The organism is Methanomassiliicoccales archaeon (genome assembly GCA_014361295.1).
Lineage (GTDB): Archaea > Thermoplasmatota > Thermoplasmata > Methanomassiliicoccales > JACIVX01 > JACIVX01.
This window is the reverse complement of sequence record JACIVX010000001.1, coordinates 1,612,926-1,670,596: the sequence shown is the minus strand read 5'-3', so window position 1 is coordinate 1,670,596 and position 57,671 is coordinate 1,612,926. Positions and strand designations below refer to the sequence as shown.

Genomic DNA, 57,671 nt, shown 5'->3' with positions numbered 1-57,671 from the left:
ATCGACAGACTTCTTGCACGGCCCTTGCATGTGCAGGAGCTGATAAGGCTTTGTCTCAAGGAAGGTGTTTGCCCTTATTTTGCGGCGACACGCGCAATGGCCCGGTCAAATCTCGTCGTCTGTGATTATAATCACTTCTTCGCATTCAATTCACGACCAATTCTCGATAAGATCGGAAAGAAGATTTCCGAATCGGTCATCATCATCGATGAAGGCCACAATCTGCCAAGAAGAATCATCGAGAATCATACTGGAATGCTGACCATGCATTCAATTCAACGAGCACTGAATTCAAAATCTCTCGAGAAATTTCGCGAAGATATTGATATCCTCAGGATCGCTTTTCTCAAGATATTATCAGCGCACTCGGATAAGGAGCGGCTTAACACGAAAGACCTAGACGATATGCTCATCACCAATGCTTGCACGGATACAGAAGGGCTTGCGTGTGAAATTTCAGAAGACCTTGAACCTTATGAATTATTGAAACATCACAATCTCATCGATTTTCTTTCAATGTGGCATCGATTTGGCGAATCCAGTATCAGATACGTCGACAGGAGCTCGAGATCGATCATTGTGCGCTTAATCGATCCATCCTTGATATCGAGGCCGATATTCGACGCGGCACGATGTGTGATCGTAATGAGCGGTACACTTCACCCCCCGGAAATGTTTGCGGATCTTCTCGGCGTGGAAAAAAGATGCGCGTGTCGGCGATATCCATCGCCATTTCCCGCAGAGAATCGCCTGATTCTTGCGATGCCCCAAGTTTCTTCGAAATACCGGATGCGTTCGCAGACCACTTATTCGGATATGGCAAGAATCATCACCGACATCTCAACGGTCGTGCAGGGCAACATCCTCTGCTTCTTTCCATCCTATGAGTTTTTGAATAATATTGAATCAAGGATAGATTCGATAAAGTCGGCAAGACGTATTTTGATCGAAAAACGAGAACACAAAAAGAACGAAAAAGAAGCTATGATCGCGGAATTGGCACGCAATCCTCACTGTTTACTACTCGCAACGATCGGAGGGTCATTTTCTGAGGGTGTCGACTTCAAGAATAACATCATATCCTGCGTGATCATCGTTGGCTTTCCGATGAATCCTCCGTCAATCGAAACTGATGCAATAAAAGAACGATTCGAGAAAAAGATAGGAAAGAAAAGAGCGGAACTCTATTTCGATATCTATCCTGCTATTTCGAAGGTGCTTCAGGCGGCAGGACGGGCGATTAGAAGTGAAAATGATCGCGCCCTCATCGCACTGCTCGATGAACGATACGCAAATCCCGCCATCAAAAGTGCTTTCCCCGAGGATTTTCAGATTATGATTTTTCAAGATTCGATGAGAAGGATCCATGATTTCTGCAGGATGGAGAACAAAAAAGAATTTCAAATTAATTCGATTGAAGAATCGATTCTCGCTGACAAAAATCAATAAAAATAACTTTCTCGTCAAGGAATTTGAAATTCAAGAATCAATCTCCGTTGCCAACAAATTGAATTTTTTGTTTAATAATGCTGAAGATTAGGAGTAAAGTTAATAATCGTTAAGCTAGAATTGAAACTCCATTCACTGCCCCCTTTTCGAGGCAGAATCGCATTAGTGAAAAGAATGATCGCAATACCTTTCCAAATGAAGACAAAGAGAAGATTGTTGAGTTACTACGCAGCGACGGTACTTGGCCTACGAAACAAATCGGTGTCGACCCTTCGAAATATTGGAAATGGAAGTTTTTGAGGAATCCGAGGGTTACGCGATCATCTGCGTTGTTAAAGAGAGGGGCAAAATCATTTCCCACGCGGCCGCAATTCCCATGTTTATAGGTGTGAAAGGAAAGATCGCGCTGGCATCGCAGGGTGTTGATGTCTTCATACATATCGCATTTCGTCATAAGAACGCGGCGATGTTGGCAATAAAATGCAGAAACGAGCAGAGGGAAAAAATGAAATTGCAGGTCGATCTCGCCTTCACGAGCGATCATGCCCATGCCGACTTTGTAAAGAAAAGCGGGCACAAGGAAATTGATGAATCATGGATCGGTACGAACTCATTCTCAAGCCTTCTTCTTTTTTCGATCTTCGCTTCCCAAAACTGATAAAAAAGGTCTTTTATGAGCAATATATACAATTTAGAAGATTTTCTATCAGAAATAGGTTTGCTAGGAAAGCTAACTTGAGAATAATACCAGTAGGCAATTTCGATGAGAGTGTAAATGATCTGATAGCATCGACATTGAACCGATTTGATATCATCATCTTCAAAGATGATAAGTATCTTAACTGGAGATTTGCTGATAAGGATGCTGGAGAATTCAAAATACTTCTTGCGCAAAAGGACGGGGAGGATCTCGGCTACATCGTTTTCAAATTGGTGGAGAATGAGACAGTCAAATATGGTGAGATCGTCGATATTCTCGTGAGATCAGGTTTCGAGTATGTAACGGTCGTGCTCTTGCTCGAAGCGATCGAATCTCTTGTCAAGGGAGGGGCGATTAGCGTGTATTGCTGGCTTCCGAGAAGGATCCGTACACTTCATCTTTAAAAAGACTTGGTTCTTTGCGAGTCAGAATGCGAGAAGATCAATCGATGACCATTTTTTATCACGATCGAAGCGATGAAAAGATATTGCAAGCACTCACACAGAATAAGAACAAAAAGGTTCACTTTGTGCTGGGCGATTCTGATTGGGACTGATCGATTCTGAAGGATTATTGACTGCCATTTTAACTCCACCTATCTGACGCGATTTAAAAGTAAAGAAACCTCATGTAAGAATTTTAAAAAGCACTAAATTCTGAAAAGGTGAAAAAAAGATTATTTAATCACGCAACAGTTTTCGCTTCGTGGAAATTATCAGAAAAGGGGCGGAAGCAGAGATCAGAATAGACATGTGGATGGGGCGGAGTGTCATCGTCAAGAGCAGAGTGCCAAAGAGTTATAGACACCCTGAACTCGATCGTCATCTACGTTCTCTGCGGACGAAAAATGAGGCGAGACTCATACGTGAGGCGCGACAATTTGGGGTACCGACGCCAATCATTTACGACATCGATCTTCAGAAAGCAGAATTGGTAATGGAGAAGATTGAAGGCGAAAGGGTTAAAGATGCGCTTTCAAAAGCGGATGATAGGGATATCGCGAAAATCTGTAAGGAGATCGGTCGGCTAACTGCGGTGCTTCATAGAAATGGAATCGCGCATGGAGATCTAACAACATCGAACATGATCCTTCGTGATGGTAAGATCTGGCTCATCGATTTCTCGCTCGGCGAAAAAAATGCCAAGATCGAAGAACTCGGTGTTGATTTTCATCTATTGAAGGAGGCGTTTCTCTCTGCACATTCGGAAATATTTGACAAATTCCAGATCGTGATCGATTCCTACAGGGAACACTTTGAAAATGCCGATGCGGTCATCAAACGAATGAAGGAAATTGAGAGCAGGGGGCGCTATACTTAAATGAAACTTTCAATCGTCACTTCCAACCGATGGAAAATCGAGGAACTCAGAGCTGCCCTTGATCCAGTAGGTATCGAAATCGAAAGAAGCGAAGTGGATTGCGAGGAAATCCAGGCAGACTCACTTGAAGAAGTTGTGCATCACTGCCTCGATGAGCTCAAGATGAAAGGCATGACAAATTTTATTCTCGATGATTCTGGCCTCTTCATAAAACATCTGAAAGGATTCCCAGGTGTGTATTCATCCTATGTCTTCAAGACGCTCGGATGCGCTGGCATTCTTAAACTGATGAGCGGCGTTGAAGATCGTGAAGCATATTTTCAATGCTGCATCGGCTGCATCATTGGTGACAAAGAGATCATGGTCAGCGAGAAAGCATATGGAAGGATCAGCACAGAGGAAAGAGGAGAAGGAGGATTCGGATTCGATCCGATTTTCATCCCCGATGGAGAGACACGGACATTCGCGGAAATGTCCATAGAGGAGAAGAATCGCGTTTCTCACCGAGGAAAAGCGATTTCCGCGCTAGTAAATGAGCTGAAGAGACGATTTTTCAGCCTCGGCAGGGGAAGATAATGAAATTGCAAAACAAGAGAATCATCGTCACGGGTTGCGCGGGGTTTATCGGTAGCCATCTGACCGAGCGTCTCGTCAATGCCGATAATTTGGTCATCGGAATCGACAATTTCAGCGCCGGAAGACGAGAATTTCTCGCATCAATAGAGGGAGAAAAGAATTTCGAGCTGGTCGAGGGTGACCTTCTTTCCCTTAATTTAGACGAAATTTTCCGAGGTTCGGAAATCGTTTTTCATTTCGCAGCAAATCCTGAGGTTAGAGTCGGCGTCACCGATACACGCATTCACCTTGATCAAAACGTACTCGTCACCTATCACGTTTTGGAAGGGGCGAGAAAACAAGGCATCAAGAATATCGTCTTTCCATCCACCTCAACAGTATATGGCGAGCCCGAAATCATTCCAACGCCGGAGAATTACGGTCCTCTTCTCCCCATATCGCTTTACGGCGCATCGAAATTGGCATGCGAAGCGCTCATCAGCGCGTACTGTCACACTTTTGACATGAGATCCGTAATTTACAGATTTGCAAATGTTGTGGGTCCAAGGAGCACGCATAATGTCCTTCATGACTTTTTGAAAAAGTTAGACAAGGATCATAAACATCTCGAAATCCTCGGTGCACCCCCTGGGACAAAAAAATCGTACATTCATGTGTCGGAGTGCATCGACGCGATGATCCTTGGCGCCGAGAGAGCGGAATCATCGGTAGAAATCTTCAATATCGGTTCGAAGGACAGCATCACCGTTCAGCAAATTGCGGACATCGTTGTGGAAGAGTTGGGTCTTGCTGATGTTGTTTATCTGTGGACAGGAGGAGTCAAGGGTGGCAGAGGCTGGGTCGGCGATGTCAAAGAGATGCTGCTTTCTATTCGAAAAATAGAGCAACTCGGTTGGAGCCCAAGGTTAAGCAGTACTGAAGCAGTGCGAAAGGCCATAAGAGAGATGATTGGAAATGGCCAGACAAAGCAATGATGCCAGGAGTATTGGTCAACCATGTTCTACCAAAGGCATTTCGCTAATTTGCTCCGCTTATCACATCGATCTGTATCAACCAGTCGGTTGACTCAAACGTCCAGTTATCCCACAAAGCAGCAGATGTCGGTGAAGCGTTCGCCGGCAGGCCACCAGCGTACATCGAGCCTGTCGTGTCGACCACTAGCCAGTATCCTAAATCATCAGAGAGGACATGCATCGTAATATTCGTGCCGTAAAAGGAACGCAATGATTGCTGGACACGAGGAAGTTGATACCCATCGGATGTGATAAAAACGCTCGCAAAGGCATGCCCTTCGATGATGCTGACGCGAGCGTTACCGCCTAGGGCGGTAATGATCGAAGCGAGGAGAATCGCCTGGTCCTCGCAATCACCCGTCCTCTTTTGCAAAGTTTCGTTAGCACTCTGCCAGTAATCGCCACCATCATCTGATTTGTATGTGATATGAGATCTGACCCAGTCAAACGCCTCCGCGATCTGAAGCGTTGAATAGTTCCCCGGTTGGGAAGTCCGGATCTCTTCGACGACACTTTCAACAGCAGAAACGTTGACAAGAGAGTTCACCTTGCTATAATAATTCTTAATGTTCTTCTGAATTGAATAATCTCGCGGATCTTTAAGGGGCTTTATTTCCGCAAGTCTGTCCCCGCTGTCAACGGTGCCATAGTCGTGCCATTTATTGATGGATGGGTTTGAAACACACAACTTCAGCATGATTGTGTACATTTGATATTGAGGGACTGAGGGTGCGCGAAAAGCGAGCATGCCAAGCGACTCTGTTTCTCCTGGATAAACGTAAACGCTCGAGGATCTGAAATATTCTTCGGTATAGTTGACCCATTTAAGCCCGTAGCCGTAAATGAAAAGCGCCGTAGTTCCCTTATTTTCTATCTCTAAAGACATCACGCCGCCGTAACCAGCATATACGCTGCTCATTGTCCACCTGAGAGTGTATGAATAAGTTGGTGTCGAGTCAGTAAGCGGAGATGGAAAAGATGTTGGCGGATTCGAAATGTAAAGGATTTTAGGCGTCTTGAGATCGTCTCGCGTAAAGCCTTCGTCTGTCGATTCGAATAAACAGCCAGAAAGAAAAAAAGATGATAGAAGTATCAGGATCACAAAGAATGCGATGAGCCTTCTCATCATACTGCTAACAATGAACGTGCGATAAAAATTCTTCTCAGAGGAGCTCGGACATGTGTAATGCGACTGGAAGAGCGTTATTTTGCATTATGAAATTTCACGAAGCGGTCAAGATAGCAGCGATAGGAAATATTTAATTCGAATTGCCCCATTCCGAGGGAGAGCGGGGCCGTGGGGTAGCTTGGTCCATCCTTCGGGCTTTGGGAGCCTGAGACCCCGATTCAAATTCGGGCGGCCCCACTACTGGATTTTTTCTGTAGGTTAATTTAGCCATAGAAATCGAAGTCTAATCGCACAATGCTGGAATAAATTAATTTAATCGCTCAACGAGCAATCGATTCGTTTCTCAAAAAAATGAGAAAGTGGCTATTGGATTTTCCATTTCGCCGTCATCTTGACAATAAGGAAAATCACAAGCGCCACGATAACGAACGTGATCAGAGCCGCTAGGAAGTCTCCAATACCGAAGTACTGACTTCCAACCTGAAATGTGAACGTTGAAAGGTTCTCGAGCCCGGGGATCGCTAGGCCGATGAGCGGCAGTAAGAGATCCTTGACGAGCGCTTGAACTAGAGCCCCCAGATAGACACCCATAATGAAGGCAACGGCAAGTCCTATGACTTTATACTTCGAAAGAAAATCGATGAACTCAGCGCGGAAGCCTTTGGGTGGCGGGGGTGTTGGCTTTGGTTCTAAAAACTCCCTGATCCGTCGCAATTCTTCTAGCAACTTGTCCTCTTGTTCCATAGATTAAATTAGGGTTCGCACTTCATATATACTCTCCCAAAAAAAAGGATGATGATACTCATTATTATTCGCATTCTCTATGAAAAGTTAGAAAATTAACTAGGTATGTCAAAACAGACATCAATTGCTTGATCGGCTAAATTTCCAACTTTTTCAAGGGCAACACTATAATCAACCTTGAGAATCACTCTCTCATTGGAAAATCGTATTCTATGATCGACCGGCAACTTTCACTTCACAGCGGACTAGAGTAAATTTCAAATCAAAATCGATTTGAAATACAAATGAGAAAATGTAATGGTAAAATAATAAAAATAAAAAATTTTAACCTGGCTTTTGATTATTGTTTTGAATTTCCTTTACAGCTATTGATCGCTCATTATTTTTTTGCTGAGTTCCTCCGCGAGTTGCACGATCTTCTCGTGGTCTGCTGCGGTCGGAGGTCCGTTGATCTCGATTGCCCCGACAACCTCGATTTTCGTTGGCTCGAGGATTTCCGCGGCCTGTTTTACCGCTCCTCCGCCCCAGCCATAGGAACTGAGAATAGCTGCGTATTTCGCCGGTGGCTTCAGCGCTTTCATGAGCGATACGACATAAAGAGCGATCGGATGCAATCCACCGAGCACTGTCGGGGCGCCGAGCACGATGGCACGGGAATCGACGAGATCCTCCGCGAGGTTCCCGATATCGGAATTCGCGATGTTGTAAAGTCTCACATCGATACCGTGCGCCTGAAGAACCTCCACCATTGTATCTACCATTGCGGCGGTTGAATTCCACATTGTCGTATAAACAACGAGCGCCTTCTTTTCCGTCCGACCAGTTGTCCATTTCTCGTAGTATTCGATCATCTTTCGAGGATGCCTATGCACGGGTCCATGACTCGGGGCGATTACGTCGATTTCGAGCTTCTCGATCTTCTCGATCGCCTTTTGAGCCATCTTCCTGAACGGCATCATGATTTCGCCAAAGTATCTTTTCGCGAGCGATGGTAGCTGGTCAACCTCATCATCCCAGAAACCAAAGGCTGTGTGCATTCCAAAAAAATCGCAGGGAAATAGCACTTTATTTTCGACCAAGTAGGTGAACATGGTTTCAGGCCAGTGAAGCCACGGTGCGTCGATGAACCTCAACGTTTTTCCACCGAGGTCAATCGTATCGCCTTCTTTGACGATCACGATTCTTTCCGATGGAACACCATAGTAAACCTGTGCGGCCTTCGCACCTTTCTCTGTTGCGACGAGCTTTGCTTTCTTTGTATATCGCATGACATAAGGAATTCCGCCAGCGTGGTCAGGCTCCGCGTGGTTCATCACGACATAAGCGATCGAATCGAAGTCAACAACGCTCTGAATTTTCGCTGCCAGATGATCCTCAAAACCTGGGTTAACTGTATCGATGAGTGCGTTGTTCTTTCCTCCCCTGATAAGATACGCGTTATATGAAGTACCATAGGGCAGGGGAATGAGAGCATCAAAAAGCCGTCGCCGCCAGTCCTTAACCCCAACCCAGTACACCCCTCCCGAAATCTCTCTCACATCGAGTTTCATTTCGATCTCCTCCACTGTTTAGGCCGATCATTTCGAATCATTCGTTGTCGGCCTGAGAATTATATGCGACTACCGTCAATATCAATTGATTGCCAAATTTCTTCGTTTATTTGCCTAGTTTAGCACACGAGAGGGCGAAATCAATTTTAATGGGGAGAATGATAGAGCGGGGTCAATCCATGGCTAATGGTCCATTAAAAATCGGAATGGAGGCACCCGATTTCGAGCTGCCTTCAACTCTTGAGGAGAAAATCAATCTGAGAAGCGTTCTTGGTTCTGGTCCTGTCGTCATTGTCTTCTATGTGTCAGATTGGGGGATGATGTGCAATGTGGTCATTCGCGCGTTCAAAGAAATGCATGAAGATTTTCAGAAATACAACGCGAAAATTCTCGCGATCAGCACAAATAGCATCTTTTCTCATCGAGCCTGGGCCGAACATATGAAGCTTCCATTCCCGCTATTGAGTGATTTTGATGGAAAGGTTTCGAAGAAATATGGGGTCCTTTACGGTCAAGAGGGATATCTCAAAGGATATTCGAATCGAGCTGTTTTTATCCTCGACTCGAAAGGTATTATCAAATATATCTGGATCGCAGATGATCCCTCCTACGAGCCGAATTACGAGGAGATTCGTTCCGAAGTGGAAAAAGTTCATGGGAAATGATTATCTCTTGAGAAACTCGAGTTGATAGAACTCGTCGAAACTGTGTTTTCTGAGCAAGGATAAATTGCGGAAAAGCGCGATCATTTCCTCCTCGGACAATCGTTCGTGAAGAGGCGGCCCAAATGAAGTCGGCTTCTTCTGAAAATCAACGACGCTGAGGCGCCCACCCTTCCTTAATACCCTTGAAATTTCGAATGAGAGGCGCTCTTTTTCCCCTATTTCATGGATCACGTTAATCGCCAAGACATGGTCGATCGTTTCGGAATTTAAAGGTAGGTACGGCAATTCTGCGATCACAGGCAAGATTCTATCCCCTACGGTATCTGCTGCCCTTTTCATTAAAGACTCGATCATTTCCCGTTCTGCATCGAGTGCGATGACGCACGCCGAACGAACTGCAGCCGGAATCGCAATATATCCGATTCCGCTCCCGATGTCAAGACAACGTTCACGATCGCGGATCTCCGCTCGCTCAACGATTTCCTCGGCATGTTGTATTTTCCTTCGACGATCATCAATAAGGCTCGCCTTATTACTGGGACTGAAACGATGCGGCGACATTTTATCCCTTCTCCAGAATAGCTTTTCTGATGATCAATCGACTCTGGTCACGGGAAATTTCAGTGGTAACATCGAGTAATTTGATCGAGGCTCGGTGAAGTGGCGAGTCAATTACGAAGGTTTCATATTCTCCTCCCTCGCCACTTACATTGACCCCGTAGCGATTCCGCAGTGCAAGCAGTGAATTTGCGAGATCATTACTAATTTCCTTTCCGAGGTACGAAGACTCAAGACCCTCCGCAGAAACGCTCACAATAATCGATCGAATTCCTGCATTAATCTCTTCTCTCAACACCATCACTTCGTCCTTGCGCCACAGAGGGGAGAAGACACGAATGCCCAAGTCCTCGCAGACGCCGTTGATCCTGTCCCATTGATAATCCGAAGCAATCGCACCAGTGACAACACCATCGACTTCGAGATCAGAGAGGATTTCTTTCATTGCGAAGAGATCACCTTCTTCCGTTCCATCACTTTCAATTGATACAAGAGATTTTTCCATCGCCCTGGCCTGAAGCGGTAGAAGGTGAAGGTTCGGAGTGTGAAAAAGCCAGGAATCTGGATTCGATGGAATGATGCTAACGAGATAATCGACCGTGTGCCCCTGTTGCTCCATGAGGTACATCGCAAAGGTTGAGTCTTTTCCGCCTGAGAAAAGCGATGCTAAGTTCACGGCGGAGTATCGGAGTTAGAGGAATTTCAAGATTTTCACGAGATGCGGTTTTCAAGAAATCGACTTTATCTTTCAAATATCGCGAAATCGAGAATCTTAATTATCGACGACAGGAATGTCCGAATCGATGTATTATTGTCCTCGTTGTGAAAAAGGCATAAAAAAGGAGAAGATCGATGAAATCGACAAGAAACTGAGAGAAATGTTCAACCTTGACTCCCTATCGAGGAGAATCTGTCCAGTCTGTGGATGTCCACTAATCGATATGACGTCAAAAAAGGGTGAGAGTCTTGCGTCTCGACGATCTGACAAGTCATGACTTCAAAAGAATTATCGAGCTTGATCCTGTTATATTCATTCCCGTTGGTGCAACTGAAGCGCATGGCGACCATCTTCCTCTTTCGACCGATTCGCTTCAGCCTGAAGCCATTGCAGCACAGCTGGCAGAGAAAATCGGCGGGCTTGTCGCTCCCCCGATTAGATATGGATGCCACAGTTCAACAAAAAACATGCCTGGAACGATCTCGATTAGCTTCGAAACGCTAAGAAATATGGTTTATGAAATTCTTGCTTCTCTCGCGAAAAATGGCGCGCGGAAAATCGTGATTCTGAGTGGGCATGCGGGCGCGATCCACATGGCCGCGTTGAGGCTCGCGTGCCAAGAGGCGGTCGAGCAATTCGATTTGAAATTGATGCTTTTGACCGATTATGAAATTGCAAAGGAACTTGCGGATGAGATCAAATTTGATGTAACCGATGGCCACGGTGGGTTCATTGAAACAGCGCGGATCCTCGCAATTGCCCCAGATCTCGTCAAGAGCCATCGTCGGAAGGGGAAATTCCTCGATAAAAACTTCATGATTGTAAAGGATCCGGAAACTTGTTATCCAGATGGCATAGCCGGTGACCCAACGAAGGCGACTCGGGAAATCGGCGAGCGGATTAACGAGCACATCATCGAGAGAATTGAACAAATGATTCGTGAGAATTTCGGGAGCGAGAATCATGAATAAGAAGGAGATTGCCGCAGAGAAAGCGGTTGAGAAAATAAAGAATGGAATGATTGTCGGCCTCGGGACAGGAACAACTGCCTATTATGCTTTACGGAAAATCGGTGAATTGTGCAAGGGAGGATTGGAGATTATTGGCGTTCCCACCTCGCTCGATACCGAACGACTCGCAAAGGAATTTGGTATTCCAATCATATCAATCGACGAGGTCGAAGGAATTGACCTTACAATTGACGGCGCCGACGAGGTTGATCCTGAGATGCGACTCATCAAAGGTTTGGGAGGCGCATTGCTCAGGGAAAAGATCGTCGCGTATGCGTCGCGAGAGGAGATCATCATCGTCGATGATTCAAAACTCGTTAACACCCTCGGGACACGATCGCCGTTACCCGTTGAAGTTGTGCCGTTCGGACACAAGATGACGAGAGAGAGACTGGAAAAACTCGGTTGTACTGCAAAACTCAGGGGTAACAATACACCGTTCGTAACGGATAATGGCCACTTCATCTATGATTGCTATTTCAGAAAAATCGAGAATCCCGAGGAAATGGAAAGACGACTAAATTCGATTCCTGGTGTTGTTGAGAACGGTCTTTTCATTGGTCTTGCTACACAGATCATCATAGGCACCGACCATGGAGTGATTGTCAAAAAACGTGCTCAAGCTTAGCTTACTTGGCTCTGTTGTTGTGCTGTTCCGACATTCTCAGATTCGGAGACACTTTCGGAACTCGACAATGCAAATTGCTTCAACTGATTGACATTTTGCTCGATTTTCTCAATACGCTTCCGTTCTTCCTTTTCGATCGTTTCGATAATCTTTTCAAAAGGTATAGCCAGTCGATACGCATGAATCGGGCGCCCTTTCCCTTCTTTTTTGATGTCCCTTTTCGTCACCCACTTTCGCCGGCGCAACTCCTGCATCGCAATTGAGACCTCGGGTTGTCGCAAGGCCGTTGAAACCTCGATTTCTACCGACGTGGTCTCTGGTTTCTTTCTCAGAAACGCGAGCGTTTTAGCAACATTTCTCGGCATACCAGTGCTCATCAGAAGTTCGACCAGCGTTTCATCTCTTTTGTTGAAGCCCCTTTCGGTCATGATTTTCGATTTTTATTTAATTATTAGGAAGATATATATTCTTTTCTATTTGTAAAATAAATTCAAATCACCTGGCTACGTGCCAGAATGCTATCATTATTGATAAAAATGTAAATCGAGAATCAGTTATCGGTGATGAAATTAGAGAACTTTATCCAGACGATCAAGATCGTCAAGAAATCTGATAAGATTTTATATATTACATGAGTATTAGGGCAACTTGCGCCCAAGGTGAAAATTCATGAAAATGCCTAGGATCATCAGGACTTACTGCCCTCACTGCAAGACTCATACAGAGCATGAAGTCGAAAGGGTCAAGAAGAAGAAAGCGAGTGAGCTCAAATGGGGGCAGAGAAGATTCAGGAGGGCAACCGCTGGTTATGGTGGTTTCCCGCGTCCAAAACCGGAGGGCCGTGAAAAGCCCACCAAACGGATCGCTCTGAGATATCGATGCAAAACATGTAAGAAGGCTCATCAAAAACCGTGCTTTAGGGCTAAGAAATTCGAACTCGTGGAGTGATTCCGATGGCTGATGTCAGGACTGGCAAGTTTATAAAAGTCAAATGCCCTGATTGTGGTAACGAGCAGATCGCTTTCAAGAAGCCATCTACACCCGTCGTGTGCCACGTGTGCGGTTCGACTCTTATCAAACCGACCGGTGGAAAGGGCGAGATCAGAGGCGAGCTGCTCGGGGTGGTTGATTAATGGTTAGGATAAGCGAATTCCCCGAAGAAGGCGAGCTCGTTGTTTGCACGGTTCAAAATGTGAAGAATTTCGGGGCTTTTGTAACCCTCGACGAATATGATAACAAAGAGGGGTTTATTCACATCAGGGATGTTGCAACTGGATGGATTAAATATATTAGGGATTATGTGCGTGAGGGACAGAAAATCGTATGCAAGGTTCTTGGTGTTGATCCCTCGAAAGGACACATCGATCTATCATTAAAGTCGGTGAACGAACATCAGCGAAGGGAAAAGATCCAGCAATGGAAGAATGAAAAGAAAGCGGAGAAACTAATGGAAATCGTCGCTCAGCGCCTTAATAAGAGCGTCCAGGAATGTTACGAAGAGTTCGGCTACAAACTCATCGAAAAGTATGGAACACTTTATGGTGCTTTTGAGCAATGTGCTGGCAATCCGAATTCGTTAAATGAGAATGCTTTGGAGGGCCCATGGACGCACGTCTTCATCGATGTGGCGAAAGAGAACGTCGTTCCTCCCTTTGTCCAAATCGACGGGCGAATTGAATTGACCTGCCCACTTCCAGACGGTGTGGAAAGAATCAAGAAGGCACTCATAGAAGGTCTTGAATCGGCAAAAGAAAAGGTCAAAATTCAGTATGTTGGCGCGCCGCGGTACCGGATCGTCGTAACGGCACCGGATTACAAGACTGCTGAAGATGAAATGAAGAAAGTCAGTGATAAGATCCTTACCACAATCAAACAGATGGGGGGGCAGGGTATCTTTTCCCGTGAAACGAAATAAAAAAGAGTGTGTCCGAAAAATTCATATGCTATTTAAAAAGGGGAAAAGTTAATAATGAGAACCTCGCTTAGAAAGTGCCCGAAGTGCCAGGAGTATACACTAGGGGAAACCTGTCCAAGATGCGGAACGAAAAGTGTCGTGGCAATTCCACCAAGATTTTCCCCTGAAGATAAGTATGGAGCATATAGAAGAAGATTGAGGAAGGAAAGAGGTGATGATTACGGAGTATATCAAAACGATATTCTATGAGGATCCAAAATTGGAAAACCCTGTACTGGTCGAGGGATTACCAGGCGTCGGAAACGTTGGCAAGCTCGCTGCTGAGCATCTGCTCGAACAGATCGAGGCAGTCAAATTTGCAGAGATCTATTCAAAGTACTTCCCTCCGCAAGTGCTCGTCGACGACGAAGGACTGATCAAACTTGTGAACAACGAGCTCTATTACTCGAAAGGCGACGGGAAACGGCCGGACCTAATCATTCTCGTCGGCGATTATCAGGGACTCACGCCTGATGGACAATACGAACTATCAGACCATGTCTTGCAGATCGCGAAGAAGTACGGTGTCAAGATGATCTTCACCCTCGGCGGATATGGCGTGGGGAAGATGGTTGAAAAGCCCCGCGTCTTGGGGGCAGCTACTGACAAGGAACTCGTCGAGGAAATGAAGAAGCATGGCGTTGTCTTCTCGAAGGGAGAACCAGGAAGCGGTATCGTCGGAGCGAGCGGTCTTCTGCTTGGTCTCGGCAAGATCTACGGGATGCGAGCGGTGTGTCTCATGGGTGAGACATCTGGCTATTTCGTTGATCCCAAAGGTGCCGAGGTTGTACTGAGAGTTCTTGCTGAAGTTCTGAGCGTCGATATCGATTTCAGCGCGCTCGAAGATAAAGCTGAACAGATTGATCTGATCACGTCAAAGATCCGGGAAATTGAGACACCACCAGAGCCAAAAAGAGAAGATCTCGGCTACATTGGATAAGGAGTCAGATATTTGAAAGAAGGAAGCGAGACCAATTCTTCTTCTGGTTCTCTCAATTCTTTAATTTTCTTTTTTAAATTTGGCGTATCGGTAATAATCAATCCTCTGTTCCATTGATAAAAAAAATAAAGGGGGGAGGTAATCGTGACCTCTCATCGGAGAATGTGCATCCCATCCCATTCTCACAAGCTATTTTTTCAGGTATCGTTCCTCGAAGATCTCCATCGATGCGAGCGTCTTTTCTGCTTCCTCCATTTTTCTAATTTTGTCCATGACCAGGTCTAGGCGAGCATAGATGAAATCTCTGATCGCGGCTCTGATCGCCTCGGACCTTGACGGAAAGTCATCGACTTTGACGAGGAAGTCCAGTGCCCTGATGTATCTGCTAGGCAAGCGAATTGTTATTTTTTCAAGATCCTCCTCGGCCATTCTTGCACCTGGAGATCGGAGAGGTACAAACGACCTCTTTTGTCCGACAAATGATATAATCGCGTACGTATTTAAATATTATTATCCTCCACAAGGAACGTCCCAGCCATAAAATTTAAAGAAGCAAAGAACAAAATTCTAAATACGACTCCGATAATAGGGTTGAAGGTTCCCGACTTAGCTCAGTCTGGCTAGAGCGGCTGACTGTAGTGGGTTACCGGCTTGCCGGTCAAACAGCCGCTGAGATCAGCAGGCCCCCGGTTCAAATCCGGGAGTCGGGACTATTTTTGTTGATCATTCACTCAGAAAACAATTTCTTCACTGCCTCAGTTGCGCGATTTAGCACGGCAATCTCATCAATTCTCTTGATCTCCCAATCCTTCATCAAAATCTGTCCATCGCATATGACCGTCTTGACATTCGCTTGCGACGACGAGTAAACTACATTTGAGATCAGCGTATTGGGCCGGATAGGTGATAAATTCGGTGCCCTGCCGTCGAGAATCACGATGTCCGCTCTCTTGCCAGGCTCGATCGATCCTATCATTCGATCTAACCCGATTGCCACAGCGCCCCCGATTGTCGCAAGGTCAAGAATTTCCTGAGCGCTAAGAACCGTAGGATCCCATCGACTCGATTTTTGAAGAAGCGAGAGAGTCTTCATCTCCCCAAACATGTCAAGACTATTGTTCGTCGTCGAACTATCAGTACCAATCGAAACATTGACCCCTTCTTTTCTCATCTCAGGGATTGGTGCAACGCCACCAGTGGCGAGTTTCATATTCGAAACAGGACAGGTCGAAACACTTGTCTTATTCTTTGCAAGTATTCGAACTTCGTTAAGTGTTAGCCAGCATGCGTGCGCAGCAAGGCAATTTCTTCCGAGAAATCCGATTTTCTCAAGATATTCAGATGGGCGCATCCCTGTTTTTTTCCTATGATCGTTAACTTCTTTCCTCGTTTCAGACAAATGGAAATGCAGAAGAAGCCCATTCTCATCGGCGTATTCTTTTGCTTCGAGAAATGTTTCTTTCGAACAAACGTAAACACCCTGAAGGCCAACACCAGGTAAAATCCTGCTTTCTTCTCGATCAAACGATTCACAGAAGCGCCTACAATTGTCAAAGGGTCGACCTTTCTGCGTTGTGAATTCCTCGTCAAGCACAGCCCAACATAGAACCGCTCTTAAACCCATTTCTTCCGTAGCCTTCGCGATGACGTCCTCAGCATAATACAAATCAACAAATGTTGTCGTTCCACTGCGAATCATTTCTAGGCATCCTAGCTGCGTGCCAACATAAATGTCCTCAGGTGTTCTTTGAGCATCAATCGAAAAGACTTTTGAAAGAAAATCTGGGAATGAAATATCATCGGCAACTCCCTTCATGATTGCCATTGAAACGTGGGTGTGTGTGTTGATCAACCCCGGCAGAACAATATCTCCGTGTGAACAGATTTCTTCGTCAGCGTCCGAGGAGACTTTTCCGATCTCCTTGATGATCCCATCTTCAATGAGGATGTCGCCTCGAAGAATCTGTCGGTTTTCGTTTTGGGTGATGATCCATGCATCCCTTATTGCAATCCTCATTTAGTCGAGAGATCGAGGCTCAGAATATTAAAAGTTAGCAAGGCCGATTTTCAAATTATTGCATAGGAGTTCCTCAGATTCAAAGAGGGACTCGGAAAAGAATATCTTGAATCGCATCATTACTCCGATAAATCAATTACCGAAGGCATCAACTTGACAACGATCACATTTCTAGGCACTGGCGGTGGGAGATTTGCCACGATCTACCAGGCAAGGAGCACTGGTGGCATATACATCAGCGACAGCGCAAGAATTCATATCGATCCAGGACCAGGTGCACTCGTTGCAATGAAAAAATTGTCGATCGATCCTGCAAGAACGGATGCCATACTCATTTCACATTGCCATCCAGACCACTACACCGATGCAGAGATACTGATTGAAGGAATGACGTGTGGCGGTTTTGGACGTAGAGGAATCGTCATCGGGAGCAAGAGTGTAATCGAAGGGAAGGATGGTTTCGGACCCGCAATTTCAAGATACCACCGCTCACTGCCCGAAAGCATTCTGTCCTTGGAGCCAGGGGATAAAGTGTCAGTTGACGGAATTCTCATTGAGGCAACGCCGACAATTCACAGCGATCCTACTGGCATTGGATTTCGTTTTCACACTTCCAGTGGTGTGATCTCGTATGTAAGCGATTCGGAAATTGGCGAGGAGGTTATCAAGGCACATCGTGGTAGCCGTGTGATGATTTTGTGCGTGACCAGACCCCTAGGCTCGAGAATATCTTACCATATGACTACAGATGATGCGGCTGAATTCGTAAAATCAGTTTGCCCGAGAATTGTCCTTTTAACACACTTCGGTATGAAGTTACTCAGCGAAGGAGCGGAGAAGCAGGCTGAGTACGTTGAAAAAGAATCGGGCGTGAAGACGATCGCGATGACCGATTTTTCCAGCGTTCACATTGGAAACAATGTGCGCATCAGCAGAAAGGGACACCGAAATTGATCAATGTCGATTGCTCCGTTGCAAGTATATAAGCGTTCGAATTACTTCCGATGAAATCGCATCGGGTAACGTTGAAGTTTGAACCTCTTAGGAGATAGTTTTTTATAGTAGTGCATATTATGCCGAATTAGGCGTTCGGGGCCGGTGGCTCAACTTTCCTCCTAAGCTTTTTTTTGTTATCCCCACCACACCGGCCTCGGATGCCGAACCCCCCTTAAGTTTTTTAACTGTTGAAATCAGCCACAATATTGACGAGGATTAGAATCGAAGCACGCAGAAGGATTATTCTCATTCAAATTCAATAGGGTTGCTGCATGAGGCTCGAAGAAGAAATTCTGAAGAGGATCACACCAGACGGAGAACACAGAAGATTCGTCGATCGAGTTGTTTCAAATCTTATGAAGAAAGTCGAAAAAGAAATATCCAGATTAAATCTCCCACTGGAAGCCCGACTTGTGGGATCAGTGGCAAAGGATACATACCTTCCCAATCCCGATATCGACATTTTTGTCATGTTTCCGCCATCTGTTAATCGAAGAGAACTAGAGACGATCGGGCTCGACATCGGGAGGAGAGTTCTCGGCGGCGAAGAGCGTTACGCAGAACATCCATATATTCATGGGAATTACGAAGGACTCGATGTCGATCTCGTGCCATGCTACAAAATTGAAAACCCTTCAAATATAAAGAGCGCTGTCGACCGAACTCCGTTCCACACTGAATTCATTAAAAAAAATCTCGCCGATCACCAAAAGCCAGAAGTTCGTCTTCTAAAACAGTTTATGAAGGGTACTGGCGTATACGGTGCTGAGGCTAAGATCCAGGGGTTCTCAGGGTATTTGGTCGAATTGCTCATCTTGAGATACGGGGATTTCCTCTCTACAGTAAAATCAGCGTCCGAATGGAAACGCGGTGAAACGCTGTGGCTTGAGCGTCGTGGCGACATCAAGTTCAACGATCCTCTGATTTTCTATGATCCGGTCGATCTCACACGGAATGTCGCCTCACCCGTTTCAATTGATTCGTTTTCTCGATTCATTTACGCATGTTCATCGTATCTAAGAGAAAAGGATGAGCGCTTTTTCTTTCCGAGGAAAAGAGAAGACTGGAAAATTAAGAAAATAAGAGAATATTTTAAGAAAAGAGAGACAGCAGTTGTCATCGTCCGCTTCGATCGCCCCAATATCGTCGATGATGACTTATATCCCCAGATCAGAAAGACAGAAGAAAGCGTGGCTAATCTTCTTAAAAGCCATGACTTTATTGTCATTGACAGGGCATCCCGCGTCGATCGTCATGTCTTGATCGCATTCGAACTTCAATCTTCGAAACTGCCGATCGCAAAGAGACACGAAGGGCCACCGATGTGGATAGATCATTCTAAACGATTCCTTGAAAAATGGAAAGGAGGAAAAGGACTTAGCGAACCATTCATCGACCAGGGAAAGCTCGTTGTCATCGCGAAAAGAGAGTATACGGATGCGGCGGAGCTACTCCGCGAGAGAATTAAAACCGCTTCACTCGGAAAGGATTTCAAGGGAATGGGATTTGATGTTGTATCGGGAAAAACGGTCTTTAGAAAGGATTATCGAAAGATCATGACTGATCTGCTTGACAAAAGAATGCCATGGGAGATCTAGTACTATGATTCTCAGCCAGTCACCTGAATTGTATAAATGTCCGATATCGCCTGATTTCCTGATGAGTCGACCGCGACGATGTAGAAGGCGTATGGCCCAGGACCAGAAAGTTCTGAAAGATCCTTCGAGAATTCGTAGATATGATCGGAAGCAAGAGTCATATTATCAAGGGGCAAGGCTGAAAATCCTATCTGGACAGAACTCAACTTGCCATTATCGGCGACCTTTGCCGTTATATTGATTGTGGCACCGCGCGGAATATTTGAAAACGTGAACGCCGTCGGTTCCTGAGGAACCCAATTGCCATTTCCGTCCTGGTACCAGATCGTCACTTTTGAGATTTGCGGGCCCGTGTGGTCACTAAATGGAGGATTCATCATGAGTATCCATATGCCAAGGAAGAGGAGGAAGAAAAGCGCGAGATTACCGAGGAGGGTTTTCCTCTCGACCTCATTGGGCTTGATTTTTATTAGAATGTAGGTATACTTCAACGCAAACATGCCGCCGAAAAGAACGACCAGCCCTAATAACACATTAATCTCGCCGACGAGGAATGCCACAATGCCACAGATGATGGCAAAGAGTGCCGTTAATAGCAGGGTCTTTGTTCCCTTGATGTCATTTTCAAGGAAAGTCTTCTCGTCGAATTCTGGGGGAACGAATTCGTACTCCTCTTCAATGACTTCTTTCTTCTTTTTTCGGGCCATGTCGAGACCCTAACGGCGAGAGGATTAAAAAATCCTTTGGATAAATTATTGCTTGATACCTTGTTTAAGGCATCATGGATTAGTCGTAAAAGTACTGGCACTCGGATTTTCGATTTTTTTCGAGGGGGAATGCATCGAGACTATAAATCATCGAATTATGTAATATGATTGCATGGAGCTCCTACTTTTAAATGCGTGAATTCTCGTGGTCGATGTACTTCCCACTTTCGATTAACTCGGGGGGTATATCTTATAAAGGTTGGTGGGATTAGATATGAGAGGTGCATCAATGCCCGAGAAGAAACTAGAGGAGTTGCCGGGTGTTGGCCCCGCAACTGCTGAGAAACTGCGCGATGCTGGCTATACGGATTTAATGAGCATCGCCGTTGAATCACCAAAGACATTAGCCGAAATAGCGGAAATTGGGGAGAGCACTGCCGCAAAGATCATCGCCGCAGCGAAACAGGCAGCGGATATAGGGGGATTTGAAACAGGAGACCAAGTCCTGGAAAGGAGAAAAAATATTCACAAACTGACTTCCTGCTCTAAAGCCCTTGACGAATTGATGGGGGGAGGGTTTGAAACCCAATCGATTGTCGAGTTCTATGGGGAATTCGGTAGCGGGAAGTGCGTTTCTGCCGAAACACCAGTCATTTTTGAGTATGATGGATCGCCCTTAATATCCGAGATAGAAGATGTTTTTGCTATTTACGAGGAGGAAAGCGGAAAGGAGATTTTCGATAACGGCGAGATTGTTGCCACACGTGGTACAAGGGTCCTCGGATTCATCGATGGAGTGATCACGCCAGTATGCGCATCACATATCTACAGAGAGAGGGTTAAGGAGCTCGTTGAGATTGAAACTGTAAAAGGACGCACGATCACGCTGAGTATGGTTCACAGGCTTCCAGTCGTCGTTGACGGGGGAGTTCAATGGCTTCAAGCAGGTCGCATCAAAAGGGATCAGAAAATTGCGGTTGTCAATGCCACTTATAACGACCTTCTTCGATCCTTCGGTAAAAAACAAAGAATCTCCTCAGACAGGGTTAAATCTTTACGAAGAAGTCAGTACAATGATTACATCTACGATTTCATAGTACCTGATGGTCATTCATTCGTCGGCGGATCCTTGCCAACAATTCTCCATAACACTCAGCTATGTTTTCAGCTCGCAGTCAATGCAACCATGCCCGTCGAAAGGGGTGGATTGGAGGGCGAGGTCATTGTCATCGATACGGAAAACACATTCCGGCCAGAGAGAATTGTACAAATGGCGACAGCCCTTGATCTTGATCCCATCGAGACTCTGCAGAAAATTCATGTGGCAAGGGCTTACAATTCGCATCATCAGATGCTTCTCGTCGAAAAGGCAGCGGAACTTGCGAAGGAACGACCGATCAGATTGATGGTTGTTGACTCGTTGACCGCACATTTCAGAGCGGAATACATCGGCCGGGGAGCGCTCGCAGAAAGGCAACAAACTCTCAATAAACACATGCATGATCTCATGAGGTTCGCGGACGTCAATAACGCCGTCATTGCTGTAACAAACCAGGTTGCAGCGAAGCCTGACGCTTTTTTCGGCGATCCCACACGTCCTATCGGGGGACATATCGTTGGTCACACGGCGACTTTCAGAATTTATTTGAGGAAAAGCAAAGGTGGAAAGCGCATCGCAAGATTGATCGATTCGCCAAACCTTCCCGAAGCGGAGGTCGTCATCACGATCTCAGAGGAAGGAATTCGTGACTGAGGACTCTTTCCTGTTCGAGCTCTCGGGAGAACATCCAACACTTCCAAGAGCTGAAGCACTTGCCTGCATACGCGCTGAATGCGATCAGCATTCAATCATTGCATCCGGCCCAGGATATCTTGTTTGCCGCTTTTCAACTGAGAAACTCAATCGAATCGCGTATCGTCTGGCGCTCTCTCATCGCATCGGACGATATCTTGGATCTTGCAAACCCGATGAGCTCGGTGAATTTGTCAACAGACTCGAACTCCCAAGCGGAACTTTTTGCGTTCGCGTGAAAAGACATCAGCAATTCATGCAGGAAGTTGATTCTCTAAACGTTGCACGGAAGGTCGGAGAGATTCTTGGAAAGAAAAAGCCCGTCGATCTCAAATCGCCAGATGTCGAGCTCCGAGTCCTCCTTTCTGATGCGCTGCACTTTTTTATAAGCGATCGTGTCATTGACAGAAAGCAGTATGATCAGCGAAAGGTCGCGCTGAGACCATTCTTCTCACCAATTTCACTGCACCCACGGTACGCGAGAGCGCTCGTCAATCTATCAATGGTCAAAGCTAACGAAACTCTCCTTGACCCATTTTGCGGTACTGGCGGGATTCTCATAGAGGCGAGCCTGATCGGTGCAAGAGTTTTCGGATCTGATGTGTCGGAAGAGATGATCGAGGGTTGCAAAAGAAACATGCGACATTTCGGAGCGAACTGGGAGGGGATGAAGGCCATCGATGTTGGTGCGATCACCGACGAATTCGATCAAATTGATGCAGTCGTAACAGATCCGCCTTATGGCCGCTCGGCCACAACAAAAAAGGAACCACCGAAACAGTTGTACGAGAGGGCAATTAAGGCAATTGGCGATGTCTTGAAGACCAATGGACATCTGAGTATCGTGTTTCCATCACCATGCCATTCCACATATGATAAACTGATTTTGCAGGAAATCCACACTCAGAAAGTTCATAGATCGCTGACAAGGCACTATTGCGTATTCACTCGTCTACCATGATTTCAAAATTGATCAGCAATGATTTGCTCTGTGACGAGGTATCAAGAACGATTGTACGCGGTCCTTTGCTTGCGCTTTCAGGAACAGTAATCTCCATAGTCACATTCGCCGATTCCTTATATGGAATGTCGAATTCGAGCGCATTCGTCGCAGTCTCGTGTGATTGATTGCTCAGATAAATAATCGCGCTCCAGTTTTGGGGGACCTGTTTCACAAAGAACTTGAGATGCAAATAGGTATTGCCCGTATTGTTCACAATCATACTGAAGACCACGTTCTGCCCTGGAGTGACATTCACGGAAGTTGATTGCGGTTCTATGAGAATGATCTCGTATGAATGATCAGGAGGAATCTCAACCACTGGGATCGGAACAAATGTCAGCAAGAGGATGACAAGCGCGACGACGCCAATTGCTTTTCTTTTGTTATCTACCTTGGAAATATCGTTAAGGGGGGCAGGGTGCCTGAGACCGAGGAGGAATATTAGTATCGCGAAGAAGATCCAGCCGATATAGAAGAAGGACATGATGAAAAGGAGAACAATCGTCGCGTAGCCCAGATATCTCGACTTGTCCCCGAGAAGTCCCCTTGCGATGTGCCCGCCATCAAGCTGCCCCGCTGGCAAGAGATTGATTGCCGTTACGAGCAAACCCACCCAGGCCGCAAATGCCGTCGGGTGAAGGGCAACACCCTCAGGAATCGGCACGAAAAGCATAAACAGCTGATAGAGTGGTTGAACGACAATCGCAATCGCACCAGCCGTACCGACCTCACCAGACTGGACATCGCCCTGCGCTGTGAGATAGAGACCGAGAAGAACAAGCGGAATTGCTACAATAAGACCACCGATCGGTCCTGCCACACCAATGTCTACGAGCGCTTTCCTGTCGGGCATCGGCTCTCGCATTGAAATAAACGCCCCAAATGTCCCGAGAGGCGGGACCGAGGGGATGAAAAATGGGAGGGAGGCTTCAACGCCGTGTTTCTTTGAAGCAAGGTAATGGCACAGTTCATGCATCCCGAGCATCGTCATGAGTGGAATGGCAAAGAAAATCGCGCCCCAAAGGAAATTGTCAATGGTGAAAACTGAGGGAACGTTCGTGTAACTTGCCCATAAATACGCGCCAGCAAATGCAGTCGAGAAGAAAGTGATGACAAGAAGGAGTTGGTTGATCCACGTCCCTCTCCGTTTGATTTCAGGCTTTCTAGCAATCGCAATAATGTATTCTCCGCCCTGATAGTGGAGAAAAGGGATATAGCCTCTGGCACCAAGTTCGCGACGAAGTGATTCAAAACTCTGATCGAGTGTATGTGGATCGGGTGTGATGAAAATCGAAAGAGAATCGTGGGTCACTCTAACGTCATAAATCGGAAAATACTTTCCAATGATTGATTTGATCGCTTCAATTTCAGCAGCCACATCAGTGTTGGCCATCGTGCAGGCTATCTTGATCTAATTATTAACTTTTTGCCCAATGCTATTACGGTACGCGCTTTTAAAAAGATGCTTCTTAAGAAAAAAAGTAATTATAATAAGGAAATTCCGAAAAGGTGAATCGGTTTATTCAGCTTTTCCGCATCGGCAATTGTATTATGGGCGTCATCGGAGTGATACTGGCTGCGCTAGTCGGCGCGGGAACTTCGATGGTAGATTATTCTATGGAAATTCTTATCGCTTCCGCGATCGTCTTCACCTTCATCGCCGCTGGAAACTCACTCAATGATTATATGGATCGAGAGATCGACAAAAGAGCTCATCCAGAGAGACCGATTCCCTCAGGAAAGATAAGTGCTTCGACGGCCCTGAAGATCTCAGCGATTCTCTTTTCCATCTCGCTTCTTCTTTCCTTGCTCCTGGATGCGATTTCCATCGCGATCGTTGCGATCGCGATTCTCTTCATGCTTTTCTACGAAGTAAAATTGAAAAAAGAGGGGTTTGGCGGCAATTTTCTAATCGCTCTATTGACTGGTTTCCTCTTCCTCCTCGGTGGTGCTGTTGTGAAGCATGTTGAACAGACGGTTGCACTCGCAGCGATGGCATTTCTTGCAACCCTAGGCAGGGAAATCATCAAAGACATCGAGGACATGGAAGCGGACTTTGACCGATTGACGTTGCCTAAACAGATTGGAAAGAGAGAAGCTGGTGCAATCGCAACATTGTTCATTCTTGTCGCAGTGATCCTGAGTTTCGAGCCCTTCGTTGTTGGTATCTTCGACATCGAGTATCTTTTCATCGTTTTGATTGCTGATGCAATCTTTATATACTCCTCATTTCTTCAATTTCAAAATCCAAGGCGAGGTCAGAAATTGACAAAGGTAGGAATGCTTGTTGCGCTCATCGCTTTCCTTGCAGGTGGCATTCTATGAGGGTAAAAGAATATCTGATGAAACGTATACAAGAAGGAACTATCCATATGACGCTCATCGATCCAGCGAAGCAGGACTCAGTCGTCGCTGCAAGGATCGCTGAAACGGCTGAACAGATCGGAACAGATGCGATCATGGTTGGCGGATCGACTGGTGTCACGCAGGAGAACCTCGATCTCACCATCCTTGAAATCAAGAAACTCTGTAAGCTTCCTGTTATCTATTTTCCATCTGGAGCGCACGCAATATCGAGGCACTGCGATGCAATATACTTCATGAGTGTGTTGAACAGTCAGAATGTGAAGAATGTCATCGGAGAGCAGGTGAGAGGTGCGCCGATTATTAAAAAGCTGGGCCTTGAAACAATCCCAATGGGCTATGTCATCGTAGAACCAGGTATGAAGGTAGGTGAGGTGAGTAAGGCCGATCTGATCCCTCGAAATAACCCTCAGCTTGCCGTCGCTTACGCTCTCGCCGCACAATATATGGGTATGGAACTTTTTTACCTCGAGGCTGGCAGCGGATCGCCTCAACCCGTACCAGAAACGATGATCCGCGAAGTGAAAAAGAACATCTCGATTCCACTTATCGTTGGCGGCGGGATTAGAGAGCCTGAAGAGGCGGTAGCGATCAAGAATGCCGGCGCCAATGCGATTGTTACTGGCACAATTGTTGAAAATGGAGACTTTGCGACACGATTGGAAAAAATCATAACGGCGATAAAGAAATAGGAAGATGGGAAATCAATTAAAAATCGATCAATCGGTTTTTATCAGCAATTACATGTAGTTGCGACAATTTTATTTCTTTTTCTTGGCAGCCATTTATCATAAAAGAAAAAATCGAATTATTATCTCTTGTTCAAGTTCATTCGCAATTAAGAATTAAACCATTTCGATCAACATCTCGTGAATTCTTGTATCGTTTGAAAGTTCTGGATGGAATGCAAGACCCAACAAATTGTCTTGTTTCGCCATTACGATATTGTTCTCAAATGTTGCCAAGGTTTCGCATCGCCCCCATACTTTTCTGATCGCAGGGGCTCTGATGAAAACGGCGTGAAAGGGACGCTCAAATCCTCTTATTGAAATATCAGCCTCGAATGATTCGCGTTGTCTCCCAAATGCGTTTCGGTCGACCTCCATTTCCATCAAACCGAGGAGCTCCGTACCAGTTTTCACAACCTCCTCGTCCCCAATCTTCGCCAAAAGGATACAGCCTGCACATGTGCCCATGATTGGCATACCCTCTTTTCCCCTTTCGACGATTTTATCAAAGAGATTGAAGCGTCTCAGTAATCTCGAGATCGTTGTGCTCTCTCCTCCGGGGATGATTAGGCAATCAATTCCTTCAATATCCTTCTCTCTTCTGACTGGAACGGCACGACCGACAACTCCCAACCGTTCGAAAGCCAAGTTGGTCATATCGATATGTTCCTGCACCGCTCCCTGCACAGCAACGACACCTGCTTTCATAGTTATCGCCGTAGAACAACCGCACGGTCAAGAATTTTTCGCATTGAGATGTTAAAAAATCAGTCGTACTGATTTCTCAGATCAACAATCGACATCGTTTTTGGCATGAATTCAAGAGATCCACTATTAACCATTTCGATTATTGGCTCTTCAAGAAGATCGTTTTCGATACTTGTTTTGATCTCAGGAATATTCATGACCGCATCCAGTATTTTTCTCTGGCCCTCTTCCTTATCGCCGATGAACTCAACTTTAAAGCGCAAGCGATCCCTGAATCCAGATTTCTCAATGAAAACGACATAATTAACGACACCAGAGACGCTGAGTATTGCTTCATCAAAAAGCAGCGGGAAAATCTTTTCGCCCATCCCAATTTTCCTCATCATATCGAGGCGCCCCTTGATCTTCCCGACTTTTCCTATCGTCTTTAGGCCGCAAGCACAGGGCGGCTCGATGAGACTCGAAAGATCATACGTTCTGTACCTTATCAACGGCGTTGCCTGGTAATTAAGACTCGTGATGACCAGTTCACCAGGTTCACGCGGTCCGACATGCTCGAGCGTTTCCGAGTCTATTGCCTCAACCAGAAAATCCGCATCGTTGACATGAAGTCCATCTTGCGCGACGCATTCGACAGTCGTTGCCAAACCCATCTCAGTGAGCCCATACTGGCTGAGAGCTTTGCAACCCCACGCCTCTTCGATTTCCCGGCGCATTGCTTCTGATAGCGGTTCGGCCGAAAGAATGATCGCCTTGATGCCGAGCGATCGAAGATCGTATTTATCTTTCGCGAGCACGGTGACTCTGTAGATGAACGATGTCAATCCGATCATCATCGTTGTACCCGATTCTTTCATGATACGTATTTGCTCGTCAACATCCAGCATATCAGCGATGACTGAATGAAGACCCGCGATTTTGCAAGCGCCGTCAAGCATGTATCCAGGATCCCAGCTCGCGATCGTAGGAAACATGATCTGCAACACATCATTTTCGGTCATGCCGAGGGTTTTAAGGGCAGCCGAGATCGAGTCGATGATTCTTAAAATATCGTCTCTCGTGAAAAAGATTCTTTTCGTGAGGCCCGAGGTACCAGAAGTCGTGAAGGCGCGCATCACCTTGCCCTGGGGAACGCATAAAAAGTGAAAAGGTTCCTTCGCAACCTCTGCAGGCTCGGTCAGTGGAATTTTCGTTAGATCTTCGAAACTCCTGATTTTCTTTGGATCGACATCAGCTTTATTAAGCAGTGTTCTATAATAAATGCTATTAGCCCGAACATACTCAAGCTGCTTCCTGAACCGATAAATCTGGTACCCGCGGATATCGTCTCGCGTCACCTCATCCAGACGTCTTTTACCGAGGATCTCTCTGAATTCGGAGCTCGACTTGAAATTCTTCTTGACCTGATTGTGAATCCATTCTTCGAGAGGGTATTTCGCCTTATCGGAAATATCTCTCGAGGATAACCGTCTCCTAGCGATCGCGATTTTCAGTTTGCTTAAAACATCCACACGGAGAGGTAATATGAATATGAATAATAATCCTTTTGACCAGAAGATTTTGCGATTTAAACGAATTGAACGTTTTCAAAATTCTGGCATAATAATTTGCTCAATCGATCGACAACACTAATAAGCAACACGCAATTAGCTTCCTTTATGACTGGTGACATTTGGAAAAGCGCTTTCTCATCCTTAAAAAAGATACTTAATCTTGCAAATTCCCCTGTCGGCGTCAAGATGTTCACTGAAGCGAAGGAATTACTCAAATTCGCCGATGTAAAACTTCTGACAAAGACAACGCCCTGCCACATGGCCGCCATTGCCAGGTACCACAGAGAACAAGGGATTGTTGGTGCTTCCTCCGAAGGCATAAGATGTGTTCTCGGTTCCTCATGCATCGGTCTTATCAGGGCGCCTAATCGCGTTGTTACTGGTACATTAAATTTACCATTCGTTAAAGACGCAAACTCAGCGGAGAATCTGCAAAGATCTATCAAAATGATCGGTGCAGGCGGAAAGAAGTATAGCGCGGTTCTCATGGCACCGCTAGATTTGATACCGGCCGATCCTGATCTCGTCGTTATTTATGCAACACCTGCACAGGTTTTGAGAATGATCATCGGCTTTACATATTGGAGGGGAGATGCGATCTCAACGACGATGACTGGTCAGGGTAGTCTGTGCGCAGCGATCGCAAAGATTCTCGAGGGTCAAAAGGTTGTCATCGATATCCCTTGTTTGGGAGATAGAGCATACGGTCTTGTGAAGGAAGAAGAAATGCTATTTGCATTCTCAGCCGATGTAACGACGGAATTTCTTGAAGGACTGAGAAGGACTGAGTCGATTGCATCACATCCATTTAAGCCTTTTCTCAGCTGGCCTGTTGTATTGCCACCAGATTTCGATGTCCGACCGAATGAGCTCGGATAAAATCGTTCATCAAGAAATCTCGAAGATAATTTGCAAATAGAAAGGTAACCCAGATGAGTTATATAAAGGATGATCAAATTGCGGTATGATTGGCGCATATTGCCAAGAATTTAAATATCGGGGTAATCCTCAGTAGACGAGGAGGAAAATAAGATGGTACTGACGCCGCACATGAGACAGCTTGGTGTAACGCCAAATCTTCTGAAAACGACGAAACGGGTGACCTGCCCCCGCTGCGGCAAGACTTTCAGCTTATTCCAGTCGAGGGCGATCGCATGTAGAGGATGCAGGAGGTCCGCGACGACCTGTGAGCTAGCAAGGTGTCCCTTTTGCGACTTCGAGTTCCCGCTCCAGCAACTTATCGTATCTAGTGAACAAAGACAGAGAGAAATCTCAAGATACATGAACAAGATTGTCGATGATTATCACAGGAGCGTTGGTAAGAAAACCTCCCGTTAGCCTTTCTTATATTTCGAAAAGATCTCGTGCCTGTACAGCGTCTTCCCATGAATACTGTTGATGTTGAAGAGGCAGAACGGGATCAGACGACCATCTGGGGTCACTGTGTGGATGCAGCAATTCTTCAGCCGCTCGGTCTCTACATTCCAGACGTCCTGGAAGGGCATCGTCGAAACAGTCAGGTAGTGCGTCTTCGCTCTTTGAATGAATCCGAGCCAGGTTCCGTCAAGATCTTCCTCGCTACTGCTACTAATCGAATCCTCGATGTATCGCCAGAGATCACATATCTCTTGCCGCGTCTTCTTTGCGATCTGGCTTGTCTCACGGGGGGGACCCAGCGCTCTTTGGGTCAGTGGAAACAGTGTACCGTCCTCCATCAGGATCGACATCGATTTCGCATCGCAGTGCACGTTCGCGCAGGAAGTCGGGATAAAATTATCAGCCCTTAGTTCTCCCTTTGTCTGCTCTTCAATCGCTTTGAGGAGGTCTGGAAGGAGTACGCGATCCTCATCCTTTGGCATCGACGGGTATCTCCCAAAGTAACTCAACGGCTGGAAATGCACCCCTTTGACAGTCGGAATCCATTTCTTGGCGAACTGGATGATATCTCCGATCTGGTGAAAGTTGACACTTCTCGAAACGACAACCACAAGGGTGACGCCCATCCCCACCTTCTGACAGTTTTCAAGGGCTTTGAGTTTTGTATCAAGAAGATCTTTCCCGCAGGTCTTCACAAAGACATCACCAGTGACGCCGTCGAACGAGAAATAAAGAGAGTCGACGCCAGCCTCCTTAATTCTCCGCAAATAATCCATATCCTCAGCGAGTCGAACACCATTGGTATTCACTTCGATATAATCGACGCCCATGCTTTTTCCCATTTTCACTATATCGGGGAGATCATCTCTGATCGTCGGTTCTCCGCCACTAATCTGTACGGCGATTGGATGCTTCACATATTCAACGATCGTCTGGAACATTTCTCGGATTTCCTCAATTGACGGGTGAAACTTGTATCGCTCATTCGCACTCGCGAAGCAGATCGGACACTTGAGGTTACAGCCATTGGTGACTTCAAGGACAACGAGACAAGTGTGCTGGATATGATCTGGACACAGACCACAGACTTCCGGGCATGTGCCACTGTTCTTGACTGCAATCCTCTCAGGCTTCGATTTAACACACGAATAACGCTCTAGGTCTTTATAATCTGCAACGCCGCGCCAGATGAGAACTTTGAAAGTTCCGTGATCGGGGCATGTCTTGACTAGATAAACTTTGTCATCCTCAGCAATTTTCTCCGCGGGTATCGTTTTGAGACATTCCGGGCAGAGGCTCTCTGTTTTTCCAATAAGTTCGCTCATATCAACACCAGATGTGAGTTGCCTTATAGATTCAAGAGATTTCTAATTTTCTGAAGTTACACTTCAAGACCTCTCACAGGGAACTGTACTGCTTGAAAATGCGTTTTTGATTCGATCAAGGGGAGTCAAATGAAATTAGAGACCGAGAGAATAAGTATCGAGTGACAACTTCAAAAGTAAAATGATAGAGGCCGCATTCGCGGCCCTGAAAAAATTTAAGCGCGTTTTTTCTCGAACAGACCCTCAACCGCAGCTAGCGTCTTCGTTGCAAGGTATTCCTCAACCCAAGAGTCCTTGCATTTCGGGCAGACGACCGCAGGTCCATTTCTCGTGACCTGCATGTATGTCATTGCGACGTGTCCATACAACGCAGGCTCATTGCAGTGAGCGCAAACCCAGTCGCTCTTGTCAGTTGCGTTGACTATTTCTCCCAACATCAATCTGTGAGAATATGCGGACTTCACTGTCGCATGCTTTCTTACCAGACCCTTTTCAAGTTCGTAGTCGACGTAGACGGTAGCCTGGCCAATTATCTTCTTAGCGATGTTTCTGTTGCCCATCACAATCTTCTTGTTCGATGACTCCGCCGTCTCGATGACATCCTTGACATCAGCTTCCTTGATGCCCCTCTTACCGATCAATTCCATGACTTCATTTGGGATCTTGATTTCCATTCTTCCTCACCTCACCATGTTCCATATGTTCCGTAGTCCCTGGCCGCTTTGACCAGCGCTAGGAGGTTGCCCGGAATTGTGTACGGCGGCGTCTCGCAGGAAGTACCGAGAATGTACCCCTTCGGGCTGTCACGTCCAGCCAAGATTTGCGCCTTTGCCTGCTCATACGCAATCTTGGGGTTCGGGTTGATCATCAACTTTGTGTCAACCGATCCCATGATGGTCGAAAGCTTTCCGAATTCTTCCTTTAGAAGCTGCGACGGGAATGGATCTCTACCGTAATATCCGATGTGAATCACATTGAATGGAGACCAGAATAGCGTGTCCTTAAACACCTTGTAGTCGGTCTGGTGGTTACCGCAGAGGTGATAGAATAGCTGGGGTCCTGCCCCGCCTCTAAAGGCTTTGTCAACATAGTATTTCATGTAGTTCGCAGAATACTCTTTCACAGCTTCATCCGAGAAGATGTCATTGTTCGCAAGAACAGAGCCGACGATCAACATCGCCATGCCGAATTTGTTCGCCAATCCAATTGCCCCGTTGACCGATGTATCCGTGTATTTTTTTACGAGTTTGTGTGCTGCCTCTGGTTCAGTGAACGTCCACATGATGAAATTCTCAACACCACAGAGCTCAGCTGCCGCACCAACGAGGTCGAAACCATAGGAGATCGGGACGAGCGTCATTGGGAGATTCTTTTGCACGTACTCGTAGATCCTGATGAATTCAGGCAGGGTGTAACCCTTCATCAATTCATCAACATCTGGTACGTGGATGTTGTCAACCTGTCCCGGCTCGGAGATGATCGGTCCAGTCGAGATCGGCGGCAGAGTATCTTTGTACTGCAGTGTCAATCCCAACTCCCTTACCCACGGAAGCGAGTAGAACCAGTGCGTCACAGGCAACAGGTCGTACAGCTGCGAGATATATCCAACGCAGTGGATTCCCAACTCAGGCTTCTCGTAGAAGTCTCGAATCGTGAACCCGCATGCCACCGCAGCGTGCGATAGAATGATCGGGTCCACGTCGATCCTGTCGTGCGCTACATCGACGAACGGGGAGGCGAATCGCTTTGTGGCATTTGCGTGCCACTTCATATCCATTCCTGGAAATAGTTCTTCGTAGCCCATTATGTTCCCCCGAAAAAGATTAGCGCCTTTACGATATTTAAGGATTACTTTATTACTTTTGCAACAATTTTTCAAAAAAGATTGTTAAGTTGTGTTAATATGCAACAATGTTGAATAATTTTGACTAGGTGACAAACATTGTTTCATAATAGAAGGTTTGTCTTGTCCAGCACTTCTTCCACATTTCTTGCAACGGCAGAATAGCTACTAAAAAGGAATTGGAAAAAAGAATGTCGAGATGATCGATTCTCAACGAATCAGGCGCCATTTTCCAGTGCCTGCTAATTTTAGGAGATTCCAAAAAAACCGCTTTTATTTCAATTGACTGATGCATCGCTCGTCAAGGAATTCTTTTATGCCATATTGCTCAATTCGAGAGAAGCCCCTTCGACGGGAATCAAGACCTTGCGATCAATCAACTCTGAAAATTTTTCTGGCTTCTCAGTATGAACGGGGATAACGACTTCTGGATCTATCATGTCAATGATTTTGACGATATCTTCGCCCGATGCATGTCCTGAGACATGATATCCCAGATCGAATTTCGGGCGAGGACCTTCTGAATCTTCAACGATCTCAAACCCCTTGATCTTCATCTTGAAGAGCGAGAGCCAGTTTCTTAACCGAAGAAAATCAATAGCCTGCTCTTCCGTGTAAGCCTCACTGCTTGAGTAGATGTAAGTGCCACCTTCTGGCTTGATGTCGAGCAGTCGATTCATATCCCAGAAGGAGAAACAGACAATAAATTCCCCAGGATCTTTGGCAATATCAGTGGGATCGACGAAAGCCTCCTCATGCTTTCCTTTAACCTCTATTTCATAGCCATCCATTTTTTCCTTGATATCGCGATAAACCCGCACATTCCTCATGCGATCTTTCCCGTCAACGCATGAGATGGCGTCGAGACAATAAGCGTCCTTCATGAGAACGACGGGTTCTCGTCCCAATTCTTTAGCAATTTTTTTAAATGTATCAAGTCGCTCAAAATTCCGTGGCGAAAAGTCCGCGACGATCAGTCCTCTTTCATACGAAGCAGCGGCCATGCACTTCTCGTAAACCGCTTTCTCTGTAATACCCTCCTGTGATGCGTCAATCCTCGTGCCCTCGATGATAAGGGCGCGAGGGCAAAGCGCTTTTGCTCCATTGATAAAAGCTCTCGTCTTATTAGCGAAACGACCATGCATTCTCAGATCACCAGTATATATGATCCAACCACAAGACGTGTTCACCCCAAACGCAGAAGAACCGTAAATAGAATGATCGGTATCGAATTGTTTGAATTCAATGTCGAAGTCGTTTTGCATCAAGAATTCGCCACCGTAGAACTTTTTTCGCCACGGGCAAAAATTCATAAAATCCTCAAACTTGTTCGTCAATGGCCCGGCAACAACGAATTTTCTCCTCCAGAAGAGATTCTTCTTCTCAACAATCAGATATCTATCATCTTTTCCAGGTGCCCTCAAATTAGAATACACAATTTCATGCTCGATGCGATGACTATCACAATCTCTCAGACACTTGAGTATGGTAAATGTCAAAGGCGATGCGACAAACGGGATTCTGAAATCGAGCATTGGCGCTCTCCCAACATGATCGAGGTGCGCGTGCGAGAGGAAGACGGCATCGACCTTCAAGTTCTGATAACCTGACAGATCGATGTCACGCGGTATAAGATCGTCTCTGTAAATATTTAAACGGGGCAACTGGCCAATATGCAGGTAGTCGTGAATTCCTCTTCCGGCCCTGGGCGTAAGGAACTCCTCACAGAACCCGCCCAATTTCTTGTAATTAATGCCGAAGTCGAAGAAGATACCGTGCCCGTCAAATTCTAAATAAATCTTGTTGCCACCTATCGATTGGCATCCATCATAAATAGTGATACTGACAGCCAAGCATTTTCCCCCAGTTGATATAATGTCATAGTTCATTATCAAAATTTTCCGGTCATTTCACTGCAAAGATCGATGCCTGAAATGACCTAGCTGTGACATCCACTGAACAGAAACAGTAAACTGGCAACACGTCCTCGTCTCTAATTGAAATGATGATTATCGAACATCAACAAATGCCAAATAGCCTGACGCTTGAAAAAATCGAAAGATTGTATCATCGTTCAATGACCCGGCCAATGATCGGAATTTTCTTTCCGCATTTCATGCAGCGGTAATCCCGCGAAAGCTCCTCCTTCTTGATACCATGATATGATCGTTTGATGAGAATTGCACCACACTGTGGGCAGACGGTATTCTCATATTTCTCATCTGAAATATTCCCTAAATAAACATATTCGATTCCCGCTTCTCTTGCAATTTTGTAGGCTTTGTACATGATACTAAGATCTGTCGGTGGTCTTCTATACTGATATGCTGGGAAATATCTGGTAAAATGCAACGGTGTCTCAGGACCGGCGTTTTTGATGTGCTCTTCAGTAAGCAATCGTATTGAAGATTCGTCGTCATTGACGCCTGTCACAAGAAGATTGACAATCTCAACGTGCATTCCCAATTTTCTAGCGAGGCAAACATTCCTCCACACCTTTTTAACATCAACGTTGCCACAAAAATTTTCATAGACCTCGCGGTCGCCCTTCACATCGATTTTTACGCCAGTAAGACCAGCTTCTTTTAAAATTTTAAGAGCTTCGGGAGTCAAATAACCATTGGTTACATAGCAGGAATACAATCCGCACGCCTTCCCTTTCCTGAAAACATCGAGAGCCCAATCGATAAGCAATGTCGGTTCCTGAAAACTTGCGCAAAGCCCCTGATCTCCTCTCAACATGGCGAGATTGACAATATCATCCGGACTGTTGTAATGATCGATTTCTGGATCGGGGATCCTCCTTGAGAGATGATAATTCTGGCACCAAGGACAATTGAAATTACATGACCAGGTCGAAAAAGTAAGAGCGGTTGAGCCTGGCCAGTAATGATAAAACGGCTTGATTTCGATTGGCCGGCTTTCAATCGCACTCAAATTGCCGTAGACGAGAGTGAACAGTCGCCCCTCGAGGTTCATCCTCGTCTTGCAGAATCCTCTTGCACCAGAGGCGATCACACATCTTCTTTCGCAGAGTCCGCACCTGACTCTAGAATCTCCGATCGTTTCATAAAGGATTGCTTCTCGTACCACTTGCCCTTTGAGAATCCGATTTGCAATTTTGCTAGTATCCATCATCCACGAGCAATCTTGTCATCTTCTGAAGTTAAATAAATTTGGTAATATTATTTTTAATCCTCGCCAAATCCACCAGATTCTGACCGATTCCAACAACATTGTGAGAAAAAGAGAGCTGGGAAGATTCAAGATACCGCCACGTAAAGGACTTTCGCAGTTTTGACCTCAAAATCGCAATTCAGGCATCTCGAGAAAAAAACGTTAACGAAATTTATGTGTTTTCAGGTACGTTAACATACGACGCGGCAGGTGCCACCAAACAATTAACGGTTGTTGTTAACATTTGACCAGTGATTGGATATTCGTCGAAACAAGTTTCTCTTGCATCTCGCCACAGTTCATCCTCAATCACGGCTATGAGTGTGGTATGCCGATTTTAATAAGGAAAAGTACAATCTCCGCTGCGATTTTTTCCTAATTCCAGATCAAGTTCATTGGGAAATGTAATTTTCGTTGCAGGGGAATCTCTCATTCACGAAATGATTATAGGAGTAGTCCCGAATAAAAAAAGGATTGCATGAGATCTCTGATCATTAACTGCTATATGAACCCGACAGAAATAAACGAACTCTTCAGTGCGATTAAACGATTGAGCGAATGCCATATCGTTCATTACAAAGAAATAAACAATAAAGATCAAATAAAGAATGATTTCGACGCCGTTATCATCAGCGGCTCTGAAGCGAGAATAGTTCATGAGAATCATAGGAAGATGTTTGCGAAGACAGCAGATTTGATAAGGAATCTCGAGGTTCCAACATTTGCAGTCTGTTTTGGACACCAATTACTCTGCTGGACGTTCGGTGCCGAAGTCTCGTCCCTGAGCAAACCTATCAAAGATGAATTCGAAAGGATCAAGATCATTGAATTTGACGAAATATTTGATGGCTTCGAGAGCAGGCACATTCTGCTGGCCGAATGGCACAACGATTATGTGATTAAGAGAGGTGTGAACGAGGCTGGCTTTGTTTTGCTTGCAGACTCCGAATCATGCGAAGTAGAAGCGGTCAAACACATTAAGAAACCATTTTACGGCGTTCAGTTTCATCCTGAACGAATCAAGATTCAGAATGAGGTTCATGTTGAAGGGCAGCTGATAATTGAGAATTTTTATGAAAAAGTGGTTAGGCGATAGGCATGCCTTAATTGAGACAAAGATGATTCTGAATCTTGTCTTTTTCTCAGTTCCAAATGTTCTCAATTTCAAACAGTATAACTGATTATTACAACAAATTAAAGTGTGAATTTTTCTTATCCGCTCTATTTTTCTATACATTTAAGTTTGATGCCTATGATCGTCAGCGTGTGGTTGCGTCGACTTTTTTTATATATTCCTTCTAAGTCCTGCAAAACCAATAATTCAAGTTGTCAATATGGTAGCGTTTATGTTCTAGTGCGGGGTACGATTTCAGCACAAAATTACTGGTAAAAAATAGCTTATGAAAAGTGCCTAATGTTCAAAAGGCATGTATAGTGTGTGGTTTTATAGTTTACCTTCCTTTTTCAATCGGTTAATCTCTTTTTCGATTTCTTCTATTGTCAGTTTTTCTGTGACCCTTCTAAGTTCTACTACAGAGTCGCCGTATTTGCGTCTAATTTCGCTTAGGAATTTTATGGCCCTTTTTGCTCCAAGCTCTTTTACGAGTGCTTCAAAGGGCACTTCAACTGTTGCTATTTGACTTTCAGCCATTTTTTCACCCATACTTTTCTTCTAAATAATTGATAGGATTTCTTACTTTTAACCTATATCCTTCTTCGGCTGCAAGTTCTTCGATGCAACGACCATTTTGCAAAATTTCATCGTCGCATGTCAAAAACCAGTCAGCTTTCCCTATGCAAGCAGAAGAAACGTGTAATGCATCCAAAGGATTTAAGCCACATTTATTAGAAAATTTTCTCGCTAAAGAAATTATTTGCTGACTGCTAGCAACATTTACCGAAGCCGAGGTTCTTTCAAAACCTCTAACATCCTTCCTTTTCAGAGGGTCTATTATCTTTTCAATCTCTAATTTCACATAATCAGAACTTACAACAACCATTTCACCACGCAAAGAGGCATCGGCAATCTCGATAAAAGCGGCTGATTCCCTTCGAATACGCTTATCACTTTGATTGTCAAAAGGTCTGCAATAGACATTTGTGTCCAAGTAAACCCGCTCAACCAATCTAAACCACGCAACAACATAATTAACTTCACCAGCTTTTAAAACATACTTCTCTTATTTCAAATTTGATTCAAGCAACGAATAAAAAGAGATTTCCAACAAATGCATGGATTATAATTTACCAGTAAATTCACGCTGAAATTTCAGCCCCCACTCATAAATCCTAAAATTAACCTTCTTTAGCCAAAATAAGCCTGTAAAAAGCTTTGCTTTTTGATGCGGGGGGAGGGATTTGAACCCTCGGACCCCTTCGGGACAGAATGTCCTACAGAAATGCGCATCGCTTCCGTCTTAAGTCCTGCGCTTTTGGCCAAACTTAGCTACCCCCGCTCGCGCAAATTGATACTGGGATTTATTTTGATGCGGCGATTGGTAGTTTAGTATTTCATCCTTTTGTGTTAACTGTTTGTATTAAAGATCATTGATGAAATAAAAAGTAAAAGTAAAAAACAAAGATCTCATGAAGAAAATAGAAACTAAAGACCTTTCAATTTTCCCTTTAATTTCTCTACAAGCAATTCTTCTATCGTAGGACGACCAATCTCGCACAATTCGTATCTCACCCTGACAACTGGTTTATTGACGTTGATCACCCTCCTCAGATCGACTGGTGTGCCAGAGATAACAACGTCACATTCAGCCCTGTTGATCGTCTCTTCGAGCTCTGAGATTTGCTCCTTGTCATAACCCATTGCAGGCAGCAGCTTTCCGATGTGAGGATATTCCTTGAAGGTCTCAAAGATTGAGCCCACCGCATAGGGTCGCGGATCAATGATCTCACTGGCTCCGTAGTCTTCTGCCGCAATCGTACCAGCGCCGTATCCCATGCCACCGTGCGTCACCGTTGGTCCATCTTCAACAACCAGCACCCTTTTTCCTCGAATCATGCTTGGATTTTCAACAGAAATCGGCGACGCCGCTTCGATTATGATCGCCTGCGGATTGATCGATTTGACATTCTCCCGCACCTTCAAGATATCATGTCGATCCGCCGTCTGGACTTTGTTGATGATGACGACATCTGCGAGTCGCACATTCGTTTCACCAGGGTGATAAGTGATTTCGTGCCCTGCTCTGTGCGGATCCGCAACGACGATGTGAAGATCCGATTTGAAAAATGGCAGATCGTTGTTACCGCCATCCCAGACGATGACGTCAGCTTCCTCATCAGCCTGCTCAAGAATTCGCTTATAATCCACACCTGCATAAACAAGGATCCCTTTGTCGATCAACGGCTCGTATTCTTCCCTTTCCTCGATCGTGCACTCATTCAAATCCAAGTCCTCGTAACTCGCGAATCTTTGAACAACTTGCTTTCTCAGATCGCCATAGGGCATTGGATGCCTGATAGCAACGACCCTGAACCCCTTATTCCTCAATATCATGCAAATCTTTCGCGTCGTCTGACTCTTTCCTGACCCTGTTCTGACGGCACAAACGCTGATGACTGGAACTTTTGATTTGAGAACGATCTGCGGATTTCCCATTAACCTGAAGTCCGCTCCAGCCGCCAAAACAATCGATGCTTTATGCATCACATCAACATGTGAAATATCGCTGTACGCGAAAACAACTTGTTCGATGCCGAATTTCTTGATCAAATGAGGCAGCTCTTCTTCAGAATAGATCGGAATCCCATCTGGATACAACTTACCCGCAAGCTCTGGTGGATATCTTCGGCCCTCGATATTCGGTATTTGTGTTGCCGTGAACGCGACAACTTCATACAATTCATTGTCTCGAAAATACGTATTGAAGTTGTGAAAATCCCGACCAGCAGCGCCCATGATGATAATCTTGCTGCGATTCATGTCCGCCCCCTTCCCTCATTCATCCTGAATCCAATGTTCTCGAGAACCATTGTATCAAGATAAACAACGATGCTGACGATATTTGACACTTCTGTGAGATTTCGTATCAGTTGTCACAGTCTTGGTGAAACCCTACTGCTCAATAGATCTCAATTGATTATTTTTTGTGAGTGTGCGTGTGACGGAAGCCCACCATCGGGAAAGATATCTGTACTTTCAGAGCGATCTGGTAAGGGATGAGTTATCGGATCCCATCGGCGGAGATCCTAATCGAAGCGATAAGAGAAGTACTGAGTAGTCACTCAATGATCGTATCGCAGAGAACGCTTTCAGGTCTCGTCAATCATAAACTCAAGATCCTGGATTCCGCTTACACAGCGACGGAAAAGAGAATCAGAAAATTGATAATAAACAAAGATCTTGGCAAAATCGAAATTCATGCAAGAGAAAGTGAAGAGAGGAGCAAAGCTGGTCGTTGCCCTGTATGCAGTGCGAGGATGAAAAGAATCAGAAACCAAACGATTTTCGGCGGGACGGTCACGCTCGGTTACAAATGCATGAAATGCCCGTACTGGACCGGCCTGAGAAAACGAATTCCAGTTCGTTATGTTTTCTACGGTGAGGAACGCAAGGCGGAAAGACCAATAGAGGTAAAGAATTAAGAAACTTCAATCCAATCGAATTCCCAATAAGAAATTCCGATAGACGCAATCTTTTGTTTGAACTGAGTCTATGGACTCTTGTATAATGACGTTCATGAATTAGAACAATGGTATCAGTCTTCTTGATTTTTTGGCACTCAGAGAGGTTATATACGAATTCCATCAATTCCACACACATGTGCGAATCATCGGTTTTTCTTGAGGAAAAGGATGAGGTCCGCGAAGTTATGAAGGATGTCACAAGGATCATCATGGACGGTCATAATGCGATCTGCGTCAATATTATTGGAGAAAGGATGATTTTGGAGAATGTGGAGTTAAAGGAGGCAAATCTCCTCAGTCACGGTATCGTTTTCAAGAGGATGTGAATGGCGCTGAAAATCGCTGTTTCTGGTAAAGGGGGTGTCGGCAAGACGACAGTCGCTGGTATTCTAGCAAGGCTCTATGGAAGAGAAGGGAAGGAAGTTCTCGTTCTTGACGCAGATCCAGCATCAAATCTCGCGAGTGCGATCGGAGTTCCCAGAGAAGTAAGGGAGAAGATTGTCCCTCTTTCAAGAATGCTCGATCTCATCGAGGAAAGAACGGGCGTCAGACCAGGCTCAAGCTATGGCGGCGTCTTCACGATCAATCCAAAGGTCGATGATATCTCGGCGAAGTACGCTGTGGAGGGGAAGGACGGCGTTAAGCTCCTCGTGCTTGGAACGATCAACACAGGCGGAGGAGGCTGTTTCTGTCCTGAAAGTGCGCTTCTCAAAAACCTCATACGACACCTCGTGTTGCAGAAGAATCAGTATCTGATCATGGACATGGAAGCAGGACTTGAGCATCTCGGACGGGCGAGTTCGAGGAATATGGATGTGATGCTTGTTGTTGTCGAACCGGGAATGCGATCGCTTGAAACGGCGGGCAAGATCAAGGAACTGGCAAATCAAATCGGGATCAAAAGGATCATGGCCGTGCTGAACAAAGCGACATCCCGAAGTGAGAAGGATGTCGTCGAAGAAACGCTGAAAAAATCAGGATTGCCACTCGCGGCGACAATCCCTTTCAATAGAATGCTGATAGAAGCGGACCTCAAAGGCATCTCGCCTCTCGACGTAGAAGGGACGGAGGATGTTGTTTTAGCTGTTCAAAAATTGAAAGAGGAGTTGGAGAAAGAGAGAGCTACTTCCCAGTGAATTTTGCTTCTCTTTTTTCCAAAAATGCCTTCATTCCTTCCTTCTGATCCTCTGTAGAGAAACAAATCGCGAAGCCTTTTGCTTCGAGGGCAAGCCCAGTCTCAAGATCAACATCAATTCCTTCATTAATGAGCTGCTTTGCCATTCTTACCGCGATCTGCCCTCTTGAGGCGATTGTCTTTGCGAGACTCTTTGCTTCTTCCATCAGCTTCTCAGGAGGCACAACCCTATTAACGAGGCCAATCCGCAGCGCCTCCTGCGCATCGATCATGTCGCCCGTGAAAATCAATTCCTTGGCCTTCATTTTCCCAAGAAGTCTTGGCATCCTTTGCGTTCCTCCAAACCCTGGCGGGATTCCAAGCTTGACCTCTGGTTGCCCAATCTTTGCCTTTTCCGAAGCGATGACGATATCGCAGGCCATGAGCAATTCGCAGCCGCCACCAAGCGCGTAGCCGTTGATCGCTGCGATCACCGGCTTTGACATCTTCTCGATGTAAAGGAAAACGCTGTTTCCGAATTCCGAGAAAGCCCTAGCCTTGATGGGATCGAGCTCACTCATTTCTCCGATGTCCGCACCGGCGACGAATGCGCGATCACCAGCTCCAGTAATGATGACCACCCTCACAGTGTCATCATTTTCGCATTCCATGAGCGCCTCTTTTAAATCCCGGAGCACATCTGTTCTCAACGCGTTCAGAACCTTTGGCCGATTAATCGTGATGATAGCAATCCCCTCATCTCTTTCGAGAACCACGTATTCGTAAGGCATTTTTCTTTCCTCCGAACGAAAATATTCTTGCCGCCATAAAGTCTTTCTTGATTTTTCTTTGCATGATTTACTAAATTAGCAATTCATAAAATGACTAGAAAATTGAGAGGAAGATACTTCCGATCTATATTTCGATCAACTATGATGGACTTCGAGATTGCAAATACCAAAAATTGATTAAACCCTTTCATTGAGATTGAATGAATTAGATTGCAAACGATTCAAAAGGAATGCTGACGATCAATCTTACGGGATTCGATGTCACTGCTTCGTACTTCTACGTTTCATAACCGTCCTTCATGATCATTCTTAATGAATTGAAAATGATTAAATAGGAGTTTTCGTATAGTAGCGGGCAATTCAGTTCCGCGATACTCAATAACCCAACCTTGAAAAGAATTCACAGACCATCATTAAGAAACTGAAAATTCGAAAATCAATTAGAAAGAGAGGAGACACGGTGCATGATCGGTAAAGGGTACTGCTATAAAGACAAAAGAATTAGTCCACTTCAATTCGCAATGATGATTATACTTCGCGAAAAGCCAATGTATGGATACGAGTTACTCAAGAGATTGAGAGAAGAATTCAAGGGAATTTGGACTCCTCAAACTGGCTCGATTTATCCAGCTCTTAAAAAATTGGAAAGTCACGGACTCGTCAAATCTGAAACGAGGGACGGTACCGATTATTACTACCTTTCAGAGGAGGGCAATGCCTTCGTCGCTGAAAGCATCGCTAAAATCCCAGCCGATATCGAATTCATGATTCGTTACCTAAATATACTGGCTCGCGCCGCGTCTGGTGTTCGTGATGAAAATCCAGAAAAGCATATACGCGCTTTCCTCAGCGATTTCGACCAGGACATATGCGATCCCAAAGAAAGACTGGAGACTCTCAGAAACGTGAGGGAGATTCTCATTTCGAAACTTGTGTCGGTACAAGGTAAGATCGAAGAAATCGAAAAAATGATGAAGGTGGAAAGGGGTGAATCACCTTGAACGCTGTTGTGGAAGTCGAAAATCTCGTCAAGATATACAATGGAACGATTCGTGCGGTTGACGGTGTGACCTTTCATGTTGAAAAGGGCGAGATCTTCGGATTTCTTGGTCCCAATGGGGCAGGCAAGACGACGACGATTTCGATCCTCACGACCCTGCTTAAACCGACAAGCGGTGTTGCAAAAATTCTCGGTCACGATGTCACGAAAGAACCTTACCAAGTGAGAAAACTCATTGGTCTTGTTCCACAGGAGCTGACTGTCGACGACGATCTGACCGGTCGAGAGAATATGCTCCTTCAAGCAGACCTCTATGGTGTTCCAAGACGAGAAGCGATCGAACGAATCGATGAATTACTCGCACTTGTCAAACTCGAAGATGCGGCGGACAGACTCGTTAAGACCTACTCAGGAGGAATGAGAAAGCGCCTTGAGCTTGCGGAAGGACTCATTCATCAACCATCCATTCTCTTCCTTGATGAGCCGACATTGGGCCTTGATGTCCAAACGAGGGCGGCTATATGGGATCACATCCGTGATTTGAAAAGGAAACACAACATGACGATTTTTATGACGACACACTATCTCGAAGAAGCTGATTCCCTTTGCGATCGCATCGCGATCATCGATCACGGACGAATCATGGCACTGGATTCACCTGAAACGCTGAAACGCTCGATCGGAGGAGATGTTGTCCAGATCAAGGTGAACAGCGGTTCCGATCTAACAAATCTGATTCAGAATGTCGCAGGTGTTGTGAGCGTAAAGAAAGAAGGGGACGAGTATAGGATTAAGGCCGTTAATGGCGAGAAAATCATACCCTCACTCCTCAAAGTGATCGTTGATAATGGAGTAATCGTTGAAAGCGTGCACCTCGAGCGACCAAATCTCGACCAAGTGTTTCTCGAATACACTGGAAGGTCGCTACGGGATGCTGAGCAAGCTGGATCGATGGATAAATCTCAGCGAAGAGCTGCGGCTCTTCAGGCAAGGAGGCGAAGGTAAATGGAAGGAACAAATGTTCTCAGGCAGACCTGGACGCTGATGATTCGCGAGTTGAAACACTGGTATCGCGTCAAAATTCAGATTTTCATGGCTCTCATACAACCGATCGTCTGGTTAGGACTTTTTGGACAGGCGTTCCAGCTTAACAAGTTGATTCCAACAGGCAATCAGATGCCAGGATCATTACCGCAGTTTAATTTCTCATTAATGTTTGCCGGGGCCCCAGATTATTTCTCATATATGGCTGCGGGAATGCTCGCTGTGATCGTTTTGTTCACTTGCATGTTCGGTGGGATGTCGATCGTCTGGGATAGAAGATTTGGATTCCTCAACAAGCTGCGCGCATCGCCGATTCCACGAGGGGTGATTCCGGTTTCAAGAATTGGAGCAACGGTCATTCGTGCTATGATTCAGATGCTGATCGTCTTCGTCATTGCACTCCTCTTCACATATGTGCCTGGACTCACTGGGCTAACTCTCAACCCTGGATTCAATGTGCTGGATTTCGCTGGGTTGTTCCTCGCTATGCTGCTTCTTGCAATTGCGTTTGCATCGCTATTCACAACAATTGCGCTTGCCGTTGAAAACCAGGAGACTCTCTTCGGCGTGATTAACCTACTGAACCTCCCGATCATGTTCGCATCTGCGGCCCTATTCCCAACAACGCTGATGCCAGATTGGTTGAAGACTGTGGCCAACTACAACCCGCTGACGCTTGCCGTCGATGCAGCAAGAATATTCATATTCCACAATCCGAACCCGATCTACAATCTCTGGATTGACCTTGGTGGACTCGCGCTATTTGCATTCGCGCTGCTAGCGCTCAGCGTTGTGCTCTCGAGAAAGCTCATGGGAGCAAAGTGAAAGAGTGCTGAATTTTCTCTCTCTTTTTATTTGAATTTGAATCCCAATTTATTTAGATTCGTTGTTAATCAGTACACTTGCTTTCTTTATAATCAGTACACTTGCTTTCTTTAGCTACATATACTATTCGAAATCAGTCCCGAGTCGTCTTCTTTGATTTCTTGACCCCGATTTTTTCCAAACTACGATTTCAATAATCCATCAGAAATGGATAATAACTTTTATCAGGGGAGATCATATTGAGGGCACTCGGGCTTGGGAATGAGACTTTGGGACTTTGCAAGACTCAAGGGGTCAAAAATCAAAATAAGTGAGAAAATTGGAAAACCACTTGGACTTGTCGATGGAAGCCAGGTCTTTAGTTCAATGTTCCGCTACGATTACAATGGCAGAACGAGTTACGAAATCGTCCTTTCGACATTCGGTCCCGAGAACTACAGAGAAATCTGTGACGCCACATTCTATATGCTGGACGTTCCCGGTGCATGTGCACAGATTGCAAAATTCCTTGGCGACAGGAATATCGATATTCTCAACTCCGTTTCCCTCAGCGTGATTTCAAACGTCTGCATGATGTGGAAGATGCTTGTCGATTTGAGTTATTACGGCAATTATGAAACGCTTCAAGAAGAGTTCGCAAAACTGAAGCAAGAACGGTCTTCTCTTGTGGACAAAGTGGAAGCAATGGAAATTAGACCTTCACACATCAGCGATCGGTATACAAAAGGGGTTATCCCCCCAGGAAGTTCAATAAGAACAAAAACGACAAGAAAAATTCACAGGACGCCATCGATCATCAAGAATGGAGAATTCGAGATTCCGTCTGAATACCTAGAGACGATCGAGGGAATTGCCGACGGGCAGATCGTCATGATGGTCGGCGATACGGACGCTTGGATTCTTTCATTGACTTTTCTCGACCCGCATACTGAACTCGTGGAAATCGATTTTGTCATACCCGACAAACCGGGCGCGATTTACGAAATCACAAGAATTCTAGCAAATTTCAATATTAACCTCGTTTCAGTGTACACAAAGGTCCTCGTCTATTACGACACGATGACACTCGAGCTTGTTGGCGATATCACAAACTCAAATATTCAAATTGAGGATCTGAAGGAAACAATCAAGGAAAGAGTTTCGAAACTCAAGGGTAAATATGAACTCATCAGGATCGAAAAAATTGAAATCCCCTGAGTGGAGAATCGATTCCCTGTAGCTGATTTAGGGCAGTTTCAATTGACCCATTAGCGAAAGGGAGCATTTTTTCGCAATGAAGATTGAGGAATCATATCACAATCACCGAGAAAAAGGAGCCATTTTGTCCTATCTGAAATTCCATTGTGACGATGATCGAATAATAACTTCGTTAATCATCGATTCGATTAACGATGATATAAAACTAAATATGCGTAAGTAATTTCGCTTCTGAAACGGTAGCTGCAAAATCGATTGCAAAACCAAACCAGTAAGAAAGGGTTGACAAAAAATCAAATGGAGAAAAGGTCGCGGGTGCCCCTCTGACGACCGGAAAAATGGAAAGAAATCAATGTGTTCGCATGCGCGCACATCCAAAGATTCATTTCGACAGACGTCGAGAAATCCGGAAAGTCGAAAGATTGTCGTTCGAAAAAAAAGGGTAACGAACTCAAAAGTGAATGGGATGATGACGGCAAAAAGCGATGATGAATGTCCACATTTGAGTCGCCGAAACCAGTTTTGTGGAGCAGGGGTAGATGAGGCCATCTGTGTGTCGTCATCTCTACAAGAATTCTCGAGAAGGTTAATTGGTCAGTGGAAAAAGGGAAGATCAGAAGATCAGGACCAGTTTTTCGATTCATTCTTCATGCTTGTGGGCCAGATTTCCTATTTTCCTGGCCATATTAAATGGAATTATTTCGATAATTTGAATATAATCCTTAAAATAGAAAAAGGGAGGACAGGAGGATATAAGAATGGAAGCCAAGGAAAAGATTTGTGTAACTAAGACTTGCGACGCCGGCGCGCAACCGATAATAATCGCCGCTTCAGAGAAGAACATTGAGACGATCTGGGATCGTTATGAAACACAGCTGCCGCAATGTGGATTCGGTGAACTTGGCATCTGTTGCAGGAACTGTCTGCAGGGCCCCTGCAGAATAGATCCGTTTGGTGCGGAACCCAAGAAAGGGATCTGCGGTGCGAGAGATTATACGATCGTTGCGAGAAACATCATCAGGAACATCGCGGGCGGTGCCGCCGCGCACTCAGGCCATGGCAGACATATTGCTGAGACGATGCTGAAGGCAATCGAAGGAAAAGCCCCGGCCTATAAAATCAAAGATGTATGCAAGCTCAAACGGGTTGCCAAGCGTATCGGCATCGACACCGAAAAAATCGACACCAACGAACTTGCGAAAAAGGTTGTGATCCAAGCGCTTGAGGATTACTCGCGATACGAGCGCAAGCCGTTGACGTTCACAACGACAACGATCACAAAGGCCCGCACTAAGTTATTTGAAGAAAAGGGTGTGATGCCCGATAATATTGACCATGCGATTTCCGATGTCATGCACCGCACAACACTCGGTTGCGATGCTGATCCTGTCCCCATTCTTTTTGGCGGCATCAAATGCGCGATTGCCGACTACAATGGCATGCAGATTTCGACTGATCTCTCCGATATTCTTTTTGGAACACCGCGACTCGTCAGGACCCATGCAAATCTCGGCGCGCTGAAACCGGATGCGGTTAACATCGCAGTTCATGGCCACAATCCAGTCCTTAGCGACATTATCGTTGATGTCGCGAGGGAAATGGAGGACGAGGCAAGGGCCGCCGGTGCATCAGGCATCAACATCGTCGGTATCTGCTGCACTGGGAATGAAACGCTGATGAGGAAAGGCGTTCCGATGGTTTCAAACTTCGCTTCGCAGGAGCTCGTGCTTGCGACGGGCGTTGTCGACCTGATGGTTGTTGACTACCAATGCGTCATGCCCTCCGTCGCAGAAATCTGTTCGTGTCTTCACACCGAGATGGTTACGACAATGCCAAATGTCCACATTCCATACGCGACACATGTTCAATTTAGAGAGGAGGATGCTGAGAAGAGCGCCAGATCAATCATCCAGATGGCGATCGAAGCGTTCAAAAAGAGGGATAAAAGTAAGGCGAATGTACCAGATGTCAAGTATGAAGTCATTGCAGGATTCAGTCTTGAACAAATCGAGGAACTTTGCTCAAAATTCAACCCAGACGATCCGATCATGCATGTTGTTGATAGTATTCGCAACGGAACGATCAGGGGAATCGCTCTGATGGCCGGATGCAACAACCAGAAAGCTGTGCAGGATTTCAATCATATCACCATTGCAAAAACACTCATCAAGAACGATGTTCTCGTGCTCGCCACAGGATGTTCCGCAGGCGCGTTTGCGAAACAGGGTTTACTTTCCCCGGAAGCCACGGAGAAATACGCTGGGGAGGGTCTCAAGAAATTCCTGAAGGAACTCGGAGAGAAGAACGGAGTTGATCTACCCCCGATATGGCATATGGGTTCATGCGTCGACAACACGCGTGCTGCGAATTTTGCAACGGCGATCGCTGAGCGATTTGGTGTCGATGTTCACCAGATTCCTTTTGTCGCCAGCGCGCCTGAGGCAAATCATGAAAAGGCGGTCTCGATCGGTACATGGGCTGTCGCTCTTGGCCTACCCGTTCATGTGGGAACGATTAACTACATTTTCGGATCATCGCTCGTTACCGAGGTGCTCGAGAACACAGCAAGAGACGTCTATGGCGGATACTTTATCTTCGAGAGGGACCCGTTCAAAGCCGCAAAGAAGCTCCTGAATGTTGTCGAGTACAGACGTTGGGTTCTCGGTCTTGATCACAAGTATGTTGTGGAAAGTGGTGAGCCCATCAGCCAGAAGCGATTGTTCGAAATGGCGATCGAAGGGGCAATCATTGCGGTAGGATACGCTGATCAGCTTCTGAGCGTTGCGATTGAAAAGTATGGATATGATCAAAAGATCGAATATCCAGATACTGGCTTCGAACTTCCGTCGATTTATGCGTGGGATGGAAGAGAAGTCAAGAAGCTTGGCGATCTGCCCCCAATCCTCGGTAAAGTCAGAGGAAAGATCAGAGAGGAGCCCACGTTTGAAAATGCGTTGATCGCGGGCGAGGCGACAATGATTGCGGCGGAAATCGTTGAAGCGCTGAAATACATCGAAACGGAGAAACCCTACGAGGGCACACCGTACTGTGGATTCGTACCTGACAGAACTTTGAGAGAGCTGGGTATCGCGTTCGTCGACGACACGATACCGGGTTGCGCTGTGCTCGTTGGCTGTGCCAAGAACCCAAAGGATCTTGCTAAGATTGTGAGAGACTGTCAGAGCAAGGGAATGCTCATTATCGCGACCTTCGACACCATCAGGCAGCTGCGTGACGAAAACATCAAGATGGGACTCGATCGGATGCTGTATCCGGTTGGGGAATTCACTCAGGCGATACACGGTTTGAACTTCGCAATCAGGGCTGCACTCGCGTTTGGTGGCATCAAAAGAGGAGACCGCGAGAATCTCTATAAATACCTGTCAAAGAGACCGAAGGTCTTTGTGCTCCAGATGGGGCCTCTTGACCATATTAAAGTTGCCGCGGAGTTCGCCGTCCTCTTTAATGGTTCTCCAACGATCACCGATCAGGATGTCGAGGCGATTCCTGACAAGTATGTTGTACAGAAAGATTACGACAAAATGATCCAGACAGCAATTGAGGTCAGGAATATCAAGGTTAAACTCGCACCTGTCAACATACCAGTTGCATACGGACCCGCCTTCGAAGGCGAAACGGTCAGAAGACCTGATACTTACATCGAAGCGGGCGGTGCTGCAAAGACGCTTGCTTTCGAGCTTCTGAAGATGCGTCAGGAACACGAAGTTGAGGATGGTAAGATCACACTGATCGGAAAAGACGTTGATGAGATGGAGGAAGGCGGCAAGACGCCGCTCGCTATCATCGTTGAGGTTTACGGTAAGAGGATGCAAGAAGATTTCGAGGCTGTGCTAGAAAGAAGGATTCACCAATTCATCAACTTCGCTGAAGGTGCATGGCATACTGGTCAGAGAAACATTCTCTGGATAAGGTTGAGCAAGAGCTCTGTGAAAGCAGGCTTGAGATTCAAGCATTTCGGTGATATTCTCATCACAAAGATGAAGGAAGAATTCGGCAGCATTATCAGTCGTGTCCAGGTCACCATCATCACAGATGAAGCAGAAATCAGAAAGAGACTGCCTGAAGCGCTCGAGACTTACGCGAAGAGAGATGCAAGAATGGCAGGATTGACTGACGAATCGGTTGACACATTCTACAGCTGCACGTTGTGTCAATCCTTTGCACCCGATCATGTCTGCGTCATTACGCCAGAGAGGTTGGGTCTCTGCGGTGCAATCAACTGGCTCGATGCCAAGGCAAGCAACGAAATCGCACCAACTGGTCCGAATCAGCCGATCGTCAAGGGAGAGGTCATCGATCCTGTTAAGGGATCCTGGGTTGGCGTTAACCAGGCTGTCTATGAATTCAGCCATCATAAAATTGAAAGATTCAACGCGTACACGATGATGGAAGATCCGATGACAAGTTGCGGTTGCTTCGAGTGCATCGTTGCGATGACGGCTGATATGCAGGCAGTCATCGTCGTCAATAGGGAATACCCGGGTATGACACCGATCGGAATGAAGTTCTCAACACTCGCCGGATCAGTCGGAGGCGGCAAGCAGACACCTGGATTCATCGGTGTCGGAAGAAAGTATTTGGTCAGCAAGAAGTTCATCTCCGCTGACGGCGGTTTCCATCGCATTGCCTGGATGCCAAAGGACCTCAAAGAAGCGATGAGGGAAGATTTGAAGAAAAGAAGTGAGGAACTTGGCACACCAGATTTCGTCGATAAGATCGCTGATGAGACGATTTGCACCGATGCAGAGGGGCTCATGGAATGGATGATCAAAGTCGATCATCCTGCCCTGAAAATGCCCCCGATGCTGCAATAAATTACCGCAGGAGGAGACCATATGGTTGAGGTGCCAATTCCAAAAGAAAAGTGGACGGGTAAGATCGGTACAACTGTAATTGGAGCAACAGCCGAAGATGGTGGGACAAGGGGCAAAAAAGTGGTTATAGGTGGAGAGGCAGGGATGCCCTTTCTCTCTTTTGAAGGGGCGATCGTGAACAGACCGGCAATCGCTGGCGAGGTCATTGATACATTAAGAGACTATCCGCCTCTCGCGAGAAAGGCTTTTGGTGACGCTGTTGAAGATCCGGTCCAATGGTCAAAGGTCTGGGTTGAAAAGTATGGAGTCGACCTCATATGCCTTAAATTACAATCGACAAATCCAGAAGAGGAAAACAAGTCACCGCAAGAAGCTGCCGAAACGGTACGTAAAGTCCTCGCAGCTGTGCCAGTCCCGCTTATTGTCTATGGTTGCGGACATGAGGAAAAGGATGCAAAAACGATGGAAGCTGTCAGCAATATCGGCGCGAAGGAAAGACTCCTGCTGGGACATGCAGAAGAAAGCGCATACAAATCGATCGCAGCTGCTTCGATGGCAAACAACCACGCACTTATCGCTTTCTCAAATCTCGACATCAACCTGGCAAAACAGATCAACATTCTTCTTACGGATTTTGGCGTCAAGAAAGAGAATATCGTCGCGGATCCGCTGATGGCAAGTCTCGGCATGGGTCTTGAGTACTCATATTCAGTTAACGAGCGCATTCGACTCGCAGCGCTCATGGGCGACAGCATGCTCCAGGTCCCGATGGTTTGCGATACAACGATTGCATGGAAAGCAAGAGAAGCGACGGAGGAGAACGAAAAACTCGGGGACGTGGATGTGAGGGCTGCTTGGTGGGAAGCGACGACTGCCCTGGCAGCACTCGTTTCGGGTGCAGACATGCTTATCATGAGAAGCCCGAAGGCGGTCGAGATTGTCAGGAAGGCGCTCAATGAGCTTCTCGGAGGTGATTGAAGTGCCAACTGCAATGGAAATTTTCAAGCTCCTGCCGAAGAAGAACTGCGGTGAATGTAAATTTCCAACATGCCTTGCCTTTGCGATGCAACTAGCTAACCAGAAGGCGAAGCTTGAAGACTGTCCCTATGTTTCGGATCAGGCAAAGGCTACACTTGCTGCATCCGCTGCGCCGCCAATCCGGCTTGTCAAGATCGGTACAGGTCCGAATGCAATCGAAGTAGGCGATGAGACAGAATTATACAGGCACGAAAAGAAGTTCTTCCATCCCACGGCCTATGCACTCATCATTTCAGATTCCTCTTCAGATATCGAGATCAAAGCGAAGGTAGAGAAGGCTCATTCCCTCAGATTCGAGAGGGTCGGACAGCTACTGAAAATGGACATGATCGCTGTTAAGAATGATTCTGGAAACGCAGAAAAGTTTGCTGGAGTTGCCGAAGAAGTTTCAAAGATGACCGATCTTCCGATGATTTTGATATCAGACAAGCCTGATGCGATGAAACTTGCGGCATCGAAGATTGCAGCGAAGGTACCGCTTTTGCACGGGGCTAAATCATGGAACGCTGAGGCGATGGCGGCTGTAGCGAAGGAAACAAAATGTCCGCTAGTCGTTTACGAGGATACGGGCCTCAACCAGCTTGCAGATCTTGTTGCCAAGGTCAAGGCGGCTGGTGTCGAAGATATCGTCCTCGACTTCGGCGCTAAAACGCTTAAAGATCTGATTGAGAAAAGCACAATCATCCGGAAGATCTCGGTGAAGAAGATCTTCAGAGGACTCGGCTATCCAATATTTGTTTACGCGGGTGAAGGTGAAAGAGCTATTCTGCGAGGGCTTATTTCGACAATGAAATACGGTAGCATTGTTGCCTTTGATGATATCGATCCCGCTACAGCCCTACCACTCTACGTCCTGCGACAGAACATCTACACCGATCCACAGGTTCCAATCCAAGTTAAACCAGACCTATATGCGATCAACAATCCCGATGAAAAATCACCGCTTCTCTTCACGACGAACTTTTCGCTCACCTACTTCACCGTTGTTGGGGATATTGAGAAGAGCAAGATCCCCGTTTGGCTACAGGTCATTGACACTGAAGGTTTGTCAGTCATGACCGCATTCGCCGCGGGAAAGCTGACACCTGAGATGGTTGCGAAAGCCCTCGAAGCATCGGGCGCCAAGAACAAATCAAAGCGTGGCGAAATTATCATTCCTGGTATGGTCGCCAGGATGAGTAGCAAACTTCAGGAACTGACGGGATTGAAGGTCATTGTCGGACCAAAGGAATCGAGCGGATTGCCGAAGCTTCTCAAATCGCTCGACTAATTTCCTTCAATCCTTTTTTATTTTTCCTGTTTTTTGAGAGAACAGTAGTGGTCACTCTGATCGAAGAACTCAGGCTAAATCCCGAGCGATCTCCCTTACAGCCCTGAACGCTGGGCTTGTCGAATCGAGCTTGGTCAACGGTTCACCTGTCGTTGCCAGTTCCTCGATCTTCCTGTCATTGGGAACCTTTCTCACTTCCTGAAATCCACCTGCCTTGATCGCTGCTTCGACAATACCATGGAGTTCCGAGGGCGAACGATTGACAATCAGCATATTCGATTTTATCTCGAGCTTCATTTCCTCAGCGAGTCCCCTGATTCTCACCGCCGTATCGATGCCCAATTTTGTCGCGTCTGAAACGACGATCAACTTGTCCATCTTCCTGGTTGTCCGTCGAGAGAGGTGTTCCATACCGGCTTCGTTGTCGATGACGATGTAGGCATAATCGTCGATCAGCTCATCCATGAAGGTCCTTAGAATGTTGTTGATATAACAATAGCACCCAGGCCCCTCAGGTCGTCCCATTGTCAACAAATCGAATTGATCTCCTTCGACAAGAGCCAGCTGAATTTGATATCTGATAAATTCCTGTTTACTCGTGCCCGCTGGAATTTCGTCTGCTCTTTTGAGGAGATCCTCTCTGAGGTCTCCGATAGTCTTACCGACCTTTACACCGAGTTTCTCTCCTAGATTGGAATTGGGATCTGCGTCGACAGCGAGAACAATTTCTCGGGATTTCTCGGCGAGCGCTCGAATGAGGAGCGCGGCTATCGTCGATTTGCCCACGCCTCCTTTCCCCGCCACAGCTATTGCATAACTCATAGCGCTTCCTCTAGCCCGAGTTTCCTCCTGAGTCTTCTCGAGACCAAGACGAGCGTTCTGATCGCCGATTCGCTGGCCGCCTCTGACATTCCACCAAGCCCGCATTGAGGCGTCACCAACGAATTGCGAATCAACAATTCTTCATCGATCCCCTTTGCCTTCATCATCTCGATTCCCGAAATCACCTTCTGCACAAGCGAATCGACGTTCTCTTTGCCAGCAACTTCCTCGTTATTCGGCACGATTCCCCATGCCAGTACACCACCTCGTTCGAGGAAGCGTGAGATTTCCTCTGGATAAAGAGAGATCGTGTAACCGTAATCATAGGCATCGAATGAAAGAATGTCGATCTCCGCCTCTATAACCTTCGACCAGTCGGTGTTTCCGCAGCAATGGATACCTTTCCAGCCCTCGATCCCCTCAAGAACATCATTGATCCATGCGATTGCATCTTCCCATTTGATGCTCGCGTAAGGTGTTCCCAGCAGCGAGAGTGATGGTTCATCTAGAAAAATAATCGTTCTCTGACATTTTGAGCGAAGTGTCTTCTCCTGCCAGCGCGTCATCATATTAAGATTCTTCCGCACGATCTCGCAGTAATTCTCGTCGTAAATGACTGGCTTATTCTCTGTATTAAAGATCTGGAGACCAGTGCTGATCGGGCCCGTCGTCTGCCCTTTGATGATCGTTTTTGAGCTTGGAAATTCGCGTCTCATCATTTCGAAAAAACCAGCAAAACTATCTGGCGGGAATGAGAAAAAATCGAGATTTTCGTTGATCAATTGTTCATAAAAGTTAAAGGGTTCGTATCGATGAAGATCAACAGTGATTCTCTTTTTATCGACATCGATGTCGATACCTGGTAAATGAACGGAATACTGCGCATACATGTTCTCCTTGAAATCTCTGTTCGGCAGTTGCGGCCAAAAGGGAATAAGACCTTCGACGTCGAAGACAAGATCGACAGCTTTCGCTGGATCTTGATGAGGAAGGGAACCTATGCACGTCGCAGCGAAATTCCAAGGCACGGCTAGCGAGATTTTGAAGTAAATATAATAAACCTTTCCCGTGCGAAAGCGGAGGCGCCAACTTCGTTGTCTGTCGAGCGAAATCGTCATTAGTCGTAGGATAATATTATATATCGCCGAATTCAACACATACCAGGGATCGAGATGGTCAGGTGTCCCTTCTGCGGAGCGAATATCGAGGTTTGGAATGATGAAGTTGTGTGCCAGTGTGGGGAACAACTGCCGGAAGACCTTTACAAATTCGAGAGAGAAAGATGCTTATGCGGAAAGACTCTAGAATTTCCTAGACCTTTCTGATCAACTCCGCCACAGTCGGAAATCTGCTGATATCCGTATGCGGCAAGAAAAGAGCCGAGGAGAATTCATCAAAGAACATCTGAGTTGTGCTGAGTTCGAGGTAAGTCATCATCTCGTACACCCTCTGCGCCTCAACTCTTTTATCCTTCGAGAGTAGGGTTAAATAAGCACCGGCTAGCGCTGCATTGCCTAGAAATACGAAACGGTTGAATGGTAGATCCGGCAGTAAGCCTATGGCAATGGCGCGTTCCATGTCAATATAATTGCCGAAACCGCCAGCGATGTACACTTTTGAGACATCATCGAAACTCAAGTTGACCTTCCTGAGCAAAACGCAGCAAGCGGCGTAGACTGCGGCCTTTGTCCTGATGATATTGGCTATATCATTTTCTGTGATTACGATGTCGCGTCCCTTCTCCTCCTTTACAACAATCCTTTGCTCTCCATCAAGTTTTGTGATTTTATCTTTCCCTATAGCGGTCTCATTTGCCCAGGCAATGACAAATTCCATGCCATCTTCGCCGCGCCTGACGCGTGAGGTATTAGCCTGCTGAATATGACCTTTCTTGTCAATCAAACCACGGAGGAACATTTCCGCTATGAGATCGATCAGACCAGATCCGCAAATCCCGCGCGGCTTTGTGCCACCAATCGTTGAATACTTGACATCGTAATTCTCAAGGATGCGAACGCGTTCGATCGCACCCGACATCGCCCTCATTCCATACCTAACCTCTCCACCCTCGAAAGCCGGACCTGCGGAACACGAGCATGAAATGAGCCAGTCACTGTTGCCAAGAACAACCTCGCCGTTCGTACCAACGTCGATCAGCATCGCGATTTCCGATTTGAGATGCATCCCAGATGCGACGACATCGGCGGTGATGTCTCCACCAACATAGCTCGCTCTGCTAGGAACGCAGTAAACGGGTGCGTCTGGATTGATGTTCACGCCGATCTCATGCGCCCGATAAATTGGCGGGATGCTCACACTCGGAACATAAGGCTCGTAACGAATGTATCTCGGATCGAGACCCAAAAATAGGTGAATCATCGTGGTATTACCAGCGACCGCCATGCTTGATATTTCGTGCGCGGAGACTTTACCACCAATCTCCTCGCAATTTTCTGAAGCATTACATAATTCCGCTATCAGATAATTGATTGTCTCGATGATTAATTGATTGAGGCGGGATAGACCTCCCTCCTCCGCATAAGTGATTCGCGAAAGCACATCTTCGCCACACATAATTTGCTTATTATAATTCGATGCTTGTGCGATAACGTTGCCAGTCGTGAGGTCGACGAGACTAAGGACAACCGTTGTCGTTCCAATGTCGACGGCAATTCCGAAATTCCTTGCGGCGGCGTTCCCTGGTCTCAGACCAATCAATCCAATCACCTCGCCGCTTTCATCAAGAACTGCCGTGACTTTCCATCGACTTTCTCTCAATACTCTCGGCATTACCCTTAGAACTCTGAGTGTCGTGAAAAGATCGCCCCCCGATGGCAAAAGAGAACGCCTCAATCGCTCAAGATCCGCAAGATTGTCGTCCAAGGTCGGCGGAGAGAGCTCAAAATATCTCGCCGATGATAATGGTGAAAGCTTACCGAGTCTTTCAACGAT

The 57,671-nt window shown here is 46.0% G+C and carries 57 protein-coding genes, 3 tRNA genes and 2 pseudogenes (2 of these 62 cut by a window edge); 37 read left to right on the top strand and 25 right to left on the bottom strand.

Annotation, left to right across the window (positions count from 1 at the left end; genetic code table 11):
• The 6 genes from H5T41_08340 to H5T41_08315 form a co-directional block, all read left to right on the top strand.
• Positions 1–1,449 carry the 3' portion of an ATP-dependent DNA helicase gene (locus tag H5T41_08340; GenBank protein ID MBC7108774.1) on the top strand. 408 nt of this gene lie to the left of the window's left edge, so 1,449 of the gene's 1,857 nt are visible here — the last part of the coding sequence; its start codon lies beyond the left edge, outside the window; the stop codon is at positions 1,447–1,449.
• 280 nt (positions 1,450–1,729) lie between these two features.
• The gene (locus H5T41_08335) at positions 1,730–2,107 is read left to right on the top strand and encodes a hypothetical protein (protein ID MBC7108773.1); all 378 of its coding nucleotides are present in this window, start codon (positions 1,730–1,732) and stop codon (positions 2,105–2,107) included.
• Between the two features lie 77 nt (positions 2,108–2,184).
• Positions 2,185–2,553: a hypothetical protein gene (locus tag H5T41_08330; GenBank protein ID MBC7108772.1), complete on the top strand. Its 369-nt coding sequence runs from the start codon at positions 2,185–2,187 to the stop codon at positions 2,551–2,553.
• A 346-nt stretch (positions 2,554–2,899) separates the two neighbouring features.
• On the top strand, positions 2,900–3,469 hold the full coding sequence (locus H5T41_08325; protein MBC7108771.1) for a Kae1-associated serine/threonine protein kinase: 570 nt from the start codon (positions 2,900–2,902) through the stop codon (positions 3,467–3,469).
• Entirely contained in the window at positions 3,470–4,045 is a 576-nt protein-coding gene (locus tag H5T41_08320; GenBank protein MBC7108770.1) for an XTP/dITP diphosphatase, read from the top strand.
• Positions 4,045–5,019, top strand: a complete 975-nt coding sequence (locus tag H5T41_08315; protein ID MBC7108769.1) for an NAD-dependent epimerase/dehydratase family protein — start codon at positions 4,045–4,047, stop codon at positions 5,017–5,019. Before H5T41_08320 ends, H5T41_08315 begins: the two co-directional genes overlap by 1 nt.
• Before the next feature lie 43 nt (positions 5,020–5,062).
• Here the strand turns inward: H5T41_08315 and H5T41_08310 are convergent, their stop codons facing one another.
• A complete protein-coding gene (locus H5T41_08310; protein ID MBC7108768.1) occupies positions 5,063–6,187 on the bottom strand; it encodes a transglutaminase domain-containing protein in 1,125 nt (374 codons plus the stop codon).
• 162 nt (positions 6,188–6,349) lie between these two features.
• Between H5T41_08310 and H5T41_08305 the strand changes: the two genes are divergently transcribed.
• Positions 6,350–6,424 (top strand) — tRNA-Pro (locus tag H5T41_08305).
• A 126-nt stretch (positions 6,425–6,550) separates the two neighbouring features.
• On the opposite strand, the gene H5T41_08300 is transcribed toward H5T41_08305, so the two are convergent.
• Together H5T41_08300 and H5T41_08295 are read right to left on the bottom strand one after the other, a co-directional pair.
• Positions 6,551–6,931 (bottom strand): MscL family protein, encoded by a 381-nt coding sequence (locus H5T41_08300; protein MBC7108767.1) that lies wholly within the window; start codon positions 6,929–6,931, stop codon positions 6,551–6,553.
• Positions 6,932–7,296: 365 nt separating this feature from the next.
• Positions 7,297–8,481 (bottom strand): FprA family A-type flavoprotein, encoded by a 1,185-nt coding sequence (locus H5T41_08295; protein MBC7108766.1) that lies wholly within the window; start codon positions 8,479–8,481, stop codon positions 7,297–7,299.
• 179 nt (positions 8,482–8,660) lie between these two features.
• On the opposite strand from H5T41_08295, the gene H5T41_08290 reads away from it, so the two are divergent.
• Complete coding sequence (locus H5T41_08290; GenBank protein MBC7108765.1) at positions 8,661–9,146, top strand: redoxin domain-containing protein; 486 nt, start codon at positions 8,661–8,663, stop codon at positions 9,144–9,146.
• On the opposite strand, the gene H5T41_08285 is transcribed toward H5T41_08290, so the two are convergent.
• Both H5T41_08285 and H5T41_08280 read right to left on the bottom strand, forming a co-directional pair.
• Complete coding sequence (locus H5T41_08285; GenBank protein MBC7108764.1) at positions 9,147–9,707, bottom strand: class I SAM-dependent methyltransferase; 561 nt, start codon at positions 9,705–9,707, stop codon at positions 9,147–9,149.
• Between the two features lies 1 nt (position 9,708).
• Entirely contained in the window at positions 9,709–10,380 is a 672-nt protein-coding gene (locus H5T41_08280; GenBank protein MBC7108763.1) for a diphthine--ammonia ligase, read from the bottom strand.
• A gap of 290 nt (positions 10,381–10,670) precedes the next feature.
• Here H5T41_08280 and H5T41_08275 point away from each other — a divergent pair, with 290 nt between their 5' ends.
• Positions 10,671–11,393 (top strand): creatininase family protein, encoded by a 723-nt coding sequence (locus H5T41_08275; GenBank protein MBC7108762.1) that lies wholly within the window; start codon positions 10,671–10,673, stop codon positions 11,391–11,393.
• Positions 11,386–12,060 carry a ribose-5-phosphate isomerase RpiA gene (rpiA, locus tag H5T41_08270; protein ID MBC7108761.1) on the top strand — a complete coding sequence of 225 codons (675 nt, stop codon included), beginning with the start codon at positions 11,386–11,388 and terminating at the stop codon, positions 12,058–12,060. The genes H5T41_08275 and rpiA overlap by 8 nt, the downstream gene beginning before the upstream one ends.
• A 74-nt stretch (positions 12,061–12,134) precedes the next feature.
• Here rpiA and H5T41_08265 read toward each other — a convergent pair.
• Positions 12,135–12,488: pseudogene (locus tag H5T41_08265) on the bottom strand (ArsR family transcriptional regulator).
• A 241-nt stretch (positions 12,489–12,729) separates the two neighbouring features.
• On the opposite strand from H5T41_08265, the gene H5T41_08260 reads away from it, so the two are divergent.
• From H5T41_08260 to H5T41_08240, 5 genes are read left to right on the top strand one after another with little or no spacing between them, the layout of a single operon-like run.
• Entirely contained in the window at positions 12,730–13,008 is a 279-nt protein-coding gene (locus H5T41_08260) for a 50S ribosomal protein L44e (GenBank protein ID MBC7108760.1), read from the top strand.
• Between the two features lie 5 nt (positions 13,009–13,013).
• Complete coding sequence (locus H5T41_08255) at positions 13,014–13,193, top strand: 30S ribosomal protein S27e (GenBank protein ID MBC7108759.1); 180 nt, start codon at positions 13,014–13,016, stop codon at positions 13,191–13,193.
• Positions 13,193–13,975, top strand: coding sequence for a translation initiation factor IF-2 subunit alpha (locus tag H5T41_08250; GenBank protein ID MBC7108758.1), 783 nt, complete (start codon positions 13,193–13,195; stop codon positions 13,973–13,975). Before H5T41_08255 ends, H5T41_08250 begins: the two co-directional genes overlap by 1 nt.
• A 54-nt stretch (positions 13,976–14,029) precedes the next feature.
• The gene (locus H5T41_08245) at positions 14,030–14,224 is read left to right on the top strand and encodes an RNA-protein complex protein Nop10 (GenBank protein MBC7108757.1); all 195 of its coding nucleotides are present in this window, start codon (positions 14,030–14,032) and stop codon (positions 14,222–14,224) included.
• Positions 14,190–14,954: a proteasome assembly chaperone family protein gene (locus H5T41_08240; GenBank protein MBC7108756.1), complete on the top strand. Its 765-nt coding sequence runs from the start codon at positions 14,190–14,192 to the stop codon at positions 14,952–14,954. Before H5T41_08245 ends, H5T41_08240 begins: the two co-directional genes overlap by 35 nt.
• 189 nt (positions 14,955–15,143) lie before the next feature.
• On the opposite strand, the gene H5T41_08235 is transcribed toward H5T41_08240, so the two are convergent.
• Complete coding sequence (locus tag H5T41_08235; GenBank protein MBC7108755.1) at positions 15,144–15,383, bottom strand: ribbon-helix-helix protein, CopG family; 240 nt, start codon at positions 15,381–15,383, stop codon at positions 15,144–15,146.
• A 171-nt stretch (positions 15,384–15,554) separates the two neighbouring features.
• On the opposite strand from H5T41_08235, the gene H5T41_08230 reads away from it, so the two are divergent.
• Positions 15,555–15,664 (top strand) — tRNA-Tyr (locus tag H5T41_08230).
• A gap of 17 nt (positions 15,665–15,681) precedes the next feature.
• Here the strand turns inward: H5T41_08230 and H5T41_08225 are convergent.
• On the bottom strand, positions 15,682–16,971 hold the full coding sequence (locus tag H5T41_08225; GenBank protein ID MBC7108754.1) for an amidohydrolase family protein: 1,290 nt from the start codon (positions 16,969–16,971) through the stop codon (positions 15,682–15,684).
• 153 nt (positions 16,972–17,124) lie between these two features.
• Between H5T41_08225 and H5T41_08220 the strand changes: the two genes are divergently transcribed.
• Together H5T41_08220 and cca are read left to right on the top strand one after the other, a co-directional pair.
• Positions 17,125–17,925, top strand: a complete 801-nt coding sequence (locus H5T41_08220) for an MBL fold metallo-hydrolase (GenBank protein ID MBC7108753.1) — start codon at positions 17,125–17,127, stop codon at positions 17,923–17,925.
• A gap of 314 nt (positions 17,926–18,239) precedes the next feature.
• Positions 18,240–19,565 carry a CCA tRNA nucleotidyltransferase gene (gene cca, locus H5T41_08215; protein MBC7108752.1) on the top strand — a complete coding sequence of 442 codons (1,326 nt, stop codon included), beginning with the start codon at positions 18,240–18,242 and terminating at the stop codon, positions 19,563–19,565.
• An 11-nt stretch (positions 19,566–19,576) separates the two neighbouring features.
• On the opposite strand, the gene H5T41_08210 is transcribed toward cca, so the two are convergent.
• Positions 19,577–20,272, bottom strand: a complete 696-nt coding sequence (locus H5T41_08210; GenBank protein MBC7108751.1) for a hypothetical protein — start codon at positions 20,270–20,272, stop codon at positions 19,577–19,579.
• 289 nt (positions 20,273–20,561) lie between these two features.
• Here H5T41_08210 and radA point away from each other — a divergent pair, with 289 nt between their 5' ends.
• Positions 20,562–22,025 (top strand): DNA repair and recombination protein RadA, encoded by a 1,464-nt coding sequence (radA, locus tag H5T41_08205; protein MBC7108750.1) that lies wholly within the window; start codon positions 20,562–20,564, stop codon positions 22,023–22,025.
• Complete coding sequence (locus H5T41_08200; GenBank protein MBC7108749.1) at positions 22,018–23,025, top strand: methyltransferase domain-containing protein; 1,008 nt, start codon at positions 22,018–22,020, stop codon at positions 23,023–23,025. Before radA ends, H5T41_08200 begins: the two co-directional genes overlap by 8 nt.
• Here H5T41_08200 and H5T41_08195 read toward each other — a convergent pair.
• On the bottom strand, positions 23,009–24,460 hold the full coding sequence (locus H5T41_08195) for a site-2 protease family protein (GenBank protein MBC7108748.1): 1,452 nt from the start codon (positions 24,458–24,460) through the stop codon (positions 23,009–23,011). The two genes, H5T41_08200 and H5T41_08195, sit on opposite strands and share 17 nt — an antisense overlap.
• A gap of 116 nt (positions 24,461–24,576) precedes the next feature.
• On the opposite strand from H5T41_08195, the gene H5T41_08190 reads away from it, so the two are divergent.
• Together H5T41_08190 and H5T41_08185 are read left to right on the top strand one after the other, a co-directional pair.
• Entirely contained in the window at positions 24,577–25,392 is an 816-nt protein-coding gene (locus H5T41_08190) for a UbiA family prenyltransferase (protein ID MBC7108747.1), read from the top strand.
• Positions 25,389–26,123 carry a geranylgeranylglyceryl/heptaprenylglyceryl phosphate synthase gene (locus H5T41_08185; GenBank protein MBC7108746.1) on the top strand — a complete coding sequence of 245 codons (735 nt, stop codon included), beginning with the start codon at positions 25,389–25,391 and terminating at the stop codon, positions 26,121–26,123. Before H5T41_08190 ends, H5T41_08185 begins: the two co-directional genes overlap by 4 nt.
• A 153-nt stretch (positions 26,124–26,276) precedes the next feature.
• Here H5T41_08185 and pdxT read toward each other — a convergent pair whose 3' ends face one another.
• Both pdxT and H5T41_08175 read right to left on the bottom strand, forming a co-directional pair.
• A complete protein-coding gene (gene pdxT / locus H5T41_08180; protein ID MBC7108745.1) occupies positions 26,277–26,867 on the bottom strand; it encodes a pyridoxal 5'-phosphate synthase glutaminase subunit PdxT in 591 nt (196 codons plus the stop codon).
• Between the two features lie 59 nt (positions 26,868–26,926).
• Positions 26,927–28,378 (bottom strand): phenylacetate--CoA ligase family protein, encoded by a 1,452-nt coding sequence (locus H5T41_08175; protein ID MBC7108744.1) that lies wholly within the window; start codon positions 28,376–28,378, stop codon positions 26,927–26,929.
• A gap of 147 nt (positions 28,379–28,525) precedes the next feature.
• Here H5T41_08175 and H5T41_08170 point away from each other — a divergent pair, with 147 nt between their 5' ends.
• Together H5T41_08170 and H5T41_08165 are read left to right on the top strand one after the other, a co-directional pair.
• Entirely contained in the window at positions 28,526–29,299 is a 774-nt protein-coding gene (locus H5T41_08170; GenBank protein ID MBC7108743.1) for a DUF169 domain-containing protein, read from the top strand.
• A gap of 153 nt (positions 29,300–29,452) precedes the next feature.
• Positions 29,453–29,758 carry a hypothetical protein gene (locus H5T41_08165; GenBank protein MBC7108742.1) on the top strand — a complete coding sequence of 102 codons (306 nt, stop codon included), beginning with the start codon at positions 29,453–29,455 and terminating at the stop codon, positions 29,756–29,758.
• On the opposite strand, the gene H5T41_08160 is transcribed toward H5T41_08165, so the two are convergent.
• From H5T41_08160 to amrS, 5 genes are all read right to left on the bottom strand, one after another.
• Positions 29,755–31,122, bottom strand: coding sequence for a radical SAM protein (locus H5T41_08160; protein MBC7108741.1), 1,368 nt, complete (start codon positions 31,120–31,122; stop codon positions 29,755–29,757). The genes H5T41_08165 and H5T41_08160 overlap by 4 nt on opposite strands.
• A gap of 215 nt (positions 31,123–31,337) precedes the next feature.
• On the bottom strand, positions 31,338–31,796 hold the full coding sequence (locus tag H5T41_08155; GenBank protein MBC7108740.1) for a hypothetical protein: 459 nt from the start codon (positions 31,794–31,796) through the stop codon (positions 31,338–31,340).
• Between the two features lie 11 nt (positions 31,797–31,807).
• Positions 31,808–32,809, bottom strand: a complete 1,002-nt coding sequence (locus H5T41_08150) for a hypothetical protein (protein MBC7108739.1) — start codon at positions 32,807–32,809, stop codon at positions 31,808–31,810.
• A 470-nt stretch (positions 32,810–33,279) separates the two neighbouring features.
• Positions 33,280–34,818 carry an MBL fold metallo-hydrolase gene (locus H5T41_08145; GenBank protein MBC7108738.1) on the bottom strand — a complete coding sequence of 513 codons (1,539 nt, stop codon included), beginning with the start codon at positions 34,816–34,818 and terminating at the stop codon, positions 33,280–33,282.
• Positions 34,819–35,032: 214 nt separating this feature from the next.
• Positions 35,033–36,100, bottom strand: coding sequence for an AmmeMemoRadiSam system radical SAM enzyme (amrS, locus tag H5T41_08140; protein MBC7108737.1), 1,068 nt, complete (start codon positions 36,098–36,100; stop codon positions 35,033–35,035).
• 520 nt (positions 36,101–36,620) lie between these two features.
• On the opposite strand from amrS, the gene H5T41_08135 reads away from it, so the two are divergent.
• Positions 36,621–37,238 (top strand): gamma-glutamyl-gamma-aminobutyrate hydrolase family protein, encoded by a 618-nt coding sequence (locus H5T41_08135; GenBank protein ID MBC7108736.1) that lies wholly within the window; start codon positions 36,621–36,623, stop codon positions 37,236–37,238.
• 348 nt (positions 37,239–37,586) lie between these two features.
• Here the strand turns inward: H5T41_08135 and H5T41_08130 are convergent, their stop codons facing one another.
• From H5T41_08130 to H5T41_08115, 4 genes are all read right to left on the bottom strand, one after another.
• Positions 37,587–37,793 carry a hypothetical protein gene (locus H5T41_08130; GenBank protein MBC7108735.1) on the bottom strand — a complete coding sequence of 69 codons (207 nt, stop codon included), beginning with the start codon at positions 37,791–37,793 and terminating at the stop codon, positions 37,587–37,589.
• A 4-nt stretch (positions 37,794–37,797) separates the two neighbouring features.
• Complete coding sequence (locus H5T41_08125; GenBank protein ID MBC7108734.1) at positions 37,798–38,268, bottom strand: PIN domain-containing protein; 471 nt, start codon at positions 38,266–38,268, stop codon at positions 37,798–37,800.
• A gap of 217 nt (positions 38,269–38,485) precedes the next feature.
• Positions 38,486–38,598 (bottom strand) — tRNA-Leu (locus H5T41_08120).
• 146 nt (positions 38,599–38,744) lie between these two features.
• Positions 38,745–40,079 carry a GTPase gene (locus H5T41_08115; protein MBC7108733.1) on the bottom strand — a complete coding sequence of 445 codons (1,335 nt, stop codon included), beginning with the start codon at positions 40,077–40,079 and terminating at the stop codon, positions 38,745–38,747.
• 236 nt (positions 40,080–40,315) lie between these two features.
• On the opposite strand from H5T41_08115, the gene H5T41_08110 reads away from it, so the two are divergent.
• The 3 genes from H5T41_08110 to H5T41_08100 all read left to right on the top strand — a co-directional run bounded on the left by H5T41_08110 (position 40,316) and on the right by H5T41_08100 (position 41,919).
• Positions 40,316–40,741, top strand: a complete 426-nt coding sequence (locus H5T41_08110) for a hypothetical protein (protein ID MBC7108732.1) — start codon at positions 40,316–40,318, stop codon at positions 40,739–40,741.
• Positions 40,742–40,917: 176 nt separating this feature from the next.
• Positions 40,918–41,109 (top strand): CooT family nickel-binding protein, encoded by a 192-nt coding sequence (locus H5T41_08105; protein ID MBC7108731.1) that lies wholly within the window; start codon positions 40,918–40,920, stop codon positions 41,107–41,109.
• Between the two features lie 6 nt (positions 41,110–41,115).
• Positions 41,116–41,919 (top strand): AAA family ATPase, encoded by an 804-nt coding sequence (locus H5T41_08100; protein ID MBC7108730.1) that lies wholly within the window; start codon positions 41,116–41,118, stop codon positions 41,917–41,919.
• Here H5T41_08100 and H5T41_08095 read toward each other — a convergent pair.
• Positions 41,906–42,688 carry a short-chain-enoyl-CoA hydratase gene (locus H5T41_08095; protein MBC7108729.1) on the bottom strand — a complete coding sequence of 261 codons (783 nt, stop codon included), beginning with the start codon at positions 42,686–42,688 and terminating at the stop codon, positions 41,906–41,908. The genes H5T41_08100 and H5T41_08095 overlap by 14 nt on opposite strands.
• A gap of 464 nt (positions 42,689–43,152) precedes the next feature.
• Between H5T41_08095 and H5T41_08090 the strand changes: the two genes are divergently transcribed.
• The 9 genes and pseudogenes from H5T41_08090 (at position 43,153) to H5T41_08050 (ending at position 53,897) form a co-directional block, all read left to right on the top strand.
• Positions 43,153–43,689 carry a PadR family transcriptional regulator gene (locus H5T41_08090; protein ID MBC7108728.1) on the top strand — a complete coding sequence of 179 codons (537 nt, stop codon included), beginning with the start codon at positions 43,153–43,155 and terminating at the stop codon, positions 43,687–43,689.
• Positions 43,686–44,693: an ATP-binding cassette domain-containing protein gene (locus tag H5T41_08085; GenBank protein ID MBC7108727.1), complete on the top strand. Its 1,008-nt coding sequence runs from the start codon at positions 43,686–43,688 to the stop codon at positions 44,691–44,693. Before H5T41_08090 ends, H5T41_08085 begins: the two co-directional genes overlap by 4 nt.
• Positions 44,694–45,557: an ABC transporter permease gene (locus tag H5T41_08080; protein ID MBC7108726.1), complete on the top strand. Its 864-nt coding sequence runs from the start codon at positions 44,694–44,696 to the stop codon at positions 45,555–45,557.
• Positions 45,558–45,818: 261 nt separating this feature from the next.
• Positions 45,819–46,754 (top strand): hypothetical protein, encoded by a 936-nt coding sequence (locus tag H5T41_08075; GenBank protein MBC7108725.1) that lies wholly within the window; start codon positions 45,819–45,821, stop codon positions 46,752–46,754.
• Positions 46,755–47,220: 466 nt separating this feature from the next.
• The gene (locus H5T41_08070; protein ID MBC7108724.1) at positions 47,221–47,544 is read left to right on the top strand and encodes a hypothetical protein; all 324 of its coding nucleotides are present in this window, start codon (positions 47,221–47,223) and stop codon (positions 47,542–47,544) included.
• Positions 47,513–49,423 (top strand): annotated as a pseudogene (gene cooS, locus H5T41_08065) (anaerobic carbon-monoxide dehydrogenase catalytic subunit). Before H5T41_08070 ends, cooS begins: the two are co-directional and overlap by 32 nt.
• A gap of 57 nt (positions 49,424–49,480) precedes the next feature.
• Complete coding sequence (gene cdhC / locus H5T41_08060) at positions 49,481–51,589, top strand: CO dehydrogenase/CO-methylating acetyl-CoA synthase complex subunit beta (GenBank protein MBC7108723.1); 2,109 nt, start codon at positions 49,481–49,483, stop codon at positions 51,587–51,589.
• A gap of 21 nt (positions 51,590–51,610) precedes the next feature.
• On the top strand, positions 51,611–52,567 hold the full coding sequence (locus H5T41_08055) for an acetyl-CoA decarbonylase/synthase complex subunit delta (protein ID MBC7108722.1): 957 nt from the start codon (positions 51,611–51,613) through the stop codon (positions 52,565–52,567).
• Complete coding sequence (locus tag H5T41_08050) at positions 52,545–53,897, top strand: acetyl-CoA decarbonylase/synthase complex subunit gamma (protein MBC7108721.1); 1,353 nt, start codon at positions 52,545–52,547, stop codon at positions 53,895–53,897. The genes H5T41_08055 and H5T41_08050 overlap by 23 nt, the downstream gene beginning before the upstream one ends.
• A 69-nt stretch (positions 53,898–53,966) precedes the next feature.
• Here H5T41_08050 and H5T41_08045 read toward each other — a convergent pair whose 3' ends face one another.
• The 3 genes from H5T41_08045 to H5T41_08035 form a co-directional block, all read right to left on the bottom strand.
• Positions 53,967–54,719 carry an AAA family ATPase gene (locus tag H5T41_08045; GenBank protein MBC7108720.1) on the bottom strand — a complete coding sequence of 251 codons (753 nt, stop codon included), beginning with the start codon at positions 54,717–54,719 and terminating at the stop codon, positions 53,967–53,969.
• The gene (locus tag H5T41_08040) at positions 54,716–55,747 is read right to left on the bottom strand and encodes a hypothetical protein (protein ID MBC7108719.1); all 1,032 of its coding nucleotides are present in this window, start codon (positions 55,745–55,747) and stop codon (positions 54,716–54,718) included. Before H5T41_08040 ends, H5T41_08045 begins: the two co-directional genes overlap by 4 nt.
• A 283-nt stretch (positions 55,748–56,030) precedes the next feature.
• Positions 56,031–57,671, bottom strand: the 3' portion of a protein-coding gene (locus tag H5T41_08035) for a DUF4445 domain-containing protein (GenBank protein MBC7108718.1). Its footprint extends 300 nt past the window's final position; only the last 1,641 of its 1,941 coding nucleotides appear in the window; its start codon lies off the right edge, out of view; it ends in the stop codon at positions 56,031–56,033.

Bases quoted from the DNA above. Each gene is read 5' to 3' on its own strand.
- H5T41_08315 (MBC7108769.1), top strand. From the start codon at position 4,045: ATGAAATTGCAAAACAAGAGAATCATCGTCACGGGTTGCGCGGGGTTT.
- H5T41_08290 (MBC7108765.1), top strand. From the start codon at position 8,661: ATGGCTAATGGTCCATTAAAAATCGGAATGGAGGCACCCGATTTCGAG.
- H5T41_08080 (MBC7108726.1), top strand. From the start codon at position 44,694: ATGGAAGGAACAAATGTTCTCAGGCAGACCTGGACGCTGATGATTCGC.
- H5T41_08130 (MBC7108735.1), bottom strand. From the start codon at position 37,793: ATGGCTGAAAGTCAAATAGCAACAGTTGAAGTGCCCTTTGAAGCACTC.
- H5T41_08165 (MBC7108742.1), top strand. From the start codon at position 29,453: ATGGTACTGACGCCGCACATGAGACAGCTTGGTGTAACGCCAAATCTT.
- H5T41_08155 (MBC7108740.1), bottom strand. From the start codon at position 31,796: ATGGAAATCAAGATCCCAAATGAAGTCATGGAATTGATCGGTAAGAGG.
- H5T41_08260 (MBC7108760.1), top strand. From the start codon at position 12,730: ATGAAAATGCCTAGGATCATCAGGACTTACTGCCCTCACTGCAAGACT.
- H5T41_08135 (MBC7108736.1), top strand. From the start codon at position 36,621: ATGAGATCTCTGATCATTAACTGCTATATGAACCCGACAGAAATAAAC.
- H5T41_08045 (MBC7108720.1), bottom strand. From the start codon at position 54,719: ATGAGTTATGCAATAGCTGTGGCGGGGAAAGGAGGCGTGGGCAAATCG.
- H5T41_08195 (MBC7108748.1), bottom strand. From the start codon at position 24,460: ATGGCCAACACTGATGTGGCTGCTGAAATTGAAGCGATCAAATCAATC.
- cdhC (MBC7108723.1), top strand. From the start codon at position 49,481: ATGGCGATCGAAGGGGCAATCATTGCGGTAGGATACGCTGATCAGCTT.
- H5T41_08170 (MBC7108743.1), top strand. From the start codon at position 28,526: ATGACTGGTGACATTTGGAAAAGCGCTTTCTCATCCTTAAAAAAGATA.
- H5T41_08160 (MBC7108741.1), bottom strand. From the start codon at position 31,122: ATGAGCGAACTTATTGGAAAAACAGAGAGCCTCTGCCCGGAATGTCTC.
- H5T41_08110 (MBC7108732.1), top strand. From the start codon at position 40,316: ATGAGTTATCGGATCCCATCGGCGGAGATCCTAATCGAAGCGATAAGA.
- radA (MBC7108750.1), top strand. From the start codon at position 20,562: ATGCCCGAGAAGAAACTAGAGGAGTTGCCGGGTGTTGGCCCCGCAACT.
- H5T41_08070 (MBC7108724.1), top strand. From the start codon at position 47,221: ATGATGACGGCAAAAAGCGATGATGAATGTCCACATTTGAGTCGCCGA.
- cca (MBC7108752.1), top strand. From the start codon at position 18,240: ATGAGGCTCGAAGAAGAAATTCTGAAGAGGATCACACCAGACGGAGAA.
- H5T41_08250 (MBC7108758.1), top strand. From the start codon at position 13,193: ATGGTTAGGATAAGCGAATTCCCCGAAGAAGGCGAGCTCGTTGTTTGC.
- H5T41_08050 (MBC7108721.1), top strand. From the start codon at position 52,545: ATGAGCTTCTCGGAGGTGATTGAAGTGCCAACTGCAATGGAAATTTTC.
- H5T41_08185 (MBC7108746.1), top strand. From the start codon at position 25,389: ATGAGGGTAAAAGAATATCTGATGAAACGTATACAAGAAGGAACTATC.
- H5T41_08055 (MBC7108722.1), top strand. From the start codon at position 51,611: ATGGTTGAGGTGCCAATTCCAAAAGAAAAGTGGACGGGTAAGATCGGT.
- H5T41_08095 (MBC7108729.1), bottom strand. From the start codon at position 42,688: ATGCCTTACGAATACGTGGTTCTCGAAAGAGATGAGGGGATTGCTATC.
- H5T41_08115 (MBC7108733.1), bottom strand. From the start codon at position 40,079: ATGAATCGCAGCAAGATTATCATCATGGGCGCTGCTGGTCGGGATTTT.
- H5T41_08295 (MBC7108766.1), bottom strand. From the start codon at position 8,481: ATGAAACTCGATGTGAGAGAGATTTCGGGAGGGGTGTACTGGGTTGGG.
- H5T41_08105 (MBC7108731.1), top strand. From the start codon at position 40,918: ATGTGCGAATCATCGGTTTTTCTTGAGGAAAAGGATGAGGTCCGCGAA.
- H5T41_08285 (MBC7108764.1), bottom strand. From the start codon at position 9,707: ATGTCGCCGCATCGTTTCAGTCCCAGTAATAAGGCGAGCCTTATTGAT.
- pdxT (MBC7108745.1), bottom strand. From the start codon at position 26,867: ATGAAAGCAGGTGTCGTTGCTGTGCAGGGAGCGGTGCAGGAACATATC.
- H5T41_08310 (MBC7108768.1), bottom strand. From the start codon at position 6,187: ATGATGAGAAGGCTCATCGCATTCTTTGTGATCCTGATACTTCTATCA.
- H5T41_08300 (MBC7108767.1), bottom strand. From the start codon at position 6,931: ATGGAACAAGAGGACAAGTTGCTAGAAGAATTGCGACGGATCAGGGAG.
- rpiA (MBC7108761.1), top strand. From the start codon at position 11,386: ATGAATAAGAAGGAGATTGCCGCAGAGAAAGCGGTTGAGAAAATAAAG.
- H5T41_08235 (MBC7108755.1), bottom strand. From the start codon at position 15,383: ATGGCCGAGGAGGATCTTGAAAAAATAACAATTCGCTTGCCTAGCAGA.
- H5T41_08075 (MBC7108725.1), top strand. From the start codon at position 45,819: ATGAGACTTTGGGACTTTGCAAGACTCAAGGGGTCAAAAATCAAAATA.
- H5T41_08325 (MBC7108771.1), top strand. From the start codon at position 2,900: ATGTGGATGGGGCGGAGTGTCATCGTCAAGAGCAGAGTGCCAAAGAGT.
- H5T41_08090 (MBC7108728.1), top strand. From the start codon at position 43,153: ATGATCGGTAAAGGGTACTGCTATAAAGACAAAAGAATTAGTCCACTT.
- H5T41_08245 (MBC7108757.1), top strand. From the start codon at position 14,030: ATGAGAACCTCGCTTAGAAAGTGCCCGAAGTGCCAGGAGTATACACTA.
- H5T41_08210 (MBC7108751.1), bottom strand. From the start codon at position 20,272: ATGGCCCGAAAAAAGAAGAAAGAAGTCATTGAAGAGGAGTACGAATTC.
- H5T41_08255 (MBC7108759.1), top strand. From the start codon at position 13,014: ATGGCTGATGTCAGGACTGGCAAGTTTATAAAAGTCAAATGCCCTGAT.
- H5T41_08320 (MBC7108770.1), top strand. From the start codon at position 3,470: ATGAAACTTTCAATCGTCACTTCCAACCGATGGAAAATCGAGGAACTC.
- H5T41_08240 (MBC7108756.1), top strand. From the start codon at position 14,190: ATGATTACGGAGTATATCAAAACGATATTCTATGAGGATCCAAAATTG.
- H5T41_08225 (MBC7108754.1), bottom strand. From the start codon at position 16,971: ATGAGGATTGCAATAAGGGATGCATGGATCATCACCCAAAACGAAAAC.
- amrS (MBC7108737.1), bottom strand. From the start codon at position 36,100: ATGGATACTAGCAAAATTGCAAATCGGATTCTCAAAGGGCAAGTGGTA.